At 69.2% G+C, this 56,326-nt stretch carries 50 protein-coding genes (2 of these 50 cut by a window edge); 31 read left to right on the top strand and 19 right to left on the bottom strand.

Going from position 1 to position 56,326, the window contains the following annotated elements; all coding sequences use genetic code 11:
- Positions 1-269, bottom strand: the 5' end (the start) of a protein-coding gene (locus ACYVJH_RS10860; RefSeq protein ID WP_460454664.1) for a uroporphyrinogen-III synthase. The gene continues 508 nt to the left of window position 1, outside the view; 269 of the gene's 777 nt are visible here — the first part of the coding sequence; its start codon is at positions 267-269; its stop codon lies beyond the left edge, outside the window.
- 39 nt (positions 270-308) lie between these two features.
- Here ACYVJH_RS10860 and ACYVJH_RS10865 point away from each other — a divergent pair, with 39 nt between their 5' ends.
- The 5 genes from ACYVJH_RS10865 to ACYVJH_RS10885 all read left to right on the top strand — a co-directional run bounded on the left by ACYVJH_RS10865 (position 309) and on the right by ACYVJH_RS10885 (position 3,354).
- Entirely contained in the window at positions 309-758 is a 450-nt protein-coding gene (locus ACYVJH_RS10865) for a YiiD C-terminal domain-containing protein (protein ID WP_460454665.1), read from the top strand.
- A 32-nt stretch (positions 759-790) separates the two neighbouring features.
- Complete coding sequence (locus ACYVJH_RS10870) at positions 791-1,228, top strand: hypothetical protein (protein ID WP_460454666.1); 438 nt, start codon at positions 791-793, stop codon at positions 1,226-1,228.
- Positions 1,229-1,294: 66 nt separating this feature from the next.
- Positions 1,295-1,726: a rhodanese-like domain-containing protein gene (locus ACYVJH_RS10875; RefSeq protein WP_460454667.1), complete on the top strand. Its 432-nt coding sequence runs from the start codon at positions 1,295-1,297 to the stop codon at positions 1,724-1,726.
- Between the two features lie 84 nt (positions 1,727-1,810).
- A complete protein-coding gene (secB, locus tag ACYVJH_RS10880) occupies positions 1,811-2,317 on the top strand; it encodes a protein-export chaperone SecB (protein WP_460454668.1) in 507 nt (168 codons plus the stop codon).
- Between the two features lie 14 nt (positions 2,318-2,331).
- Positions 2,332-3,354 carry an NAD(P)H-dependent glycerol-3-phosphate dehydrogenase gene (locus tag ACYVJH_RS10885; protein ID WP_460454669.1) on the top strand — a complete coding sequence of 341 codons (1,023 nt, stop codon included), beginning with the start codon at positions 2,332-2,334 and terminating at the stop codon, positions 3,352-3,354.
- A 37-nt stretch (positions 3,355-3,391) separates the two neighbouring features.
- Here ACYVJH_RS10885 and ACYVJH_RS10890 read toward each other — a convergent pair whose 3' ends face one another.
- The 6 genes from ACYVJH_RS10890 to ACYVJH_RS10915 all read right to left on the bottom strand — a co-directional run bounded on the left by ACYVJH_RS10890 (position 3,392) and on the right by ACYVJH_RS10915 (position 7,175).
- Positions 3,392-3,955 carry a hypothetical protein gene (locus ACYVJH_RS10890; RefSeq protein ID WP_460454670.1) on the bottom strand — a complete coding sequence of 188 codons (564 nt, stop codon included), beginning with the start codon at positions 3,953-3,955 and terminating at the stop codon, positions 3,392-3,394.
- Positions 3,956-4,184: 229 nt separating this feature from the next.
- Positions 4,185-4,733, bottom strand: a complete 549-nt coding sequence (locus tag ACYVJH_RS10895) for an Ax21 family protein (protein WP_460454671.1) — start codon at positions 4,731-4,733, stop codon at positions 4,185-4,187.
- A gap of 111 nt (positions 4,734-4,844) precedes the next feature.
- Entirely contained in the window at positions 4,845-5,318 is a 474-nt protein-coding gene (locus ACYVJH_RS10900; protein WP_460454672.1) for a tRNA (cytidine(34)-2'-O)-methyltransferase, read from the bottom strand.
- Between the two features lie 42 nt (positions 5,319-5,360).
- Positions 5,361-5,588, bottom strand: a complete 228-nt coding sequence (locus ACYVJH_RS10905) for a hypothetical protein (protein ID WP_460454673.1) — start codon at positions 5,586-5,588, stop codon at positions 5,361-5,363.
- A gap of 103 nt (positions 5,589-5,691) precedes the next feature.
- Positions 5,692-6,474 carry a hypothetical protein gene (locus ACYVJH_RS10910; protein WP_460454674.1) on the bottom strand — a complete coding sequence of 261 codons (783 nt, stop codon included), beginning with the start codon at positions 6,472-6,474 and terminating at the stop codon, positions 5,692-5,694.
- The gene (locus ACYVJH_RS10915) at positions 6,468-7,175 is read right to left on the bottom strand and encodes an SDR family oxidoreductase (protein WP_460454675.1); all 708 of its coding nucleotides are present in this window, start codon (positions 7,173-7,175) and stop codon (positions 6,468-6,470) included. The genes ACYVJH_RS10910 and ACYVJH_RS10915 overlap by 7 nt, the downstream gene beginning before the upstream one ends.
- A gap of 106 nt (positions 7,176-7,281) precedes the next feature.
- Between ACYVJH_RS10915 and ACYVJH_RS10920 the strand changes: the two genes are divergently transcribed.
- From ACYVJH_RS10920 to ACYVJH_RS10935, 4 genes are all read left to right on the top strand, one after another.
- Entirely contained in the window at positions 7,282-10,140 is a 2,859-nt protein-coding gene (locus ACYVJH_RS10920) for a M16 family metallopeptidase (protein ID WP_460454676.1), read from the top strand.
- 95 nt (positions 10,141-10,235) lie between these two features.
- Positions 10,236-10,628 (top strand): DUF4156 domain-containing protein, encoded by a 393-nt coding sequence (locus ACYVJH_RS10925; protein ID WP_460454677.1) that lies wholly within the window; start codon positions 10,236-10,238, stop codon positions 10,626-10,628.
- Positions 10,629-10,729: 101 nt separating this feature from the next.
- Complete coding sequence (locus ACYVJH_RS10930) at positions 10,730-11,746, top strand: 3-oxoacyl-ACP synthase III (RefSeq protein WP_374602854.1); 1,017 nt, start codon at positions 10,730-10,732, stop codon at positions 11,744-11,746.
- Between the two features lie 129 nt (positions 11,747-11,875).
- Complete coding sequence (locus ACYVJH_RS10935) at positions 11,876-14,404, top strand: TonB-dependent receptor domain-containing protein (RefSeq protein WP_460454678.1); 2,529 nt, start codon at positions 11,876-11,878, stop codon at positions 14,402-14,404.
- 69 nt (positions 14,405-14,473) lie between these two features.
- On the opposite strand, the gene ACYVJH_RS10940 is transcribed toward ACYVJH_RS10935, so the two are convergent.
- The gene (locus tag ACYVJH_RS10940) at positions 14,474-15,526 is read right to left on the bottom strand and encodes an ornithine cyclodeaminase (RefSeq protein WP_460454679.1); all 1,053 of its coding nucleotides are present in this window, start codon (positions 15,524-15,526) and stop codon (positions 14,474-14,476) included.
- Positions 15,527-15,657: 131 nt separating this feature from the next.
- Between ACYVJH_RS10940 and ACYVJH_RS10945 the strand changes: the two genes are divergently transcribed.
- The 3 genes from ACYVJH_RS10945 to ACYVJH_RS10955 all read left to right on the top strand — a co-directional run bounded on the left by ACYVJH_RS10945 (position 15,658) and on the right by ACYVJH_RS10955 (position 18,252).
- On the top strand, positions 15,658-16,077 hold the full coding sequence (locus tag ACYVJH_RS10945; RefSeq protein ID WP_460454680.1) for an Lrp/AsnC family transcriptional regulator: 420 nt from the start codon (positions 15,658-15,660) through the stop codon (positions 16,075-16,077).
- 67 nt (positions 16,078-16,144) lie between these two features.
- Entirely contained in the window at positions 16,145-17,137 is a 993-nt protein-coding gene (locus ACYVJH_RS10950; RefSeq protein WP_460454681.1) for an LLM class flavin-dependent oxidoreductase, read from the top strand.
- Complete coding sequence (locus ACYVJH_RS10955; protein WP_460454682.1) at positions 17,134-18,252, top strand: NADH:flavin oxidoreductase/NADH oxidase; 1,119 nt, start codon at positions 17,134-17,136, stop codon at positions 18,250-18,252. The genes ACYVJH_RS10950 and ACYVJH_RS10955 overlap by 4 nt, the downstream gene beginning before the upstream one ends.
- Positions 18,253-18,255: 3 nt before the next feature.
- On the opposite strand, the gene ACYVJH_RS10960 is transcribed toward ACYVJH_RS10955, so the two are convergent.
- Genes ACYVJH_RS10960 through ACYVJH_RS10970 form a run of 3 tightly spaced genes read right to left on the bottom strand, consistent with a single transcriptional unit; the run spans position 18,256 to position 21,402 of the window.
- Complete coding sequence (locus ACYVJH_RS10960) at positions 18,256-18,981, bottom strand: ABC transporter ATP-binding protein (RefSeq protein ID WP_460454683.1); 726 nt, start codon at positions 18,979-18,981, stop codon at positions 18,256-18,258.
- Positions 18,974-20,176, bottom strand: a complete 1,203-nt coding sequence (locus ACYVJH_RS10965; protein ID WP_460454684.1) for an ABC transporter permease — start codon at positions 20,174-20,176, stop codon at positions 18,974-18,976. Before ACYVJH_RS10965 ends, ACYVJH_RS10960 begins: the two co-directional genes overlap by 8 nt.
- A gap of 5 nt (positions 20,177-20,181) precedes the next feature.
- Positions 20,182-21,402: an efflux RND transporter periplasmic adaptor subunit gene (locus ACYVJH_RS10970; protein ID WP_460454685.1), complete on the bottom strand. Its 1,221-nt coding sequence runs from the start codon at positions 21,400-21,402 to the stop codon at positions 20,182-20,184.
- 115 nt (positions 21,403-21,517) lie between these two features.
- On the opposite strand from ACYVJH_RS10970, the gene ACYVJH_RS10975 reads away from it, so the two are divergent.
- The 9 genes from ACYVJH_RS10975 to ACYVJH_RS11015 all read left to right on the top strand — a co-directional run bounded on the left by ACYVJH_RS10975 (position 21,518) and on the right by ACYVJH_RS11015 (position 30,037).
- Positions 21,518-22,441, top strand: coding sequence for an alpha/beta fold hydrolase (locus tag ACYVJH_RS10975; RefSeq protein WP_460454686.1), 924 nt, complete (start codon positions 21,518-21,520; stop codon positions 22,439-22,441).
- 48 nt (positions 22,442-22,489) lie between these two features.
- On the top strand, positions 22,490-24,160 hold the full coding sequence (gene oleC, locus ACYVJH_RS10980) for an olefin beta-lactone synthetase (protein WP_460454687.1): 1,671 nt from the start codon (positions 22,490-22,492) through the stop codon (positions 24,158-24,160).
- Positions 24,157-25,155 (top strand): 2-alkyl-3-oxoalkanoate reductase, encoded by a 999-nt coding sequence (oleD, locus tag ACYVJH_RS10985; protein WP_460454688.1) that lies wholly within the window; start codon positions 24,157-24,159, stop codon positions 25,153-25,155. Before oleC ends, oleD begins: the two co-directional genes overlap by 4 nt.
- 96 nt (positions 25,156-25,251) lie before the next feature.
- Entirely contained in the window at positions 25,252-25,407 is a 156-nt protein-coding gene (locus ACYVJH_RS10990) for a DUF1328 domain-containing protein (protein ID WP_460454689.1), read from the top strand.
- A gap of 60 nt (positions 25,408-25,467) precedes the next feature.
- The gene (locus tag ACYVJH_RS10995; protein WP_460454690.1) at positions 25,468-26,106 is read left to right on the top strand and encodes a ubiquinone biosynthesis accessory factor UbiJ; all 639 of its coding nucleotides are present in this window, start codon (positions 25,468-25,470) and stop codon (positions 26,104-26,106) included.
- Positions 26,103-27,773, top strand: a complete 1,671-nt coding sequence (gene ubiB / locus ACYVJH_RS11000; RefSeq protein ID WP_460454691.1) for a ubiquinone biosynthesis regulatory protein kinase UbiB — start codon at positions 26,103-26,105, stop codon at positions 27,771-27,773. The genes ACYVJH_RS10995 and ubiB overlap by 4 nt, the downstream gene beginning before the upstream one ends.
- Positions 27,770-28,489, top strand: a complete 720-nt coding sequence (locus ACYVJH_RS11005; RefSeq protein WP_460454692.1) for a pseudouridine synthase — start codon at positions 27,770-27,772, stop codon at positions 28,487-28,489. Before ubiB ends, ACYVJH_RS11005 begins: the two co-directional genes overlap by 4 nt.
- Before the next feature lie 76 nt (positions 28,490-28,565).
- On the top strand, positions 28,566-29,288 hold the full coding sequence (locus tag ACYVJH_RS11010; protein ID WP_460454693.1) for an SEL1-like repeat protein: 723 nt from the start codon (positions 28,566-28,568) through the stop codon (positions 29,286-29,288).
- Positions 29,289-29,404: 116 nt separating this feature from the next.
- Positions 29,405-30,037, top strand: a complete 633-nt coding sequence (locus ACYVJH_RS11015) for a thymidine kinase (RefSeq protein ID WP_460454694.1) — start codon at positions 29,405-29,407, stop codon at positions 30,035-30,037.
- Here ACYVJH_RS11015 and ACYVJH_RS11020 read toward each other — a convergent pair whose 3' ends face one another.
- Genes ACYVJH_RS11020 through mutM form a run of 3 tightly spaced genes read right to left on the bottom strand, consistent with a single transcriptional unit; the run spans position 30,038 to position 34,280 of the window.
- Positions 30,038-32,833 (bottom strand): serine/threonine-protein kinase, encoded by a 2,796-nt coding sequence (locus ACYVJH_RS11020; protein ID WP_460454695.1) that lies wholly within the window; start codon positions 32,831-32,833, stop codon positions 30,038-30,040.
- A gap of 16 nt (positions 32,834-32,849) precedes the next feature.
- Positions 32,850-33,413 (bottom strand): ECF-type sigma factor, encoded by a 564-nt coding sequence (locus tag ACYVJH_RS11025; RefSeq protein WP_339824959.1) that lies wholly within the window; start codon positions 33,411-33,413, stop codon positions 32,850-32,852.
- A 54-nt stretch (positions 33,414-33,467) separates the two neighbouring features.
- A complete protein-coding gene (gene mutM / locus ACYVJH_RS11030; RefSeq protein WP_460454696.1) occupies positions 33,468-34,280 on the bottom strand; it encodes a bifunctional DNA-formamidopyrimidine glycosylase/DNA-(apurinic or apyrimidinic site) lyase in 813 nt (270 codons plus the stop codon).
- A 92-nt stretch (positions 34,281-34,372) separates the two neighbouring features.
- Here mutM and ACYVJH_RS11035 point away from each other — a divergent pair, with 92 nt between their 5' ends.
- The 5 genes from ACYVJH_RS11035 to ACYVJH_RS11055 all read left to right on the top strand — a co-directional run bounded on the left by ACYVJH_RS11035 (position 34,373) and on the right by ACYVJH_RS11055 (position 42,216).
- The gene (locus ACYVJH_RS11035; protein ID WP_460454697.1) at positions 34,373-37,753 is read left to right on the top strand and encodes a mechanosensitive ion channel domain-containing protein; all 3,381 of its coding nucleotides are present in this window, start codon (positions 34,373-34,375) and stop codon (positions 37,751-37,753) included.
- Positions 37,754-37,899: 146 nt separating this feature from the next.
- Positions 37,900-39,084, top strand: a complete 1,185-nt coding sequence (locus ACYVJH_RS11040) for a DesA family fatty acid desaturase (protein ID WP_460454698.1) — start codon at positions 37,900-37,902, stop codon at positions 39,082-39,084.
- Between the two features lie 110 nt (positions 39,085-39,194).
- Complete coding sequence (locus tag ACYVJH_RS11045) at positions 39,195-39,482, top strand: MoaD/ThiS family protein (RefSeq protein WP_460454699.1); 288 nt, start codon at positions 39,195-39,197, stop codon at positions 39,480-39,482.
- Between the two features lies 1 nt (position 39,483).
- On the top strand, positions 39,484-40,584 hold the full coding sequence (locus ACYVJH_RS11050; protein WP_460454700.1) for a WD40/YVTN/BNR-like repeat-containing protein: 1,101 nt from the start codon (positions 39,484-39,486) through the stop codon (positions 40,582-40,584).
- Between the two features lie 87 nt (positions 40,585-40,671).
- Positions 40,672-42,216 (top strand): SDR family NAD(P)-dependent oxidoreductase, encoded by a 1,545-nt coding sequence (locus ACYVJH_RS11055; RefSeq protein ID WP_460454701.1) that lies wholly within the window; start codon positions 40,672-40,674, stop codon positions 42,214-42,216.
- 31 nt (positions 42,217-42,247) lie between these two features.
- Here the strand turns inward: ACYVJH_RS11055 and ACYVJH_RS11060 are convergent, their stop codons facing one another.
- From ACYVJH_RS11060 to ACYVJH_RS11075, 4 genes are all read right to left on the bottom strand, one after another.
- On the bottom strand, positions 42,248-42,547 hold the full coding sequence (locus ACYVJH_RS11060; protein ID WP_460454702.1) for a hypothetical protein: 300 nt from the start codon (positions 42,545-42,547) through the stop codon (positions 42,248-42,250).
- 95 nt (positions 42,548-42,642) lie between these two features.
- Positions 42,643-44,412: a sodium:solute symporter family protein gene (locus ACYVJH_RS11065; protein ID WP_460454703.1), complete on the bottom strand. Its 1,770-nt coding sequence runs from the start codon at positions 44,410-44,412 to the stop codon at positions 42,643-42,645.
- Positions 44,413-44,415: 3 nt separating this feature from the next.
- The gene (locus ACYVJH_RS11070) at positions 44,416-44,685 is read right to left on the bottom strand and encodes a DUF4212 domain-containing protein (RefSeq protein ID WP_188663397.1); all 270 of its coding nucleotides are present in this window, start codon (positions 44,683-44,685) and stop codon (positions 44,416-44,418) included.
- A gap of 23 nt (positions 44,686-44,708) precedes the next feature.
- The gene (locus tag ACYVJH_RS11075; RefSeq protein WP_460454704.1) at positions 44,709-46,031 is read right to left on the bottom strand and encodes a DcaP family trimeric outer membrane transporter; all 1,323 of its coding nucleotides are present in this window, start codon (positions 46,029-46,031) and stop codon (positions 44,709-44,711) included.
- Between the two features lie 218 nt (positions 46,032-46,249).
- Here ACYVJH_RS11075 and acs point away from each other — a divergent pair, with 218 nt between their 5' ends.
- The 5 genes from acs (at position 46,250) to ACYVJH_RS11100 (ending at position 53,253) form a co-directional block, all read left to right on the top strand.
- Entirely contained in the window at positions 46,250-48,211 is a 1,962-nt protein-coding gene (gene acs, locus ACYVJH_RS11080) for an acetate--CoA ligase (RefSeq protein ID WP_460454705.1), read from the top strand.
- Between the two features lie 2 nt (positions 48,212-48,213).
- On the top strand, positions 48,214-48,879 hold the full coding sequence (locus ACYVJH_RS11085) for a response regulator transcription factor (protein WP_460454706.1): 666 nt from the start codon (positions 48,214-48,216) through the stop codon (positions 48,877-48,879).
- A gap of 88 nt (positions 48,880-48,967) precedes the next feature.
- The gene (locus ACYVJH_RS11090; protein ID WP_460454707.1) at positions 48,968-52,063 is read left to right on the top strand and encodes a ligand-binding sensor domain-containing diguanylate cyclase; all 3,096 of its coding nucleotides are present in this window, start codon (positions 48,968-48,970) and stop codon (positions 52,061-52,063) included.
- Between the two features lie 144 nt (positions 52,064-52,207).
- On the top strand, positions 52,208-53,089 hold the full coding sequence (locus tag ACYVJH_RS11095; protein WP_460454708.1) for a lysostaphin resistance A-like protein: 882 nt from the start codon (positions 52,208-52,210) through the stop codon (positions 53,087-53,089).
- Between the two features lie 35 nt (positions 53,090-53,124).
- The gene (locus ACYVJH_RS11100; RefSeq protein WP_460454709.1) at positions 53,125-53,253 is read left to right on the top strand and encodes a hypothetical protein; all 129 of its coding nucleotides are present in this window, start codon (positions 53,125-53,127) and stop codon (positions 53,251-53,253) included.
- A 16-nt stretch (positions 53,254-53,269) separates the two neighbouring features.
- Here ACYVJH_RS11100 and ACYVJH_RS11105 read toward each other — a convergent pair whose 3' ends face one another.
- Positions 53,270-56,326: the 3' portion of an FG-GAP-like repeat-containing protein gene (locus ACYVJH_RS11105; protein WP_460454710.1), read on the bottom strand. 1,272 nt of this gene lie beyond the right edge of the window; the window shows 3,057 of its 4,329 coding nt (coding positions 1,273-4,329); its start codon lies beyond the right edge, outside the window — the gene reads right to left on this strand; its stop codon occupies positions 53,270-53,272.

Below are 56,326 nucleotides of genomic sequence, written 5' to 3' on the forward strand. Positions count from 1 at the left end.
AGCCAGCGCTGCCCCGGCGCTGCGACCAGCGGCAGTTGCCGGCGCGCGAACTGCACGGCCGCGGGGCTGGTGACGATGACCAGCGGGCAGGCCAGCGCCGCCTGCAGCGCCGGGACGGCCGACAGCGGCCGCAAGGCCAGCGTGGAGATCGAAAGTGCGCGCGCGCCGAGGGCCGTGGCCGCGCGCCGCACCGGTGCGTGGCTGCCCGAGGGGCGCAGCGAGATGACGTACCATCCCGCCAGCGTTGGCGCGGACCGAACCTTGTCCATGTCGCCAGCTTCGCACAGCCTCCGGGAGAACGGCACCGCATGTCCGAGCTCGACGAACTCAACGCCCATTACGACGCCATGCCACCCGTGCGCGCCATGCAGGTCCGGGCCGTGTCCTACGACGGCCGGGTGCTGCGGCTGCAGGCGCCGCTGTCGCACAACGTCAACGACAAGGCCTGCGCCTTCGGCGGCAGCCTGGTCAGCCTCATGACCCTGGCCGGCTGGGGCCTGATGACCCTGAAGCTGCGCGAGGCCGGCATCCGCGCCGAGGTCTACGTGGCCGACAGCCAGGTGCGCTACCTGGCGCCGCTGTATGCCGATCTCGAGGCCAGCGCCCGCCTGGCCGACGACGCCGACTGGCAGACCGTGTTGCAGGCCTGGCAGGCGCGTGGCCGGGCCCGCGCCAGCATCACGGCATCGGTGGCCGGCCCCGACGGCGCCGTGGTGGCCGATCTGCAGGGCCGCTTCGCCGCGCTTAGGCCGGCCTGAGACGCCGGGCCCGGGGTGTGCATAATGGCCCCATGAAGACGACCCTGCGTTCCGCGACGACCGGCCTGGCCGTACTGATGGTGTTCCTGTTCTCGCTGCTGCTGGCGGCCTGCGCCACGCCCGGCCAGCGCAGCCCGCGCGACCAGTTGCTCTACGACTACGTCAGCGCCGTGCGCTGGAGCGATTTCGACGCCGCGGTCAAATTCCTCGATCCGGAGCTGCTGGCCCGCCAGCCGATGACCGACCTCGAGCTCGAGCGCTACCGCCAGTTCCAGGTCTCGGGATACGAAGTGAAGTCGGCCAGCGAGCCGAACGAGGGCGAATATGCCCAGGTGGTGGAGATCCGCCTGGTCAACCGCCACACCCAGGTCGAGAAGATCATCACCGACCGCCAGCAGTGGCGCTGGGACGCCGAAGCCAAGCGCTGGTGGCTGGCCAGCGGCCTGCCGGACCTCGACGCCGCCCGCTGACCGGTTTGGTCCGGAACCCCGCGGGCCGCATAATGCCGGCCCCCACGTTGCCCTGAAGCGTCGTCCATGGATCGCCTGATCGATTTTTTCCAAGCCAACCTGCTGCTGTCCCTGGCCCTGCTGGGGCTGACGCTGGCGTTGGTGTTCACCGAAGTCGCCCGTCTCTTCCGCGGCTTCAAGGGCATCAGCCCCGCGCAGCTGACCCACCTGATCAACCACGAAGACGCGCTGGTGCTCGATATCCGCGGCCAGGGTGACTTCGAGAAAGGCCACATCATCGGCTCCCGGCACCTGCTGCCCAGCCAGGTCGAGCCCGAAGGCAAGCTGCTGGCCAAGGCCAAGGAAAAACCCGTGGTCGTGGTCTGCGCCGCCGGCATGACCGCCACCGGCGTGGCCTCGCGCCTGGTGAAGGCCGGCTTCAAGCAGGTCAGCGTGCTCGATGGCGGCATTGGCGCCTGGCAGCAGGCCAGCCTGCCGCTGGCCAAGGGCAAGGCCTGACCCCACGTCCCGCGGTTTCGCCCGGCCCCGGCCGGCATGCGATAATCCCCGGTCTTTCATCGACTTAATTCCCGGAGTTCCACCATGGCCGAGCAGAACAACGGCGCCGCCGCCACCGCACCGAGCGACCAGCAGGCGCAGTTCACCATCCAGAAGATCTACGTCAAGGACGTCTCCTTCGAGGTCCCGAATTCGCCGCAGATCTTCAACGAGCCCGGCCAGCCGCAGCTCGAGCTCAACCTCAACCAGAAGGTCGGCCGCGTCGCCGACGGCCTGTTCGAAGTCGTGCTGCACGTCACCCTGACCTGCAAGCTGGCCGACAAGACCGTGTACCTGGCCGAAGTGCAGCAGGCCGGCCTGTTCTCCCTGGCCAACTTCGACGAGCGCACCCTGGACATGATGCTCGGCACCTACTGCCCGAACGTGCTGTTCCCGTACGTGCGCCAGACCCTGGGCGAGCTGGTCTCCAATGGCGGTTTCCCGCCGTTCTACCTGCAGCCGATCAACTTCGAGGCGCTCTACGCCGAAGGCCTGCGCCGCCGCGCCGAGCAGGCCCAGGGCGCGCAGGCCCCCGAGGCCGGCAACGCCTGAAGCCGGAAGCGCCGATGAGCTCGGCCAAGCCGTCGTTCGCCGTGCTCGGGAGTGGTTCCTGGGGCACGGCGCTCGCTTCGCTGATCGCCCGCAACGGGCATCCGACCACGATCTGGGGGCGTGACGCCGCCCAGGTCGAGGCCATCGCGCGAACGCACGAAAACCCGCGCTACCTGCCGGGCATCCGCCTGCCGGAATCACTGCAGGCCAGCACCGACATCGCCGCCACCGTCGCCGACGCCGATTTCGTGCTGGTGGTGACGCCCAGCCACGCCTTCACTGAAACCCTGCGCGCGCTGGCGCCGCACCGGCGCAAGGGCGCCGGCGTGGCGTGGGCGACCAAGGGCTTCGAGCCCGGTTCCGGGCGCTTCCTGCACGAGGTCGCGGGCGAGGCGCTGGGCGCCGACGTGCCGCTGGCCGTGGTCACCGGCCCGTCCTTCGCCAAGGAAGTGGCGCAGGGCCTGCCAACCGCGGTGACGGTGCATTCGGACGACGAGGGCTTCGCCCAGGACGTGGCCGAATCCCTGCATGGCGCTGCTTTCCGCGCCTACACCGGCAACGACATGCTGGGCGCCGAACTCGGCGGCGCGATGAAAAACGTGCTGGCGGTCGCCACCGGCGTCGCCGACGGCATGGCCCTGGGCCTCAATGCCCGGGCCGGCCTGATCACCCGCGGCCTGAACGAAATGCTGCGGCTCAACGTCGCCATCGGCGGCAAGGCCGAAACCCTGATGGGCCTGGCGGGCCTGGGCGACCTGGTGCTCACCTGTACCGGTGACCTCTCGCGCAACCGTCGCCTGGGCCTGGCCCTGGGCCGCGGCCAGTCGATCGCCGATGCCGTGGCCGCGATCGGCCAGGTGGTCGAGTCGGTGCAGACCGCCGACGAAGTGATGCGCCTGGCCGAACGCCACGGCATCGAACTGCCGATCTCCGCGCTGGTGCGCGAAGTACTGCATGGCCACATCACGCCGGTCGAAGGCCTGAAGATGCTGCTGGCCCGCGACCAGAAGCCGGAGTTCCCCGAAGGCCTGTTCTAGGCCCCCGGAAAACCCCGGCCAGGCTCCGGCTTCGCGCTTAGAAGCTGGCGCGTACGCCCAGCTGGTAGATCTCGGCGTCCTCGCCGAAGGTGACGTCGCCGGTGATGCCCCAGGTCGGGGTCAGTTTGACCAGGCCACCCACCGTGCCGCTGAACTCACCGTCGGCGTTGTCGCCGTCCATGTAGTTCGCCTTCACCAGACCTTCGACCCGATCGGTCAGGCCGCTGCGCAGGCCCACGGACGTGCGGTAGCCGTCGCTGTCGATCGCGCCGCCGGGCACTTCAACCTCCATGTCGCGGTAGGCGGCCTCCGCGAACAGGTCGGTGCGCTCGCTCAGCGGGTGGGCGTAACCCAGGCCGAGCTCGCGGCCATCGAGCACCAGCGGCGAATCTTCGACGTCCAGTCGGGTGACGCCAGCAAGGCCGTAGAAATTGGACTCGCCGAACTCGAACGAGCCGCGCACCGCGTGGCCTTCGGCATCGCCGTCGGCGTTGACGTAGCTGCCTTCGATCCAGGTGTTGCTGGGTGCTTCCTGCGCCTGCACGGCGAAGGGAAGGGCAGCGGCAAGGGAGAGGGCAATCGCGAGGTTCGAACGTTTCATGGGGGGATTCCTTTCGTTGGGGGGACGCCCGAAAAATCCGGGCAGGCACGAGTATTGGTGCCACGCCCGAACTTGCGATTAACGACGGCGCGAAACTGAAGGAACCCGGGGCTGAACGCATTCAGCTATCACGACGGGCAATGAATGCGGCCAGCAAAAAGGCCCGGCTTTCGCCGGGCCTTGCGCAAGAACGTTCGCGCGCGGAGGCGCTCTTGCAGGGAGCTGCGGGTCAGAAGCTGGCGCGCACGCCGACCAGGTAGGTCTCGCCGCCGTCGCCGGCTTCGATTTCGCCGACCATGCCCCAGGTCTGGGTGAACTTGTACTGGGCGCCGACGGTCGCGGTGAAGTCACCGTCGAAATTGTCGCCGTCGGTGTAGTTGGCCTTGATCACGCCCTCGAAGTTTTCCGAGAACGAACCACGCAGGCCGACCGAGGCGCGGTAGCCGTCGATGTCGCCGAAGCCGTCGACGTCGGAGTTGAGGTAGGAGAACTCGGCCAGCAGGTCGGCGTTTTCCGACAGGCCGTGGGCGTAGCCCAGGCCGATGTCGAAGGAGTCGACGTCGATGTTGGTGTTGTCGATCTCGACGACGTTGAAGCCGCCGAAGCCGTAGAAGTTCGATTCGCCGAATTCGAGCGAGCCACGCAGGCCGAAGCCATCGGCATCACCGTCGACGTTGAGGTAGTCGGCCTCGACCCAGGTGTAGCTGAGCTTGTCGTCGGCCTGGGCGGACAGGGGCAGAAGGGCCGCAACGGCCAGGGCGATCAGGGAGCGCTTCATCGTTGTTGTTTCCAGTGGTTTGTGGGGCCCCGCGATCCGGGGTGAGCGGAGTATCCGGTTGCCACCACAACGGAAGATTAACGAAGCGCGTTTTCAGGCCGACCCCTGTCGTCAGTCATGGTTACCGGCGCCGACATAAGCAAGCTGGCGCCAGGCTTCGAACACCGCCACCGCGACGGCGTTGGAGAGGTTCAGGCTGCGCTGGCCGGCGCGCATGGGCAGCGTCAGCCGCTGGCCTTCGGGAACGCCGGCAAGGACATGCGCGGGCAGTCCGCGTGTCTCCGGGCCGAACAGCAGCGCATCGCCGGCGCGGTATTCGACCCGGTCGAAGGCTTGCGTCGCGCGCGCGCTGAAGGCGAACAGCCGCGCCGGTCCAAGCGCCTGCAGGCAGTCATCGAGCGAGGCGTGTTTCTGCACGCGCGCCCACTCGTGGTAATCGAGCCCGGCGCGGCGCAGCCGGGCATCGTCGAGCGCGAAGCCCAGCGGTTCGACCAGGTGCAGGTGGGCGCCGGTATTGGCGCAGAGCCGGATCACATTGCCGGTGTTGGGCGGGATCTCGGGCTGGTAGAGGATGACGTGCAGCATCGCGGCATTATCGCCGCGGCGGGGCCGGGCCGCGCGGCGCGATCAGGACGCGCAGTTGAGCCGGCGGGTAAGCACGCCCAGGTCGCCGGGCATGCGCGCCAGGCCCAGCGGGCCGGCCTGCTGCCGGGACGGGTCGCAGCCCAGGCCGGCGGCGACGACGTCTTCGACCACCTCGCCGAGGCTGGGTGGCGGCAGGTGCATGGCCAGCAGGCCGACGGCCAGCAGGGGCAGGGCGAACAGGCTGCGGCGGAGGTGTCTGTCGTAGGTCATGGGATGTCCCCGGAGCGGTCTCGCCAAGAAAACAGCAGGAACCGTGCCAAGCCCGCGTTTACTTTCGGATCAATGACTTGCGGTGACGGCGTCGTGTCCGCGCTCAGCCGCGGACACGGCAGGCGGACAGGGGCTCGGACACCATGGCCTGCCAGCGGGCCTCGTCGGCCGGCTGCGCCGGGCGCGGGAAATCGATGCGCGTCTGCAGTTGCTCCTCGCCCCGGTCGTCGCGCAGGTTGCTCAGCCCCTTGAACCACAGCAGCCGCCGGCTATCGCGGCCATAGGCCACGTCGATGTGCGGTGCCAGCAGCCCGAACAGGCCACCCAGCCGCAGCCGGAAAATCTCGGCGCCCTCGCCCGCGACCTCGCTGCTGCCGCGGCGGCGCACGGTGAAGCCGTAGCTGTCGAGGCGCGAGGGCACGGCGAATTCCAGCGGCACCGTCTTTCCGGCCAGCAGCGGCTGCCACTGCCGGCGGATGAACTCGTCGAAACCCGCGTCGGCCACCAGGCCGGCACCGGCGTCCAGGGTCGCCGAACGCTCGTCGTCGCCGGTCGAGGCCTGGACCCACAGTTCGGGTTCGTCGCCGCCACGGCGCAGTCCTTCGCGATAACCCAGCCGCACGTCCTCGAAATGGAAGGCGGGCGCCAGCGCCGACGCGGCGTAATCGACGCGCTTGCGCGCGAAGGCGGTGCCGTCGGCGCAGCGGTAGACCACCAGCCGCTGCCGCAGCTGCTGGTCCTGGTGCCTGAGCAGGTGGTGTTCGGTGTAGAGCAGGTCGCCGCTGTCGGGGTCACGCGCCGACGCCTGCTGGAAATCCAGCGCAGCCAGCGCCGGCGATGAGGCCAGCGCCAGGCCGGCAAGCAGCAGGCAGCGGGCGCTCACCATGGCAGCGGCGCGCCGCTGCGATCGACGAATTCGCCGGCGCCCAGGTCCTGGCGGCGGTCGAGCATGTCCAGCAGGTCGTGCACCGACTCGCGGGCGGTCACCGGGGCCTTGTCGCCGCCCATGTCCGTGCGCACCCAGCCGGGGCTGGCTGCCAGCACGCCGATGCCCAGGGGCTTGAGCGCATGTGCCATTTGCACCGTGGCCATGTTCAGCGCGGCCTTGCTGATGGCGTAGCTGGGTGTTCCGAAGGAATTGGCCAGCGTGATGGCGCCGAGCCGCGACGAGACGTTCAACACACGCGGGCGGCTGCCCCGGGCAAGCAGCGGCGCCAGCGCCTGGGCGAGCATCAGCGGCGCGACCGTGTTCACGCGCAGGGTGTGTTCCAGCACGGCGGCCTCGAGATGGCCGAAGCGCTCGCCCGCGGGCAGTACGCCGGCATTGTTCACCAGCAGGTCCACGGCCTGATGGCCGGCCGCGACCTCGGCGACGAACGCCGTGCGCGAGCGCTCGTCGGCCACGTCCAGCGGCACCACGTGCACATGGCCGGGGTGGGCGGCGGCGAGTTCGGTCAGCGCGTCGGCGTGGCCGGGCTGGCGGCAGCCGGCAACCACGCGGTCGCCGCGCGCCAGCAGCTGGCGCGTGAACTCCAGGCCCAGCCCGCGGTTGGCCCCGGTGATGACGATGGTTCGCGTCTCTTTCACGTCCATGCCTCCGACTATGGCCTACGGCCTAGTGTATGGCCCGTCAAGGCAGGCTAGGATTCAGGGCCCCCGCGACGTCCCGATTCGAATCCACAGGAACCCACGCATGACCCAGAACCGCCAACCGCGCCTGCGTGCGCTCGTGCTCGCCCTCGGCTTCGCCGTGGCCGCCGTCTCGCCGCTGCACGCCAGCGAACAGGCTGCCGTCGCCGACTCCGCGCTGAAGGCCGACATCCCCTTCGAGCAGTTCACCCTGCCCAACGGCCTGCGCGTGGTGGTGCACACCGACCGCAAGGCGCCGGTGGTGGCGGTGAACATCTGGTACCACGTCGGTTCCAAGAACGAACTGCCGGGCCGCACCGGCTTCGCGCACCTGTTCGAGCACCTGATGTTCCAGTCCAGCGAAAACCACGAAGGTGAGTTCTTCACGCCCTTCGAGCTGGTCGGCGCGACCAACCAGAACGGCACCACCAATTCCGACCGCACCAACTATTTCCAGAACGTGCCGACCACGGCCCTGGACATGGCGCTGTGGATGGAATCGGACCGCATGGGTCACTTCCTCGGCGCCGTCAGCCAGGACGTGCTGGACGAACAGCGCGGCGTGGTCCAGAACGAAAAGCGCCAGGGCGAGAACCAGCCCTATGGCCAGGTCTTCGAGCGCCTGCTCAAGGCCAGCTACCCCGAGGGTCATCCCTACCGCTGGCCGGTCATCGGCTCGATGAGCGACCTCAATGCCGCCTCGCTCGAGGACGTGCAGCGTTTCTTCAAGTCCTGGTACGGCCCGAACAACGCCGTGCTGGTGCTGGCCGGCGACATTGACCTGGAAACCGCGAAGGAAAAGGCCACCAAGTACTTCGGTGGCATCCCGGCCGGCCCGACCCTGGCCCAGCCGGCGGTGGACCCGGCGCCGCGCACCACCTCGACCCGCGACGAGTTCACCGACCGCGTGCCGCAGGCTCGCGTCTACCGCACCTGGAACATCGCCGAATTCGGCAACGCCGACGTCGAACGCCTGCAGCTGCTTTCGCAGGTGTTGGGCGGTTCGCGCGCCTCGCGCCTGGACAAGCGCCTGGTGCACGGCGACAAGATCGCCGACCGGGTGTCGACCTCCGCCTGGGGTTCGCAGCTGGGCGGCATGTTCTACATCCAGGCCGACGTGAAGCAGGGCGTTGACCCGGCCGTGGTCGAGAAGGCCATCGAAGAGGAGCTGGCGCGCCTGCTCGCCGAAGGCCCGACCGCCGGCGAGCTTGAACAGGCCCGCACCATCTTCAAGGCCGGCTTCATCCGCGGCATCGAGCGCATCGGTGGTTTCGGCGGCAAGGCCGACGCCCTGGCCGAATGCACCGTCTACATGAAGGACCCGGGCTGCTTCCGCGAAGGCATGGCCACCATCGAAACCGCCACCGCCGCCGACGTGCAGGCCGCCGGCCAGCGCTGGCTGTCCCGGGGCGACCACACCATGGTGGTGACGCCGGGTGAACGCGTGGCCACGGTCGAGGAAGAAAGCGCCTCGCACCCGGACATGGCCGAAGTGCCGCCGGCCGACCCGAAGTACAGCACCGTCGACACCAAGGTCGACCGCAGCCAGGGCCCGCCGGTCACCACTGAGTTCCCGGACCTGGTGTTCCCCGAGCTGCAGCGCACGACGCTGTCCAACGGCGTCACCGTGGTGCTGGCCGAACGCCCGGGCCTGCCGATCGTGCAGATGAGCCTGCAGCTGCCCGGTGGTTACGTCGCCGACACCGGCCGCACGCTCGGCACCGCCAGTTTCACGATGGGCATGCTCGACGAAGGCGCCGGCAAGTACGACGCCCTGGGCTTCGGCAACGAAGCCGAACGCCTGGGCGCCAACCTCGGCGCCAGCGCTGCGCTCGACGGCGGCAGCGCCTACCTGTCGGCGCTGAAGGAAAACCTGGACGCGTCGGTGAAGCTGTTCGCCACCATGCTGCGCACGCCGCGCTTCGACCAGAACGAGATCGAGCGCGTACGCCAGGGCTGGATTTCCACCATCAAGCAGGAAAAGGCCCGGCCGAACTCGTCCGCCCTGCGCCTGCTGCCGCCGCTGCTTTACGGGGAAGGCCATCCCTACGCCATCCCGTTCTCGGGCACCGGCGAAGAGGCCTCCATCGCTGCGCTGACCCGCGACGACCTGCTGGCTTACCACCGCGACTTCGTGCGCCCCGAGGGCGCCACGCTGATCGTGGTCGGCGACACCACGCTGGCCGAAATCGTGCCGGTGCTGGAGAAGCACCTGGGCAGCTGGCGCGGCCAGGGCACCGCCCCGGAGCTGCCGGAAATCACCCGCGTCGACCTGCCGGCGAAGCCGCGCGTGTTCCTGGTCGACCAGCCGGGTGCCATCCAGGCCAACATCTTCGTGGGCCAGCTGGCACCGTCGACGATGGATCCGAAGGCGACCGAGTTCGAGATCGCCAACGCGGTGCTCGGCGGCGAGTTCAGCTCGCGCCTGAACATGAACCTGCGCGAGGACAAGCACTGGGCCTACGGCAGCTACAGCTTCGTGCAGGCCGCCAAGGGCCAGCGCCCGTGGCTGGCCTTCGCGGCGGTGCAGATCGACAAGACCGCCGAGTCGATGGCCGAACTGCAGCGCGAGATCAGTGAATACGCCACCGGCAAGGCGCCGGCGAGCCCGGAGGAAGTGGCCAAGATCCAGGCCAGCGAGATCCGCAGCCTGCCGGGTTCGTATGAAACCGGCAGCGCCGTGCTCGGCGCCATCAGCGGCATCGTTCGCTACGAACGCCCGGATGACTACGTCGTGCAGCGCCAGGGCAAGATCGAAGCGCTGACCCCCGAGGTCGTCAATGCCGCCGCCGGCACCATCGAGCCCGGCTCGCTGACCTGGGTGGTCGTGGGCGACCTGTCCAAGATCGAGGAAGGCATCCGCGGCCTCGACCTGGGCGAGCTGCAGGTGATCGACGCCGACGGCAAGCCCGTCGGCGAATAAGCGGCGCGATACATTGCCGGTTCAGCACGGGCGGGGCGACAATCCCGCCCGTGTCATTTGTGACATTCCGTGTTTCGCCAAGGGAGTACCGCCGCATGCGCCATCTAGTGATCTATGCCGTCCTCGTCGCCGCGCTGGGCGGCTGCACCTGGGTGAAGATGGCGCCGGGTGGTGCCGCGGTAAAGGTGGCTGCCGCCGGCCAGGATCTGTCGTCGTGCGAGAAGCGAGGCGAAGTCTCGGTGTCCGTGCGTGACCGGCTCGGCCCCTATGAGCGCAACAACATCAGGGTCCGCGATGAACTCGAGACCCTGGCCCGCAACGAGGCCCCGGGCCTGTCGGCCGACACCGTGCAGCCCAAGGGCGAGCCGGATGACGGCGAGCAGCGTTTCCTGGCCTACCGCTGCATCGGCGCGGCGCCGGCCAACAGCGCGGCAGCGGGCGCCGCGGCGACGGACGGGCCGGCCGAGACCTATCCCATCGAAGACTGAGACGGGCGTCGCGCCTTCACGCCCTGCCGGGGTTTAAGTTGAGCGCTCGCGGCGAAACGGGTAACTTTGACGGGTTTCCCTAACGCTGGGCATGCCCGCTTATGCTGTTCAAGAACGTCTCCATCGCCGGCCTGGCGCACATCGATGCCCCGCATCGCCTGAGCTCGGCCGACATCAATGCCCAGCTCCAGCCCACCATGGACCGGTTGGGCATCAAGACCGACGTCTTGCAGGACATCGCCGGCATCTTTGCCCGTCGTCTCTGGGACGACGAGGTCCAGGCCTCCGACGCTGCAACCCTGGCCGCCGAAAAGGCGCTGGCCGATGCCGGCATCGACCGCGCCCGGGTGGGCCTGCTGGTCAATACCTCGGTCAGCCGCGACTACCTGGAGCCGTCCACGGCCTCGATCGTCTCGGGCAACCTGGGCCTGGGCGAGAACTGCCAGAACTTCGACGTCGCCAACGCCTGCCTGGCCTTCATCAACGGCATGGACATCGCCAGCCGCATGATCGAGCGCGGCGAGATCGAATACGCGCTGGTCGTGGACGGCGAAACCGCCAACCTGGCCTACAAGAAGACGCTCGAACGCCTCAGCGGCCCGGACGTCACCGAGGAACAGTTCCGCAACGAGCTGGCCACCCTGACCCTGGGCTGCGGCGCGGCCGCGATGGTGCTCTCGCGCAGCGAGCTCACCCCGGACGCCCCGAAGTACAAGGGCGGCGTCACCAAGGCCGCCACGCAGTGGAACACCCTGTGCCGCGGCAACCTCGACCGCATGGTCACCGACACCCGCATGCTGCTCATCGAAGGCCTGAAGCTGGCGACCGCCACCTTCGGCGCCGCTCGCCAGGCGCTGGGCTGGGTGGTCGAGGAACTCGACGAGTTCGTCATCCACCAGGTCTCGCAGGTTCACACCCAGGCCTTCATCAAGGCCTTCGGCATCGACCCGAAGAAGGTGCTGACCATCTTCGCCGAGCACGGCAACATCGGCCCGGCCTCGGTGCCGATCGTGCTGAGCAAGCTCAAGGAAATGGGCCGCCTCAAGAAGGGCGACCGCGTCGCCCTGCTGGGCATCGGCTCGGGCCTGAACTGCTCGATGGCCGAGGTCGAGTGGTAAGCCGTCCTTAGCAAGTCAGCGAAAAGGGCCCACTTCATGTGGGCCTTTTTCTTATCTGGCCGGGAAACCTTCCACCCGGGCTGGCTGGCGGCTATGTTGGATTCCGCCCCCACCAGAATCCCGCCCCCCATGCGAAACCGTCCGCTGTCCGTGTCCATCCGGCTCGCGCTGGCCTGTGCCTTGACCGCCGGCGCCGCCCACGCGCAGCCATTGGCGGAGGAGCCGGCGGCCGCCACGGCGTCGCGCCTGGCGCAGGCGCCCGATGCGCTGCCCCTGGTGGTGATCGACCGCGCGCAGATCGATGCCTCCGGCCATGTCCTGCTTGCCGACATCCTGCGCGACCTGCCGCAGGCGTCCTTCGGCAACTTCCGGCCGCAGTCGGGCTCGAGTGCGCAGGCCCTGGCAAATATTGACCTGCGCGGGCTTGGCGCCGGGCGAACGTTGGTCCTGGTGGACGGCCGACGCATCGCAGCCAGCCCGGTGTCGGCGTCCTTCGGCGCGGACCTCAATGCCATTCCGCTGGCCCTGGTCGAGCGCATCGAGGTGTATGCCGGCGGGGCGTCCGCGATCCATGGCCAGGATGCCGTGGGCGGCGTCGTGAACCTGGTGACCCGGCGCCACTTCGACGGTGTCCAGCTCCGCGTGGGCCATGCCGCCAGCGAAGTCAGGGGCGGCGACCTGGACGACATGTCCATGGTGTTCGGCGTCGGCTCCGAACGCACGCGCCTGATCGGCGGCGCCTCGAAGGCGCGCCGGGGCATGCTCTTCACCCGCGACCAGATTGGCGGCGAAGCCCGCGGTGTCGGCCTGTTCGGCAACAACTACTACAACTGGAGCACCGGGGCGCTGGAGGTCGTGCCGGGCTTCTCCTGCGACCAGGGCGCCTTCTACCTGCTTCCCACGGGGGTGTGTTCGTTCGACTTCAACGACGTCGCCGCCAACGAAGCCAAGGTCGCCAACACCTCGGTGTTCCTTCGCGGCGAGCACCAGATCAACGATCGCTGGCAGGTCCACGCCAGCGCCAGCGTGGCGCGCGTCGAGTCGTTTGGTCGCTACGCGCCCACCCCGGGCCAGGTGGTGGTCGACGACGGCACGCCGAACGACATCAACGGTGGCGTCGCCTGCGGCGCGGCCGGCTGCGCACCCGGTACCACCGATGGCCTGCCGACCTACTACTACCATCGCTTCGCCGCGGCCGGGAATCGCGACAACTTCACCGACACCACCCGGGCTGACTACCTGGTGGGTTTCCAGGGCCAGCTGACCGACACCCTGGACATGGATTTCGGCCTGCGTCGCAGCGATTACAAATACGTCGAACTTGGGCGTGGCTATATCGTCTCCGACCTGGCCAACCAGCTGGCGAACGATGGCCGTTACGACCTGTCCGACCCCTTCGGCGCCTCGCCGGAGGTCCTGTCTTCGCTGCAGGCCACGATCAGTCGCGAGGCCAGCATGCGGGAGGACACGGTCTACGCCACGGTGAACGCATCGCTGTTCGGGATGGCCGGCGGCACCTCGCATGCCGTGTTCGGCGCGGAGCGGGTCACGACCCGCTATCGCGACCAATACGACAGCCTGTCCGAGGCCGGGCGTGTCCTGGGCACCGCCGGCAATTCCGCGGGCGGCGACCGCGACTACACCGCCGTATTCGCCGAATGGCGCCTGCCGTTCACGCCCCGGCTGGACCTGACGCTGGCCGCCCGCTACGACGACTTCGACCGCCTGGACGGGCAGTTCTCACCCCAGGCCAAGCTGCGCTGGCAGCCGCTGGACGTGTTGACGCTGCGAGCGCAGTGGGAGCAGGGCTTCCGCACGCCGGGCCTGGACATCACGACCCAGCTGCCCAGCCCCTCCAACGAGTTCATCAATGATCCCCGGACCTGCAGCGTGCTCGGGCAGCCTCCCTTCTGCCAGGTGCAGGTACCGGTGGTGGCGATCGGCAATCCCCTGCTGGCCTCGGAGCAGTCCGAACACCTGGGCGCCGGCGTGGTGTACCAGCCGCTGGATGCCCTGCGTCTTTCGCTCGACTACACGCGAACGCGGGTGGAGGACACGATCGTCCGTTACCGGGCGCAGGACCTGGTCAATTCCGAACTCGACCCGTCGATCTTCGGCCCGCTGCCCGATGGCCTGGGCGTTTTCCGCGCGGCCGACGGAAGCGTGCGCGAAGTCGTGGTCGGCTTCGGCAACGGCGGCGCGGTGGAGGTGGACGCGCTGGACCTGGTGGTCGCGGCGGACTTCAGCCTGGGCCGCTACGGCGAGCTGGGCAGCGAACTGGCGGTGTCACGCCTGCTGCGCTACGAGATCCTGAGCGCCGGCGGTGTCGGCTCTTCGTTCGAGGGCCGCTTCGGTTACCCCGAAACGCGCGCGCGGCTGGCCACGACCTGGTCGCTGGGCGACCTGAGCATCGGCTGGCGGGCCCATGGCATCCAGGGCCAGTCCAGCGGCAGCGCCAACAATAGGATTGGCAGCTACGTCACGCACGACCTGAGCCTGGCCTGGCAGACGCCGTGGCGGGCCACCCTGTCGGCGGGCGTGAACAACGTCGGCGACCGCTACCCGGCGCTGCGGGCCTTCGACGGGCGGCCATTCAACTTCAACCTCTACACGTCGTACGGACGCACGCCCTACCTGCGCTACACGCAGACGTTCTGAGGGCGCGGCAGCGGCTTCCAGGCGAGTGCAGGCAGGCCCGCCCAGCGGCGGGCCTGCCTGTATCCGGCGTCAGGCGGCCTGCTTGCGCGCGGCCCTTGGGGCGGCGGCCAGTTCGCCGAACAGGTCCTTCGGATCGCGCAGGGCGGGAATAAGGCCGGCCTCGTGGCCCAGGCCCAGCTCCTTCGCGCAGTCGCGCACCAGGCGCAGCGCCGAATAATCCTCGAGCGCGAAGCCCACCGAATCGAACAGCGTTACTTCGGCGGCATTGCGACGGCCTGAGGCCTGCATGGCCAGCACCCGCCACAGCTCGGTGACCGGGAAATCGGCGGGCATCTGCTGGACTTCGCCTTCGATGCGCGACTGCGGCTCGAACTCGACGAACACCGAGGCCTTGGCCACCACGCCGGTGGCCAGTTCGGTCTTGCCGGGGCAGTCGCCGCCGACGCCGTTGATATGCATGCCCGGTTCGATCATCTCCGGCGTCAGGATGTCGGCATTGGCCTTGTCGGCGGTGACGGTGGTGACGATGTCGGCGCCACGAACGGCCTGGGCCACGCCGGTGCAGGGTACGACGCGCAGGTCCGGCGCGGCCGCGGCCAGGTTGCGCACCAGCTTGTCGGTCGCCGCCGGGTCGACGTCGTAAACGCGCACTTCCTGGATACCCAGCAGGTGGTGGAAGGCCAGGGCCTGGAATTCGCTCTGGGCGCCGTTGCCGATAAGCGCCATCGTCTTCGAATCCTTGCGCGCCAGCAGCTTCGCAGCCATCACCGAGGTGGCGGCGGTGCGCAGCGCGGTGGTCAGGGTCAGTTCGCTGATCAGCGTCGGCATGCCCGTGTCCACGTCGGCCAGCACGCCGAAGGCGACCACGGTGGAAAGGCCCAGCTTGGTATTGCCGGGGTGGCCGTTGACGTACTTGAAGCTGTACTCCTTGTCGTCGGCCACCGGCATCAGCTCGATCACGCCGCCTTCCGAGTGGGCGGCCGAACGCGGGCTCTTGTCGAACTCGGGCCAGCGGCGGAAGTCGGCTTCCAGGTAGTCCACCAGGCGGCCGAGCAGGGTCGGCAGGCCGTGGGTGGCGACGATGTGGGTCAGGTCCTGGGTGGTGATCTGGGTCATGGCCATGGCTGCGCTCCGGCGTTGCTTGAAGGGATGAGTCCATTGTCCGGACCGCGACGGCAGCGCGAAACGGCAGTTTTGCCACGTTTTAGCCAGAAAGCTGCTAAAACGGCAGCACGAACTGCCGGAAAGACAACATGGACGATCTCGACCATCGCCTCATCGCCCTCCTGCGCCGCAATGCCCGCGCGCCCGTCGCCGACCTGGCCAAGGCGCTGGGCGTGGCCCGCGGCACGGTCACCAACCGCATGGCTCGGCTCGAGCGCGATGGCGTGATCACCGGCTATACCCTGCGGCTGCGCCCCGATGCCGCGCCCGATGAAATCTGCGCCTGGACCTCGCTGGCCGTCGAAGGCAACCAGCATCGCGTCATCCGCGCCCTGCTCGGCGAACCCGGCGTCGCCACCCTGCACGACACCAACGGCCGCTGGGACCTGCTGGCCGAACTTCGCGTGGGCAGCCTGGCGGAGCTTTCGACCGTGCTCGAACGCATCCGCGGCATCGAAGGCATCAGCGCCAGCGAGACCAGCGTGCATCTGCAGACCCTGCGGGGCTGAGCCGGCCCGGGCTTGCATGGGTGCGCCGGTGCCCCCATTCAATTGAGCCAGTCACGCAGGCGCCGCCATGATCCCGCTGTCGATCCTCGACCTCGCTCCCGTCACCGTGGGCAGCACGCCTGCGCAGACTTTCGCCCATGCGCTGAATCTCGCGCGGGCCGGCGAACGGACCGGCTACCGGCGTTACTGGCTGGCCGAACACCACAACATGCCGGGCATCGCCAGCGCGGCGACGGCGGTGCTGATCGGCCACGTGGCGGCCGGGACGGCAAGCATCCGCGTCGGTGCCGGCGGCATCATGCTGCCGAATCATTCGCCGCTGCAGGCGGCGGAGGCCTTCGGCACGCTGGGCACCCTGTTCCCGGGCCGCATCGACCTGGGGCTGGGGCGCGCGCCGGGCACCGACCAGGCGGCGGCCAAGGCGCTGCGACGCTACTACGACAATGCCGAGGAGTTTCCGCGCGACGTCGTCGAGCTGCTGCGCTACTTCGAGCCGGTCCAGCCGGGCCAGGCGGTGCAGTCGGTGCCCGGGCCCGGCGTCGATATCGAAGCCTGGATCCTGGGCTCCAGCCTTTTCGGAGCGCGCCTGGCGGCCGCGCTGGGTTTGCCCTATGCCTTCGCCTCGCACTTCGCGCCCGATGCGCTGGACCAGGCGCTGGCGGTTTACCACCGCGAGTTCAGGCCGTCGGCGCGGCTGCAAAAGCCGCACGTGATGCTGGCGCTGAACGTGGTCGCCGCCGACACCGACGAAGAAGCGGGGCGCCTCTTCACGACCCAGCAGCAGGCCTTCGTGAACCTGCGCCGCGGCCGCCCCGGCCTGGTGCCGCCGCCGCTGGAAAGTGCCGCGGCCATCGACGACTACTGCAGTCCGGCCGAGAAGCACATGATCGACGCCACCCTGGCCTGCCGGGCCGTCGGCTCGCCGGCCACCGTGCGCGCGACGATGCAGGACTTCGTCGAACGGCACCGTCCGGACGAACTCATACTCACCGCCAACATCTTTGACCACGCCGCGCGCGTACGCTCCTTCGAACTGACCATGGAGGCCTGGACCTCATGAGCTCCCCGAAGTTGTTCGAACCCCTGTCCCTGGGTTCGCTGAGCCTGGCCAACCGCATCGTCATCGCGCCGATGTGCCAGTACTCGGCGGTGGACGGATGCATGACCGACTGGCACCTGATCCACCTGGGCCAGCTGGCGCTCTCGGGCGCAGGCCTGCTGACCATCGAAGCCACGGCCGTGCTCCCGGAGGGCCGCATCTCCTACGCGGATGTCGGGCTCTGGGACGACGCCACCGAGGCGGCGATGGCGCAGGTGTTGCAGGGCGTGCGCCGCTGGTCGTCGATGCCCATCGCCATCCAGCTCGCGCATGCCGGGCGCAAGGCCTCCACCGACCTGCCCTGGCACGGCGGCGGTCAGATCCCGCCGGGCCATGCCAAGGGCTGGCAGACGGTCGCGCCGTCGGCGCTGGCGTTCCGGGACGGCGACAACGCGCCCAGCGCGATGAGCGACCAGGACATGCGCGACGTGCGCGAGGCCTTTGCCGCCGCCGCCCGGCGTTCGGCGCGGCTGGGCATCGACGCCATCCAGATCCACGCCGCCCACGGTTACCTGCTGCACCAGTTCCTGTCGCCGCTTTCGAACCAGCGCGACGACCAGTACGGCGGCACGCTGGAAAACCGCATGCGCTTTCCGCTGGAAGTGTTCGAAGCCGTGCGCGCGGCCTTCCCGTCCGAACGTCCGGTGAGCGTGCGTGTGTCCGGCACGGACTGGGTGCCGGGCGGCTGGGACAGCGACGACACCGTGGCGTTTGCCAGGGCGCTGGAAGAACGCGGCTGCAGCGTGATCCACGTGTCCGGCGGCGGCCTGCATCCATCGCAGCAGATTCCCGTGGGCCCCGGCTACCAGGTGCCGCTGGCGCGCGCGGTGAAACAGGCCGTTGGCATCCCGGTGGTGGCGGTGGGGCTGATCACCGATTTCGACCATGCCGAAGCCATCGTAGGCACCGGCGACGCCGACCTGGTCGCCATCGCCCGCGGCGTGCTCTACGACCCGCGCTGGCCCTGGCATGCCGCCGCCCACCTGGGCGCCACCGTCATCGCACCGCCGCAGTACCTGCGTTCGCAGCCCAGGCAGTACAAGGATTTGCTGGTGCAGGGCGGCGGCACCGCCTAGGTTTCAATCGCCGGAGCTGTCGTGCACGACGTCGCTTTCGATGCGGCCGTCGAGCAGCGACACCGTCCGGTCGCACTGCTCCGACAGGCGGGGATCGTGGGTCACCAGCAGAACCGCGCAGCCGAACTCGCGATTGAACTTGCGGAACAGCTCGAACACCTCGGTGGCCGACTTGCTGTCGAGGTTGCCCGTGGGTTCGTCGGCCAGCAGCAGGGCCGGTTGCGTGACCAGCGCGCGGGCCACGGCCACGCGCTGCTGCTGGCCACCGGAGAGCTGGTCGGGCCGACGATCCTCCAGGCCGGCCAGGCCCACCTGGGCGAGCAGGCCGCGGCCGCGTTCAAGCTGGTCGGCCGTGGGCTTGCCGGTGGCGACGATCAGCGGCATCAGCACGTTCTCCAGCGCCGTGAAGGCCTGGATGAGGTGATGGAACTGGAAGACGAATCCGATCGAATTGCGGCGCAGGGCGGTGCGACCGTCGTCGTCCATGTCCGTGGTCGGATTGCCCAGAAGGAACAGTTCGCCACCGGTCGGGCGATCCAGCAAGCCCACCAGGTTCAGCAGCGTGCTCTTGCCTGAACCCGAGGCGCCCACCAGCGCGGCGAAATCGCTGCGTTGCAGCCGCAGGTCCAGGCCGTGCAGCACTTCCACCTCGGTGGGCTTGCCGACGTTGTAGCTCTTGCGAAGGCGCTGCAAGCGCAGCACTTCCTGGCCGGCGTCATGTTCAGACATGGCGGATCGCCTCCACCGGATCCAGGCGGGAAGCACGCCGTGCCGGCACGGCCGCCGCGACGATGCCCGTCACCGTTGCGAGCAGCGCGGCAAAAACCGGCAACAAGGGATCCACGGGAATGAAAAAGAGTTTCGGGCCGAAGGTGTTGAAGGCGCCGACCAGGCCATAACCCGCCAGCGCGCCCACCACCGAGCCGGCCAGGCCGAACAGCCCACCCTGCAGAAGAAACACCCGCAGCATCTGCGCCCGGGTGGTGCCCATCGCGCGAAGGATGCCGATCTCGCGCGTGCGCTGCACCACGCTTACCGACAGCACGCTGGCAATGCCCAGGGCCACGCTGAGTGCCACGAACACGCTGATCATCTGCGTGGACAGGCTTTGCGAGCGAAGTGCGTTCATCAGCTGGGCATTGGTCTCCATCCAGCTTTCGGCCTTGACGCCCGTGAGGCGGGCGATGCGCGCGGCGACGTCGCGGGCAGCGAAAATATCGTCGACCGTCACGTCGATCACCGTCGCGGCCCCGGGCAGGTCCAGCAGCGACTGCGCCTGCTTCATGTCCAGGTAGACGTAGCGCGAGTCCAGTTCGCGCACGCCCAGCTCGAAGATGCCGGCCACGTTGACCACGGTGTCGCGGCCCTGGCCGGCGTCGAGCCTCAGCTTGTCGCCGACCTGCAGGCCCAGGTCGCTGGCCAGCTGCCTGCCGATCACGGTGTCGTCGGCGCCGACCCGGAACTGGCCGGCCACGATGTCGTCCTGCACCGGGATGATGCGCGTGTAGCGCGCCACGTCGATGCCGACCAGGGCCACCGATTCGATGGCTTCGCCGCGGCGTGCGAAGGCCGGGCCGGAGATCACCGGCGACGCGGCGGTCACCCGCGGCAGGGTGTCGAGCACCGCCAGGATCTGCTGCCAGTTGTTGATCGAACGCAGGCGCTGCGCGCGCCGGGTTTCCAGGACGAGCTGCACGCTGCCTTCAGGGGCCGGCAGCACCAGGTTGCGTTCTTCGTCGGCCTGGATGCGGATGTGCGCCTGGGTGCCGAGCGTCCGGTCGATGATGTTGGCCTGCAGGCCGGTGATCAGCGCCGTCAGGAACACGATGACCGCCACGCCCACGGCGATGCCAACCAGGATGAGCGTGCTTTGCGACTTGCCCTCGCGCAGGAAGCGGGTGGCGATGGTCCATTCGGCCCACATCGGCGTCAGTCGAGCCGGGCCGGGAGTTCTTTGCGGGTGGCGGGATCATTGCCGCCGCCGGGCAGTCCGGCGGCCCGCGGGCGCACCCGGCTGCCGTCGCCGATGCCCACGTCGGGGTCCGCCAGCACCCAGTCGCCTTCCTCCAGCCCGCCGGTGATTTCGGTCAGCGCCAGTCCGCGCAGGCCCAGGCTTACCTGCTGCCGCTGCGCCCGCCCGTCGCGCACGCGCCAGACGTCGGCGCGATCGCCTTCGATGCGGCGAAGGGCATCGTTGGGCACGACCAGGGCGCGTTCGCGCCGGCCGGTTTCAATGTTCACCGAAACGGTCATGTCCTGGCGCAGGTACTCCGGCGCCGGCGAAACGGCCAGGCGCACGTCCACCGATCCCCGCGAGGGATCGACGCTGGGGGCGATGAAATGCACGGTCGCCGGGAAGGGCTGCGAGGGAAAGGCGTCGGCCACGCACATCGCGGATTGGCCAACGGCCAGGACCTGCAGGTTCTTCTCGTCCACCGGGACCCGGATCTCGGTGTCGCCGTCGCGGGCGATCTCGAACAGCACGCGGCCGGGCTGCACCAGGTCGCCGGGTTCGGCGTTGCGGGTGAGCACGGTGCCGGCCACCTCGGCACGCAGGGTGGTCTTGGCCAGCAAGGCGCGCGCCGTGGCCAGCCTCGCCAGGGCGGCGGCCTCGGCGGCGCCGCCTTCGGCCAGGTCCCGTGCCTGCAGCCGCGCCTGCTCGGCGCCGCTCCGGGTCGCTATCTCGGCCTGCAGGGCCTGTTCCAGGGCCTCGCGGGCGATGAGCTGGCGCTCGAACAGGTCGCGCCGGCGCGCGGCTTCGCGGCTGGCCTGCTGCAGCCGGGCCTCGGCCTCGCGCAGCGCCGCCTGGGCCTGCGGGCGTCCGGCGTCGCGCAGCTGCGCCAGTGCGGCCTCGGCCTCGGCGGCTGCGGCCTCCAGGTCGTCGGCGCGCAGCACCGCAAGCACGTCGCCCGCCTGCACGCGGTCGCCTTCCTCGACCCGGCGCTCGACCACGACGGCGGTCACGGGGCTGCCCACCTGGGCCCGGGATGCGGCCACCACGCGTCCGGTGGCCACCACGGTCTGCACCAGCGGCCGCGCGGCCACCTCGTAGGCTTCGAGTTCGGGCCCGCGCAGTTTTCCCACCAGCACCCAGGCTGCGGCCACGAGCACGACAAGCAGCGCGGCGGCGGGGCGGAGGCGACGGCTCATGAGGGGGCTCCGTGGCGCGGGGATCAGCGGCCAAGATACGCAATCGGCCGTGAAGGCGTGAGCCAGGCCAAGGGGTTTGGTGGCGGTCCGGCGGGCTCGCGTAGAATCCCGCCCCATGGAAAACCAGAACCCCAGCGCCGAACAGGCGCGTTTGCTGGCCAAGGGCCCGTTCCCGGACTATCCCTTCGCGCCCAAGTCCTTCGTGCATCCCAATGGCCTGACCCAGAGCTACCTCGACGAGGGCCAGGGCGAGGTCGTGCTGATGCTGCACGGCAACCCCTCGTGGTCCTATTACTGGCGCAAGCTGGTGCTGGGCCTGCGCGATGGCTACCGCTGCATCGTGCCCGACCACATGGGCATGGGCCTGTCCGACAAGCCCGCCGACGCCGCCTACACCTACACGCTGCGCAGCCGGATCCAGGACCTGGACCGCCTGCTGGACCATGCCGGCGTCACCGGCGACGTCACCCTGGCCGTGCACGACTGGGGCGGCATGATCGGTTTTGGCTGGGCGCTCAAGCACAGCGAACGCATCAAGCGGCTGGTGATCCTCAACACCGCGGCCTTCCCCCTGCCGCCGGCCAAGCCCCTGCCCTGGCAACTCAACCTGGGCCGCAACTGGCGCCTGGGTGAATGGCTGATCCGCGGCGCCAACGCCTTCGCCGGCGGCGCCGCCAGCCAGGGCGTCGAGAAGCCGCTGGCGCCTGACGTCAAGCGCGCGCTGCTGGCGCCCTACGACAACTGGCAGACGCGCATCTCGACGGTGCGCTTCGTGCAGGACATCCCACTGCAGCCCGGCGACCGCGCCTGGGACCTGGTCGAAGACGCCGGCAAGCGCCTGCCGACCTACGCCGATCGCCCGGCCTTCATCGGCTGGGGCCTGCGCGACTTCGTGTTCGACCAGCATTTCCTCAAGGGTTTCACCAAGGCCCTGCCCAAGGCCGAGGTGCATGCGTTCGAGGATGCCGGCCACTACGTGCTCGAGGACAAGGCCGACCAACTCGTGCCCGCCATCCGCCAGTTCCTCGACCGCACCTGAGATGGGGCCGGAGAACATCAACGTTTGATACCGGGAATCGAAGCGCCAATGTTCTCTGACCCCAGTGTCTGCAACATCGCCGGGGCGTTGCCGCGCTTGGCGGCCGAAGCGCCCGAGCGGGTGGCGATGCGCTGCCCGGGACGACGCGGGTCGGATGGGATGGCGCGCTACGACGTGGTGCTGAGCTACGGCGATCTCGATCGCCGCTCGGATGCCATCGCCGCCGGACTGGCCCGGCAGGGCATCGTTCGGGGCAGCCGGGTGGTGGTGATGGTGCGTCCCTCGCCGGAGTTTTTCCTGCTGATGTTCGCGCTGTTCAAGGCCGGGGCCGTGCCGGTGCTGGTGGATCCGGGCATCGACAAGCGCGCACTGCGCCAGTGCCTGGGCGAAGCCGAGCCGCAGGCGTTCATCGGCATTCCACTGGCGGTGTTCGCGCGCAAGCTGCTGGGCTGGGCGCCAGGCGCGCGCACCGTGGTGACGGTAGGGCGGCGCTGGTTCTGGGGCGGACCGACGCTCGCGGCGATCGAAGCCGCCGGCAGCGGGGCCGGTCCGCAGTTGGCCGACACCGCGCCCGACGACGTCGCCGCCATCCTGTTCACTTCCGGCTCGACCGGCGTGCCCAAGGGCGTGGTCTACCGCCACCGCCACTTCGTCGCCCAGGTCGAGTTGCTGCGAGACGCCTTCGGCATCCTGCCCGGCGGCGTCGACCTGCCGACCTTCCCGCCTTTCGCACTGTTCGACCCGGCCCTCGGCCTGGCCTCGATCATCCCGGACATGGATCCGACCCAGCCGGCCAAGGCCGATCCGCGCAAGCTGCATGCGGCGATCGAAAGGTTCGGCGTCGACCAGCTGTTCGGCTCGCCGGCGCTGATGCGCGTGCTGGCCGATCACGGCCAGCCGCTGCCGACCCTGCGCCGCGTCACCTCCGCCGGCGCGCCGGTGCCGGCCGACGTGGTGGCGAAGATGCGCGAACTGCTTCCCGCCGACGCAGGTTTCTGGACGCCCTATGGCGCCACCGAATGCCTGCCCGTCGCGGTGATCGAAGGCCGCGAGCTGGAGGCCACGCGCGAAGCCACCGAGCACGGCGCCGGCACCTGCGTCGGCCTGCCGGTGCCGCCGAACGAGGTGCGCATCATCGCCATCACCGACGACGCCATCCCCGACTGGTCGCAGGCTCAGGAACTCGGCGCCGAGGCGATCGGCGAGATCACCGTCGCCGGCCCCACCGCCACGGACGAGTATTTCCGCCGCCCGGAAGCCACCGCCCTGGCCAAGATCCGCGAATCCCTGCCCGACGGCGGCGAACGCATCGTGCACCGCATGGGCGACCTGGGGCGCATTGATGCGCAGGGCCGGCTCTGGTTCTGCGGCCGCAAGTCGCACCGCGTTCGCACCGCCGAGGGCAACCTCTACACCGAACAGGTCGAGCCGGTCTTCAACACCCACCCGGAAGTCGCGCGCACCGCCCTGGTCGGCGTCGGCGAGCCGGGGCAACAGCAGCCGGTGCTGTGCGTGGAAATGGCGCCGCACCTGCCGCAGTACGAACACGAACGCGTGCTCGACGAGCTGCGACACCTGGCCAACGGCTTCGTGCACACCGCGCGGATCCGGCATTTCCTTATCCACGACGGCTTCCCGGTCGATATCCGCCACAACGCCAAGATCGGCCGCGAAACATTGGCCGCCTGGGCGGCGAAGGAAATGAAATGGCGGCGATGAAAATAATGGTCACCGGCGGCGCCGGCTTCCTGGGCCAGGCCTTGTGCCGTGCGCTGAAGGCCGAGGGGCACGATGTCTCCAGCTTCCAGCGCAGCCACTCGCAGGCGCTCGAGGCGATGGGCGTGCGCCAGGTCCGCGGCGACCTGGCCGACGCAAAGGCGGTGCATGCGGCACTGGCCGGCCACGATGCGGTGTTCCACAACGCCGCCAAGGCCGGCGCCTGGGGAAGCCACGAGAGTTATTTCGCCGCCAACGTCACCGGTACCCGCAACGTGCTGGCGGCCATGCGCGCGCACGGCATTGCCCGGCTGGTCTATACCTCCACGCCCAGCGTCACCCACAGCGGCCGCAGCCCGGTCGAAGGCGGCAACGAGCAGGACACGCCCTATGGCCAAGGCTTCAAGGCGCCTTACCCGGCCACCAAACTGATCGCCGAAAAGGACGTGCTGGCCGCCAACGACGGCACGCTGGCGACGGTCGCCCTGCGCCCTCGCCTGATCTGGGGGCCCGGCGACACCCAGCTGCTGCCGCGCCTGGTGGAGCGGGCCAGGGCCGGTCGCCTGCGCTTCATCGGCGGTGGCCACAACCGCATGGACACCACCTACATCGACAACGCCGCCCAGGCCCATCTCGATGCCTTCAAGGCCCTGGCGCCGGGCGCCGCCTGTGCAGGCAAGGCCTACTTCATCTCCAACGGCGAACCGCGCGAAGTCCGCCGCATCGTCAACGACCTGCTGGCCGCGGCCGGCCAGCCGGCGGTGGACAAGGCGATTCCCTACCGCGTGGCCTACACGGCCGGCGCCGTGCTCGAACTGGTTTGGCGCGTGCTGAAACTCCAGGGCGAACCGCCGATGACCCGGTTCCTGGCCGAACAGTTGTCCACGCCACACTGGTACGACATCTCCGCGGCCGCCCGGGACTTTGGCTACGTGCCCCGGGTGTCCATGGACGAGGGCCTGGCGCGACTGGCCGCCTGGTGGACCACCCGGGGTTAACGTGGCGCTCAGATTGTTGGCGCGCAGTCAGGATGCAGGGGCTAGGTTCGACACTGCCCGAACCATCCGGGTCCACAAGAACAAAGGAGAGCAAACATGCTCCATTACGCGCTGGTATTTCTCGTCATCGCCATCATCGCCGCCGTGCTCGGCTTCGGTGGTATTGCAGGCACGTCGGCCTGGATCGCCCAGATCCTGTTCGTCGTGTTCCTCATCCTGGCCATCGTGTCCTTCCTCAAGAAGAAGACGTGACCAAGTGCTGAGTGGGGGGGCTGGCGCCTCGTCCGGGCGCCAGCCCGCTAGAATGGCGGCATGACGGATCCCGCCGCTTCCCCCCTCGACGCCCTCAAGCCACTGGCCGGCCGTGCGCTGGAACAGGCCTTGAACCGGCTCGTCGAACTGGACCCCGACACCGCCGAAGCCCTGCGTGGCCTCGGCGGTCGTCGCATCGGACTGGCGCTCGAAGCGCCGCCCATCGCCCTGGAACTGGCCGTCGCCGATGGCCGGCTGGTGGTGGGGCCGCCCAGGGACGAACCCGACCTGGGCGTTCGCGCCACGATCTCCGGCGTGCTGTCGCAACTTCCCTTCCTGCGTGCGCCCGGTGCCCCGCCGGTGGGCAAGGTGCGCATCAACGGCGACGCCGAACTGGCCCGCCAGCTGCAGCGGCTGGCCCAGCGGTTTGATCCCGACTGGGACAAGCCCTTTGCCCAGGCCCTGGGTCCGGTGTTCGGCCCGCAGGCCGCGCGGATGTTGCGCGACGCCCTGGCCGGTGGGGCGAAGTTCGCCAAGGGCTTTTCCCGCGACGCCGTGGATTACCTCACCGAGGAGCGCCGCGACCTGGTCGGCAAGGCCGAGCTGGCTGCGTTCCACGACGACGTCGACGAACTGCGTGACCAGGTCGAACGCCTGGCCGCGCGGCTGGCGCGGCTTGCGCCGGAGACTGGCGCATGAGCCCGCTGCGCAGCGCGCGCGGCAGCCTGCGCGCCCTGGGCATCGTGCGCGTGCTGCTGCGCCATCGCCTCGACTCCCTGCTTGAGAACACCGCGGTCGGCGGCTGGCTCTGGCTGCTCAAGCCGATAACCCGCCGTGCCAGCGCCACCGACTTGCCGCGCGGCCAGCGCCTGCGCCTGGCCCTGCAGGAGCTCGGCCCGATCTTCGTGAAGTTCGGCCAGGTGCTGTCCACGCGCCGCGACCTGCTGCCGCCGGACATGGCCGAAGAACTTTCGCTGCTGCAGGACCGCGTCGCGCCGTTCCCGGGCGAACTGGCGCGCGAGCGCATCGAAGCCGGCCTGGGCAAGGCCATCGACGTCCTGTACGCCGAGTTCGAGAACACCCCGCTCGCTTCCGCCTCCATCGCCCAGGTGCACGCCGCGCGCCTGCACGATGGCCGCGAGGTCGTGGTCAAGGTGCTGCGCCCCGGCATCCGCCAGCGCATCCGCGACGACATCGCCCTGTTGCGCACCCTGGCGGCGCTGGCCGACCGCCACCACCCGTCGGCCGACAAGATCCGGCCGCAGGAAGTGGTGAGCGAGATCGAATCCACGCTTTATGCCGAGCTCGACCTCCAGCGCGAAGGCGCCAATGGCAGCCTGATGCGCCGCACCTGGGCAGGCAGCGACGAGCTGTACGTGCCGGAAGTCTTCTGGAGCCACAGCAGCGAAAGCGTGCTGACCATGGAACGCGTGCGCGGCATCCCTTCCGACGACGTCGAGGCGCTCGACGCCGCCGGCATCGATCGCAAGGCGCTGGCGGCGCGCGGCGTGCGCGTGTTCTACACGCAGGTGTTCCGGGACAACTTCTTCCACGCCGATGCCCACGCCGGAAACATCTGGGTGGACATGGACCCGGCACGCAAGGACAACCCGCGCTACATCGCGATCGATTTCGGCATCGTCGGCCAGCTGACCCGGCGCGACCAGTACTACCTGGCCGAGAACTTCATGGCGATCTTCCAGCGCGACTACCGGCGCATCGCCGAACTGCACGTCGAGGCCGGCTGGATGCCGGCGACGGTGCGGATCGACGAACTCGAGGCGGCCACGCGCGCGGTCTGCGAGCCGTATTTCACCCGCCCGCTCAGCGAGATCTCGCTCGGCGAGGTGCTGGTGAAACTGTTCAAGACCGCCCAGCGCTACGAACTGACCCTGCAGCCGCAGCTGATCCTCCTGCAGAAAACCCTGCTCAACATCGAAGGCGTGGGCCGGCTGCTCGACCCCAAGCTCGACATCTGGGCCGAGGCGCGGCCGGTGCTGGAGAAAATCCTGCGCGAACGCTACAGCCCGGCGACCCTGGGCAACGAGTTCCGCAAGCGCCTGCCCGAGTTGATCACCCACGCGCCGGACATGCCGCGCCTGGTGCACGAGTTCCTGTCCCAGCAAGTGCGCGGCGAACATTCCCTGCGCATGCGCAGCGAAGACCTGGCCGAACTGGCGCGCATCTCGCGCGCCGGCCAGCGCCAGACCGTCTACGCGATCCTGGGCACCGGCCTGCTGATCGTCGCGGCGGTGCTTTACGCCCTGGAAGCGGGCGGCCCGCAGTTCATGGGCATTCCCGCCGCCGCCGCCATCGCCGGCCTGGGTGCCCTGGGCGCCTTCATGGCCGCCTGGCCGCGTCGGTGACCCGCGAGGAAGTGGGGCCCGGCGGCCTTTCCGTGGTTTATGCGGACGAACGGTTGGCGGTGGTGAACAAACCCGCCGGCCTGATGGTGCACGACAGCAAGCTGGCGCGGGGGGAAACCGACTTCGCCGCCGACCGGCTGCGTGAACAGTTCGGCAGGCCGATCTTCCTGGTGCATCGGCTCGACCGCGCCACCAGCGGCTGCCTGCTGCTGGCTTTTGATCGCGACACCGCATCGGCCCTGGGCCGCAGCCTGATGGCCGAACATTTCCGCAAGGATTACCTGGCCGTCTGCCGCGGCTGGCCGGAGCCGCCCGAGGGCGTCATTGACCATGCGCTCGACGGTGGCCCGGGCAAACCGGTGAAGAAGCCCGCCATCACCGACTACCGCACCCTGGCCACCACCGAAGTGGACTGGCCAAGCCAGCAGCACCCGAGTTCACGCTACGCGCTGCTGATGTGCAGTCCGCGCACCGGTCGCTTCCGGCAGATCCGGCGCCACCTCAAGCACATCCACCATCATCTGGTCGGCGACACCAGCCATGGCGACGGCCGCCACAACCTCGCCTTCCGCATGCGCGGCGTGCATCGCATGCTGCTCCATGCCTGGCGCCTGGAGTTCCCGCACCCGGCCGACGGCACGCGGCGGGAAGTGACGGCGCCGCCCGATGCGGAGTTCGGCAAGGCACTCGCCCTGCTTGGTTTGCCCACGCCATGACCGCTGGCCCATGCTCGCTTCACAATGCGCTGGCATGGTGTGCCTCAACGTCGCCCTCTTACTGACGAGAGCCCCCATGCGTCCGATCCTTCTTTGCTCCGCCCTCCTGCTTTCCCTCGCCGCCGCCTCCCCGGCGCTGGCGCAGTCGGCCGAAGATGCCGGCGAGCGGCGCATCATGTCGTCCGCGGCCTTCCTGTCCGGCCACCCCGACCTGCGTTACCGGCTCTCGGGACTTGAGCACTTCCGCAAGGGGGATTTCGACGAAGCGATGCTGCGATTCCGCCGCGCCGCGCGTTATTCCGACAAACCCTCGCAGGGCATGATCGGCGAGATGTACTGGAAAGGCACCGGCGTTGCCCAGGACAAGGCCCTGGGCTACGTGTGGATGGACCTGGCCGCCGAACGCGCCTACCCGCTGATGCTGGCCAAGCGCGAGCGCTACTGGAACGAACTCGACGCCGAAGGCCGTGCGCGTGCGCTGGAAATAGGGCCCCGCCTCTACGCCGAGTTCGGCGACGACGTGGCCAAGAAGCGGCTTGAGCGCGAGCTTCGTTTCGCCAAGCGCAATACCACCGGCAGCCGCGTGGGCTCGGTCGGCGCGCTCACCATCGTCATCCCCACGCCCGGCGGCACCGAGGTGGTGGACGGCACCGCCTTCTACGACGAAAAGTTCTGGAACATCGACCAGTACGTGCAGTGGCAGGACACCGACTGGAAGCTTCACGGCGAAGGCACGGTGGACGTGGGTGAGATCATGGACGCCGACACCCCCCTGCCCGAGGACACCCAGGGCGACTGATCCCTGCCGCCGGGAGCCCCGTGGCCCGGTCCATCCCGCTCCCGCAGGCCCACCCGGGCCTGCACATGCCCCTGCGCGGGCGATAATGGCGCCTTGCCCCACCGCCGGACCCGACCTTGGCCAAGCTCTACTTCTACTACTCGGCGATGAACGCCGGAAAGACCACCACGCTGCTGCAGAGCGCGCACAACTACCATGAGCGCGGGATGCGCACGTTGTTGCTCACCCCGAAGCTCGACAACCGGGCCGGCGAAGGCCTGGTGGCATCGCGCATCGGGCTCAAGGCGCGCGGCACCGTCTTCGAGCGCGAAGACGACCTGCTGGCCATCGCCCGCGAGGACATCGCCGCGCGCGGTGAACTGCACTGCGTGCTGGTGGACGAAGCCCAGTTCCTGTCCAAGCGCCAGGTCTGGCAGCTCACCGAAATCGTCGACCGGCTTGACGTGCCGGTGCTCGCCTACGGCCTGCGCACGGACTTCCGCGGTGAATTGTTCGAGGGCAGCCAGTACCTGCTGGCCTGGGCCGACAACCTGGTCGAGATCAAGACCATCTGCCACACCGGGCGCAAGGCCATCATGGTGGTGCGCGTCGACGAACATGGCCGCGCGATCACCGACGGTCCGCAGGTCGAGATCGGTGGCAACGAACGCTACGTGTCGGTCAGTCGCGGCGAATTCAAGAAAGTGATGGCCGGCGAAGGCCACATCGACCTGCAACAGCCGCGACTGCCCCTGGGCACGCCCGACTGATCAGGAACCGCAGTTGGGCGCCAGGGCGGCCAGGTCGCGCCTGAGCCGCTGCCGTTCGGGCATCTGCTCCGCCTGGGACTGCAGTGTTTGTCCCGCCAGGGTGCGGCCCTGGGCCAGGCGCCCGGCGCGGCAGTGCAGCTCTGCCTGCAGCACTTCCAGCGGCCAGGCCGCCAGCCGGGCCACCGCGGGGTGCGCGCGGGCCAGGGTGCGCAGGCTGGCCAGCTGTAGTTCGGCGTCGGCGGGGCGATCCTGCTGCAGCGCCAGGCGCGCCTGGGCCAGGCCCACCCGGGCCCGGGCCTCGAGATGGGCCTCGTCCAGGCGCTCGCCGGCTTCGTCCAGAAGCTGGCGCGCCTCCTGCGCATTGCCCCCCGTCTGCGCCAGTTCGGCCAGCAGCACGCGGGCGCGGCTGGCCAGCGTGCGGTCGCGGCTGCGGGAGAGCTGCAGGCATTCTTCGGCGAGGCTGCGGGCGTTTTCACGCAGGCCGCGGGCCTGGCGCACGCGGGCCAGGTCGCACAGGACCGCGACGTTGTGCACCAGCAGGTTGCCGCGCCGGCGTAGCTGCAGGCTGCGCTGCAGGGCTTCGTCGGCTTCGTCCTGGCGATCCTGCTCCCAGGCCACCCGCCCCAGCAGGTGCCAGGACTGGGCGACTTCGGGGTGGTCGGGACCAAAGCGCGACAACAAGCGCTCGTGGGCCGAGCGCAGCAGCTGGTGGGCTTTGGCCAGCTTGCCCACGTCCAGCAGCAGCCCACCCAGCCGCCGCTGTACGCCGGTGGTGAGCGGGTGGTTCAGGCCGAACCGGTCGAGCGTGATTTGCAGGGCCTGGCGGTAGGACGACTCGCCTTCGGTCGGATCGCCCAGCGCGTACTGGTAGCGACCTAGGTCACGCCAGACCTCCACGCCGAGCGCGTTGCGGTCGCCGCCGGCCTCGCGCAGCAGGGCCAGGGACTCGCGCAGCCCGCGCACGGCCTCGTCGTAGCGGCCCTCGTCGGCCAGCAGGCCGGCGAGGTCGGCGCGGCTTTCCGCCTGCAGCATCTTGCTTTCGTCCCCCTGGTTGCGAAGCGCCAGTGCGCGTCCGAACAGGTCGCGCGCGACTTCGCGGCCGCCCAGGTCGCGGTGGCAGCGTCCCAGCTGCGACAGGAATTCGGCCGCGGCGCGTGGCCCGGCGGCGGCCTGCTGCTGGGCTACCGGCAGCCAGGGCACCAGCGCCCGCACGCAGGTTTCCGGCTGGCCCAGGGTGCGCAGGCTGCGGCCACGCAGCGCCGCCGACTCCACGCCCAGCCGGGCCGGCGCCGACCCCGCCAGCGTGCCCAGGATGTCGGCCTGGCGATCGAGCAGTTCCAGCGCCTGGCGGTCGTCGCCCAGGCCCTGGCGCAGTCGCGCCACCAGGCCCAGCAACTCGGCGCGGGCCTGGGGCTGGTTGCGCAGCTCGGTGTCGGCGCGGCGCACGCCGGCATCGAGCAGGGTGCGGGCATCGAGCCCGCCGTCGCCGGCCTGCTCGGTGTCCTCGAACAGCGCGATCACGAAGTCCTGCATGGCCTGGGCGCGCTCGGCTTCCTGCAGCGCGATGCGGGTCTGCCAGGCCATGAACGCCACGGCGCCCAGCATCAGCGCCGTGAACAGGCTGCCGACAATCAGGGCCAGCGAATTGCGCCGGGCGAACTTGATGCTGCGGTAACCCAGGCTTTGCGGCCGGGCCTGCACCGGTTCGCCGTCCAGGTGCCGGCGCAGGTCCTGGGCCAGGGCTTCGACCGAGACGTAGCGGTCTTCCGGGGCCTTGGCCAGGGCCTTGCACAGGATGTTGTCCAGGTCGCCAGCCAGCTCGCGCGACAGCCTGCGCGGGTTGGGTTCATCGTGCTCGCGCGCCTGGCGGTAGGCGGCCAGCGAAGGCCGCACCGGTTCGGCGCCCAGGATGGCCTCTTCCCAGGCGGCATCGGTACTGCGGGCCGGGTCATAGGGTTTGCGGCCAACCAGCAGCTCATACAGCACGACGCCCAGCGCGTAGACGTCGGTCATCGTCGTGATGACGCCATTGCGCAGTTGTTCCGGCGCGGCGTAGTACAGGGTGAAGGCGCGGGTGCCGGTGCCGGTGATCTCGCCGTTGCCGTCCTGCGGTTCATCGAGCAGCTTGGCGATGCCGAAGTCGAGCAGGCAGACCTCGCCGGCCGGCGTCACCATGATGTTGGACGGCTTCAGGTCGCGGTGCACCACCAGGTTCGCGTGGGCGTGGCTGACCGCGGCGCAGACCTGCAGGAACAGCCGCAGCCGCTGCTGCATCGGCAGCGACAGCTGCTGGGCGTACTGGGTGATCGGCTGGCCCTGCACGTAGTCCAGGGCCAGGTAGGGCTGGCCATCGCTGCTGACGCCGGCGTCGAGCAGGCGGGCGATGTGGGCGTGGCCGAGCCGCGCCAGGATCTGGCGCTCGCGGGTGAAACGCTGGCGCAGGCCGGCATCGCCCAGGCCCGGGCGCAGCAGTTTCACCGCCACCCGGCGCTGGTACAGGCCATCGGCACGCGTGGCCAGCCAGACCTGGCCCATGCCCCCTTCGCCCAGCTGTCGTTCAAGCTGGTAGGGGCCGATCTGCTGGCCCGGCTGGGGCGAGAACAGCGACGCGTCCACCACCGATTCGGCCAGGAAGTCGGGCCGCTCTTCTTCCAGGGCGATCAGTTTGCGCAGCTCTTCGGCCAGCGGCGGATCGACGGCGTCGATCTCGGCGAGGCGGCGCACGCGCGCCGGCGGTTCGAGCTCGATCAGTTCATCGAGCAGTACCGACAGCGTGGACCAGCGTTCGGTGTCCACCGCGGCGGGTTCCCTGTCAGCCTTGCAGCGCCGCCAGCAGGAACATGCGGGCCTTCTGCCAGTCTCGGCGTACGCTGCGTTCGGAGCGTTTGAGCAGGCCGGCGATTTCGGTTTCCGACAGGCCGGCGAAATAACGCATTTCGACTACCTGGGCCAGGCGCGGATCGAGGTCGTTGAGCTTGTTCAGCGCCACGTCCAGGCCCAGCATTTCCTCGTCCAGGCGCATGCCGCCGCCGGCGTCCTCGGGCAGGTCGGTGACCCGGTGCAGGTCGCCGCCGCGCTTTACCGCCATGCGCTGGCGGGCGTAGTCGACCACGACCGAGCGCATGGCGCTGGCGGCATAGGCGAAGAAGTGCGCGCGGTCCTCGAACTCGGCTTCGGCGCGGCCGGCCAGCTTGAGGTAGGCCTCGTGCACCAGCGCGGTGGTATCGAGCGTATGGCCGTGCTGCTGGCCTCCGAGCTGGCGCCGGGCCATGCCATGCAGTTCACGGTAAAGCGTCGCCAGCACCCGATCGAGCGCCGACTTGTCGCCGGCACGGGCAGCGCTCAACCACTGAGTGATTTCGGCAATCTCGTTCATGTCTCCCCGGGGCCCGTCTGCGCGGGCTGGGAACACTATAAATGAACATCGTGTCTATCGCTGGCAGCCCGGGCACCAGGCCGTGGCGCGGTTGGCCATGCGGCCGTCGCGCAGGGTCCGGCCGCAGCGCTTGCAGGCCTCGCCCTCCCGCCCGTAGACGAACAGTTCCTGCTCGAAATAGCCGGGTGCGCCATCGGCGTTGAGGAAATCGCGCAGGGTGGTGCCGCCCCGGGTGATGGCGTGGGCCAGGATGGTCCTCACGGCATCGGCCAGGCGCCGGTAGCGTTCCCGGCTGATGGCCCCGGCGGCCCGGCCAGGCGCGATGCCGGCGCGGAACAGGCTTTCGGCGGCATAGATGTTGCCCACGCCCACCACCACCGCCTGGTCCATCAGGAAGGATTTCACCGGGGCCTTGCGGCCACGGCTGAGCTTGAACAGGTAGTCGCCGTCGAAGCCATCCGAGAGCGGCTCGGGGCCCAGGCTGGCCAGGAGCGCATGGGTCTGGCCGGCGGGCTGCCAGAGCAGGCAGCCGAAGCGCCGCGGGTCGGTGAAGCGCAGCACCCGGCCCGAATCCAGGGCCAGGTCGACGTGGTCGTGCGCCGCGACCGGGGTCCGGGCGGGGAGCACCCGCAGCATGCCCGACATGCCCAGGTGCAGCAGGGCGCTGCCGGGTGCGGTGTCGAGCAGCAGGTACTTGGCGCGCCGGCGCACGCCCAGCACGCGCTGGCCGGGCAGGTCGCGTGTTACCTCCGGCGGGATCGGCCAGCGCAGGTCGGGCCGGCGCAGCACCACGCCGGTGATGCGCCGGCCCTCCAGGTGCGGGGCCAGGCCACGCCGGGTGGTTTCGACTTCGGGCAATTCGGGCATGGCCGAAGTTTGGCAGAGCCCGCCGGCGCACGCGTCAATTGCGGCCCGGGGCCACGGGGGCATAGCCTTGGCCGATGCGCCCAGCCTTTCCCTTGTCGTTCGCCGTCCTGGTCCTGGGCCTGGCGCTGTTTTCGCCGCCGGCCGGGGCAACCCCGTCCCCGGGTCCGGCCGGCACCGTGCGCTCGGCGCTCGAGAGCCTGGCCGACCCCCAGCGCCAGGCCGCCAGCGACAATCTCGACGCCGCCGCGCAGGCGGCGGAGGACACCGCCCGCCTGCGCAGGGAGCTGGCGGCCCTGGAAGCGGAAATCGCCGCCGCGCCCGGGCGCGCGCGCCGGTTCGAACGCCAGCTCCAGGCCTCCCCGCGCCAGGCCCTGGCGGCCTGGCGCAACAGCCTGCCCGCGCGCGCCGACATCGAGGTGCTCGAAGGACTGCTCGAGAACGAGCGTCGTGAGGCCGAGGTCCTGGGCCAACGCATCGCAAGCCTCACCGCCGACCTGGGCGCCGCCCTCGCATCCGACGCCGGTACCCGCGCCAGCCTCGAGGAGCTGCGAAGCCGCCGGGAGGCGCTCTCGTCGCCGGTCGCCGCGACCGAAGGCGAACCGGCCGCGCTGACCGAATCGCGCCGCATCAGGCAAACGGCCGAACGCGAGCGGCTCGACGCCGAACTGGCGCTGCGCCAGGCCCGCGACACGTCGGCGACCGTGCGCCAGCGCGCCCAGGAGCTTGAGCTGCGCGTGCTGCGCCAGCGCCTGGCCCAGCACGAGCCGCGCCTGCTGTTCCTGCAGCAGCGCATCCGCGACCAGTCCCGCGCCAGCCTGCAGGCCCTGGTCGCGGACGTGCACGCCCGTGCCGCCGCCCTGCCACCCGGCGACCCGGTGCTGGCCGAAGCCGCGGCCAGCAACCTGGCCCTGGCCGGTGACCTGCTGGCCGCCAACGAACAATTGGCCGAGTACCGCCAGCGCCTGGCCAGCGGTGAGCAGGAGCTCGCCGCAGACCGCGCCGCGCTCCGCGACAGCCGCACCCGCCTGGAACTGGGCGGCAACAGCGAACAGGTCGGCACCTGGCTTTGGGCGGTCATGCGCAAGCTCGAGTTCGCCGATGTGCTCGAGGAACGTCTCGCGGACACCCGCCAGGCCCTGGCGGACACCCGCCTGCGCCTGATCGCCCTGGACGAACGCCAGCGTGACCAGGCCAATGTCTCGACCCAGGCCGAGGAACTGCGCGCGGCGGCCGCCGGCCGCGATGACGACACCGGGCCGGTCGCCACCGAAAGCGACACCGATCCCCTCGAATCCTGGCTCGAAGCCCGCCAGGACCTGGCCGCCCGTCTCGAACCCATGCTGTGGCGGCAGGCCGCCACGCTCGAACAGACCGAGCGCGTGCTGCAGGCGCGCCTTAAGGCCACCAAGGAGCTGCGCCAGCTCCTTGATCGCCACCTGCTGTGGATCCGCAGCCATGCGCCGGCGGACCTGGCCTGGTTCGGCCGCTGGCCGGCGGCGGCGATGGACCTGGTCAAGGCGGGTCGTTTTGCCACGACCGGTCGCCTGCTCGTGCGTTCGATCGCCGATCGCCCGTCGGTTTTTGTGTTGGCAGTGGTGATCGTGCTGTTGCTGGCCCTGCTGGGCCGCCGCGCGCGCGGACGCATCGAAGCCCTGGGGCAGGGCCTGCGCGACGTCCGCAAGGACCGCTACCGGCGCACCCTGGCAAGCCTGGCCTGGACCGTCGTCGCGGCGCTGCCGGGGGCGGCGGCGCTGTGGCTGGGCGGCGAGCTGCTGCAGGACGTGGGCGAGCGCGGCAAGTACAGCGACTCGCTGGGGCAGGCGCTGCAGGCACTGGCACTGCCGGCGCTGACGCTCTCCTTCCTGGGCTGTCTGGTGCGGGAACGTGGCCTGGCCCATGCCCATTTCCGCTGGACGCGCCAGCGCCGCGAGGCGCTGCAGGCCTGGGTGCCCGCGCTCAAGGCCGTGCTGCTGCCGCTGTACTTCGTGGTCGCGCTGGCCTTCATCCGCGACCAGGACCTGGCCATCGACGTGCCGGCCCGCGTGGCCCTGATCATCGCCGGCGTGTTTTCTGCCGTCTGCCTGGCCTGGCTGCTGGGCCCCGACCGCATCCGTCACGCCCGCGGCGAAAACTCCGAACCGTCCACCTTGCGCCGGGTCCTGCGTGTCGTGCTGCCGGCCGGGCTGGCAGCGGGGGCCGTGCTGGCGCTTCAGGGGTATGTGTACTCCACCGCCATCGTGCTCGACGCCCAATTCGCCAGCGTGGGCGTCTTCATTGCGGTGGCGGTGCTGCATGGCCTGCTGGCGCGCTGGTTCGCGCTTGGCGAGCGGCGCCTGGCACTGCGCAGGCAGGAACAAAAGCGCGAAGCCGAGGCGCAGGCGCAGGCCGAAGGCGCGACGCCGGACGAAGGCGGCGGCGAAGCGATCCCGGTGGACCTGGACGAAGACCTGGCGCTGGACAAGGTCAATGCCCAGACCCGGCGCCTGCTGCGCGCGATGAAGCTGTTGTTGCTGACCGCTGGCCTGGCCTGGGTCTGGGCGGACGTGTTGCCGGCCTTCGCCCGCCTGGACGAAGTGGTGCTGTGGTCGGTGGCGCAGGCGACCGCGGACGGCGGCGACACCGTCATTCCCATCACCCTGATGGCGGCGCTGCTGGGCGTGCTGGCGCTGGCGCTGACCGTCGTCGCCGCACGCAACCTGCCGGGCCTGCTGGAAATCGGCCTGCTGTCCAAGGTGAACATGGACGCGGCCTCGCGTTACGCCATCACCAGCGTGTCGCGCTACACGATCGTGCTGGTGGGCATCATCGCCGGCCTGGGCCTGCTGGGCCTGCGCTGGGGCCAGCTGCAGTGGCTGGCGGCGGCGCTGACGGTGGGCCTGGGTTTTGGCCTGCAGGAGATCTTCGCCAACTTCGTGTCGGGCCTGATCCTGCTGTTCGAACGGCCGTTCCGGGTCGGCGACGTGATAACGGTCAACAACCTCGATGGCACGGTCACCCGAATCCGTACCCGCGCCACCACCATCCTTGATTTCGACAACAAGGAAATCGTGGTGCCCAACAAGACCTTCATCACCGGCCAGCTGGTGAACTGGACCCTGAGCGACGAAACCACCCGGATCGTCGTGAAGGTGGGCGTGGACTACGGCACCGATCCGGCCCTGGTGCACCGCCTGCTGTTGCAGGCCGCCAGCGAGAGCCCGCGGGTGCTCGAGACGCCGCCGCCGCGCAGCTGGCTGCTCGAGTTCGGCGCCAACTCCCTGGATTTCGAGCTGCGCGTATTTGTCGGCGGCATCATGGACCGGCTGGCGGTGCGAAACGAGCTGAACGTGCGCCTGGTCGAACTGTTCGCGCAGAACGACGTCGCCTTCGCCTTCCCGCAGCTGGACCTGCACGTACGCGACCTGCCGGCGGCGCCGGCGCCCGATGCCGGGGCCGGAACCCGCCCCGATCCGCGGCCCGATGCCGCTGGCTGAACGCGGGGCTGAACCGGCGGTTCAGTCCCGCGCCCTTGCGGGCCTTTCGTGCCGACCCCATTTATTGGGGAGGAGGTGACGGCGCCGCTTCCGGCGGGCATCATCGTCCTGCTACAAGCCCCACGCCCGATCCCTGGAGTTACCGAATGTCCCCCGAGTTCCTCGACTGGCTGGCCCGCGGTTTCACGCAGGCAAGCTATTGGCAGATGGCCGGTTATTTCCTGGTGGTGACCCAGCTCACCATCATGACGACCACGCTCTACCTGCACCGCAGCGCCGCCCACCGTGGCGTCGATTTCCATCCGGTGCTGACCCATTTCTTCCGCTTCTGGGCCTGGCTCACCACCGCCATGGTCACCAAGGAGTGGACGGCGGTGCACCGCAAGCACCACGCCAAGTGCGAAACCGCCGAGGACCCGCACAGCCCGCGTTTCCAGGGCATCAACCAGGTGCTCTGGCGCGGCGTCGAGCTCTACCAGGAAGCGCGCCTGGACAAGGACATGCTCGAGAAATACGGCAAGGGCTCGCCGGACGACTGGATCGAACGCAAGCTCTACACCCGCATGCCGTCGCTGGGCCCGAGCCTGATGCTGTTCATCAACCTGGCGCTGTTCGGCATCCCCGGCATCGCCATCTGGGCGCTGCAGATGGCCTGGATCCCGTTCTGGGCCGCCGGTGTCATCAACGGCCTGGGCCATTGGTGGGGCTACCGCAACTTCGACACCGCCGACACCGCCACCAACCTCACCCCGTGGGCGTTCTGGGTGGGCGGCGAAGAACTGCACAACAACCACCACGCCTTCCCCAGCTCCGCCAAGTTCGCGCTGCGCAAGTATGAGTTCGACATCGGCTGGACCGTCATCCGCGGCCTGCAGGCCGTCGGCCTGGCCAAGGTGCTGCGTGTCGCGCCGGAGCTCGACGTGCGCCCGAACATCCAGGTGCCCGACGCCGACACGATGCGCGCAATGATGGCGCACCGCTGGCAGGTGGCCACCGACTACTACAAGCTGGTGCTCAAGCCGCACCTGCAGGCCGAAGCCGCCGACCTGCCGGGTCGCCTGCGCCGGGCCTTCCGCAGCGAGGGCAAGTGGCTCAGCGACGACAAGCGCGAGCGCTTCAACGCCTGGATCGCCGAACGCCCGAACACCGCGCGCCTGATGGAGTTCCGTGCCCGCCTGCTGGCCATCTACGAGATCAAGAGCGCCGAGGCCGGCGCCAAGATGGAGGCCCTGCGCGCCTGGTGCGCCGAGGCCGAAGCTTCGGGCATCCGCCAGCTCGAGGAGTTCTCGCAGCGCCTGAAGGGTTATTCGATGGTGCCCGCGCGCGCCTGAGTCGATTTTTTACCCGCGTGACCGGCAGGGCCCGCTTCGGCGGGCCCTGCTTTTTTGCGGCCGGGGATTGGCTTATCGTGCCTGCACGCAGCCGCGTGAGGATCCAAGCCATGCCCCGGGTGGTGGTTGCCCCTGCACTGTCGCGCCGCCTGCCCGGGCAAGGGGACGACCGGGAGCTGGTGCTGGACCTGCCCGGTGGCACCGTGGCCGACGTGCTGGCCGCACTGTTCGCGCAGCACCCACCGCTTCGCGGTTATGTCGTTGACGAACAGGGCGCGCCGCGCCGGCACATCGCTCTGTTCATCGATGGCGACGCGCTGCAGCCCAAGAACGAGTTATCGCGCCCGGTTTCCCCGGGTGCGGAAATCTACGTGATGCAGGCCCTGTCGGGAGGCTGACATGTCGGACACGCTGCTGGTATCGACCCGCAAGGGTTTATTCGTGCTCGAACGTGGCGACGGCGGCTGGGCCATCGCGCACGTCGCCTTCCTCGGCGACAAGGTTGCGTTGGCGCTGGCCGATGCCCGCGACGGTACCTGGTACGCCGCGCTCGACCTGGGCCACTTCGGCGCCAAGCTGCAGCGTTCGACCGACCGAGGCCGTCGCTGGACGGAAGTGGCGGTGCCGGCCTACGGCCCCGGCGACACGGTGGCCACCGGCGATGGCAAACCGCCGAAGCCGGCGACGCTGGAGCTGATCTGGTCGCTGGAAGCCGGCGGCGCCGACCAGCCTGGCCGGCTCTGGGCCGGCACGCTGCCGGGCGGCCTTTTCCGCTCGGACGACCGCGGCGAAAGCTGGCACTTGCAGCGCGCGCTGTGGGATCGTCCCGAGCGCGATGGCTGGTTCGGCGGCGGCTACGACGTGCCCGGCATCCACTCGATCTGCGTTGATCCGCGCGACTCGCGCTGCCTGCGCGTGGCGGTGTCCTGCGGCGGCGTCTGGCGCAGCGACGACGACGGCGGCAGCTGGCGCGTCACCTGCGAAGGCATGTTCGCCGAGTACATGCCGCCGGACCGGCGCTTCGACCCGGACATCCAGGACCCGCACCGCATGGTGCAGTGCGCCGGTGCGCCGGACACGCTGTGGGTTCAGCACCACAACGGTGTCTTCCGCAGCGACGATGGCGGCGAGTCCTGGCGCGACGTACCGGCGGTACGACCCTCGGTGTTTGGCTTCGCCGTTGGCGTGCACCCGCGCGAGCCCGGCACGGCCTGGTTCGTGCCCGCCATCAAGGACGAGCGGCGGGTGCCGGTGGACGGACGCCTGGTGGTGGCCCGGACCCGGGATGGCGGTGACCGCTTCGAGGTCCTGGACCAGGGGCTTCCGGCCGACCCGGCCTACGACCTGGTCTATCGCCACGGGCTGGCGGTGGACGGCAGCGGCGAACGGCTGGCCATCGGCTCGACCACCGGCGGCCTGTGGACCAGCGACGACCAGGGCAACCGGTGGACCGCACTGCAGGCGCGCTTGCCGCCGGTGCACGCCCTCACCTTCGCCTGAGCGCGGGCGGCCGGGGAGCAGGCGGCGGCGAGTCCTGCGACAATGCCGCCCCTCCGGCGCCTTGCCGTGCTTTTCCTGCCTGCAGACATGACTGATTCGCCCACCCCACCGCCCTCCGGCAGCGATGCCCTGATCGAGCGCCTGCGCGCCGCGGCCGAACTGCTCGACAGCGTGACCGCCGACCGCACCGTCTTCGAGTCCCTGCCGGTCGAGGAACAGAAGCGCCTGAAGGCGGCGGTGAACCGCTTCCACAATCCCGACCCGATTGACCACCGCAAGCGCCGCCGCGAGGCCAGGCGTGCGGTCGTCAAGGAGCGCAACGCGCACGACGACGCGGTGCTCAATGCCACCGGCATCCGCGAGCTGCGCAGCAAGCCGGTGTTCCAGACGCCCAATTATTTCCCGCCGTCCAAGGCGCCGGTGGACCACATCACCGACGATCCCGCGCGCGAAACGATCGAGCCGCAGCACTGCTACGTGTGCAAGGAAAAGTACACGCGCATCCACCACTTCTACGACCAGATGTGCCCGGCCTGCGCTGACTTCAACTTCCTCAAGCGCACCGAAACCGCGGACCTGACGGGCCGCGTCGCGCTGCTCACCGGTGGCCGCGTCAAGATCGGTTACCAGGCCGGCCTGAAGCTGCTGCGCGCCGGCGCTTCGCTGATCGTCACGACGCGCTTCCCACGTGATTCGGCCGCGCGATACGCGCAGGAGCCGGACTTTGGCGAGTGGGGGCATCGCCTGGAAGTGTTCGGCCTGGACCTGCGTCACACACCCAGCGTCGAGGCCTTCTGCCAGACCCTGCTGGCCACGCGCGAGCGCCTGGACTTCATCATCAACAACGCTTGCCAGACCGTGCGTCGCCCGCCGGCGTTTTATGCCCACATGATCGCGGGCGAAACCGCCGCCCACGGCGACATGCCACAACACGTACGCAAGCTGTTGGGCAGCTACGAGGGCCTGCGTGGTTACGACCTGGTGCCCGACGCCAATACCCTGGCCCACGACGCCGCGACGCCCGGCCTGACCCGTGCCGCCGAACTCTCGCAGGTGCCGCTGTTGGCCGAGGAGCTGCTGGGCCAGCAGCACCTGTTCCCGGAAGGCCGGCTCGATCAGGACCTGCAGCAGGTGGACCTGCGCGGCCGAAACTCTTGGCGCCTGCAGATGCACGAGGTGCCTTCGGTGGAACTGCTGGAAGTGCAGTTGGTGAACGCCATCGCGCCGTTCCTGATCAATGCGCGCCTGAAGCCGCTGATGCTGCGCACGCCCGAACGCGACAAGCACATCGTCAACGTGTCGGCGATGGAGGGGCAGTTCTACCGAAACTTCAAGACCACCCGGCATCCGCACACGAACATGGCCAAGGCCGCGCTGAACATGATGACGCGCACCTCGGCCGCCGATTACCACGGCGACGGCATCCACATGAACGCGGTGGACACGGGCTGGATCACCGACGAAGACCCGATCGAGATCGCGGCGCGCAAGACCAAGGAAGAACGTTTCCACCCGCCGCTGGACATCGTCGACGGCGCCGCCCGCATCGTCGACCCGATCATCGACGGCTTCAACACGGGCACCCACGTCTGGGGCCAGTTCCTGAAGGACTACCGCCCGACCGACTGGTAGCGGACTGCTGCAGGAGCGCCTGACGGTGCTCCTACTGGGGCGTGTTGGCCGGGAGCACCAGCCAGCCCTGGCTGTAGAAAAGCATGTACAGCCCGATGCGCAGTGCCAGCAGGATGATGAAGGCGTACCAGCCCAGGTGCGAATGCGGGACCACGCGTCCCAGCGTCGCCCGCAGTGGTGCCAGCACCGGCCACAGCGCCCAGGTGAAGAGCCGGTAGACCGGGTTCTTCATTGGGTCGCCGGGGATCAGCAGTCGCAGCACGCCGCGGCCGATCAGGGTCCACATCAGGACCGCGATCACGAAACTCAGCAAGGTGTAGGTCGTCAGCATCGTTGGATTCTAGTCAAGAAAAAGGCGCCGGTGCGGGCTGCACCGGCGCCCCGGGATGCCGCGGCCTTCGGGGAGGAAGGCCGCGGCGGTCGCCATCACCTGGCGAGCTTCGGGTAACGCAGGTCTTCGACCATGTCCTTGGTCTCCTGCGACGGCTCCGCCGTCATCAGGCTGACCGCCCAGATGGTCAGGAAGCCCAGTGGGATGCCGAAGATGCCGGCCGACACGTCCTTGATGCCCAGCCACGGGGTCATGCCCAGGAACTTCACGTTGACCAGATAGAACAACGTCAGTCCGAAACCGACCAGCATGCCCGCCACCGCGCCGGCCTTGTTCGCCCGTTTCCAGAAGATGCCGAGCACCAGTGCCGGGAAGAACGAGGCCGCGGCTATCGAGAATGCCCAGGCCACGATAGACAGGATCGTCGCCGGTGCGTGCGAGGCCGCGTAGGCCGCGATCGCCGCCACACCCAGCAGCAGGATGCGGGCCACGGTCAGGCGCTTCTTCGCCGTCGCGTTCGGGTTGACCATCTTGTAATAGACATCGTGGGACAGCGCGTTGGAGATCGTCAGCAGCAGGCCATCGGCCGTCGACAGCGCCGCCGCCAGGCCGCCAGCGGCCACCAGGCCGGCAACGACGTAGGGCAGGCCGGCGATTTCCGGGGTGGCCAGCACGATCGCATCGGCATTGAGCATCAACTCCGCCAGCTGCAGGATGCCGTCGCCGTTGCCGTTGGCCACGCAGCCCTTCACCGTGGCCGCGGCATTGGTGGCGTCACACACCGACACCAGGCCGACCTGCGTCCACGAGGCCACCCAGGCCGGGAGCGTGGCGATGGACTGCCCGATCACGTTGGAATAGACCTCGAGCTTGGCGAACGCCGCATAGGCCGGCGCCGTGAAGTAGAGCAGGAAGATGAAGAACAGCGACCAGCCCACCGACTTGCGGGCCTCCTTGACGCTGGGCGTGGTGAAGAAGCGCATCAGGATGTGCGGCAGCGCGGCCGTACCCACCATCAGGCAGAAGGTGAGCGCCATGAAGTTGACGATGTCGTTCTTCACGAAGGGCGTGGCATGCCCGGCGGTGACGCCGAGCTGCTGCTCGAGCACGGTGATCTGCTGCAGCACTTCGCCGTAGGCCAGCTGCGGCACCGGGTTGCCGGTGACCTTGATCGACAGCCAGACCACGGGCACCAGGTAGGCGATGATCAGGACGATGTACTGGGCCACCTGGGTCCAGGTAACCGCACGCATGCCGCCCAGCAGCGAACACACCAGCACGCCGATCAGGCCCACCCAGACGCCGGTGGCCAGGTCGATGCCCAGGAACCGGCTGGTGATGATGCCGGCGCCGTAGATCTGGGCAATGACGTAGGTGAAGCTCGCCGTGATCGCGCAGATGATGCCGATGGTGCGCGGCAGGTTGCCGCCATAGCGCGTACCCAGGAAGTCCGGGATGGTGTACTGGCCGAACTTGCGCAGGTAGGGCGCCAGGAACAGCGCCACCAGCACGTAACCACCGGTCCAGCCCATCACGAAGGCGAGGCCGTCATACCCTTGCGCATACAGGGTGCCGGCCATGCCGATGAAGCTGGCCGCCGACATCCAGTCGGCGCCGGTGGCCATGCCGTTGTACAGGGCGGGCACGCGGCGGCCGGCGACGTAGTACTCGTCGGTCTCCGCCGTGCGGCTCATGATGCCGATCATCGCGTACAGGCCGATGGTCGCCGCCATGAACACGTAACCGATCCAGGCATTGGGCATGCCCATCTGTTCGCCGATGGCAAGCGCGATCACGAACGCGAGGAAGCCGCCCGTGTACATGCCATAGATCTTGGGAAGCCGGCTTACGAAGTCTCCGGACATGGGTCAGCCCTCCTCGGCCACGCCGAACTCGCGATCCAGCCGGTTCATGTACCAGGCATAGAAGACGATCAGCGCCACGTAAACGATCAATGCTCCCTGCGCGCCCATGTAGAAGGCGAACGGGAAACCCAGGAAGGTGAACTGATTCAGCGGGACCGCGAAAAAGATCACCACGTAGGTAACGACGAACCAGATCGACAGCAGGATTGCCGTGACCCGGAGGGTCCGGCGCCAGTATTCCTGGCGCCGTTCTTCGGTAACGGGATTGCTCATGGTCTTTGCCTCCCGGCGCAGGGTCAGAAGCTGTACTTCACGTGCATGTGCAGGCGGCGGATGTCGCCGTCGGCACCGCTCTCGAGTTCACGATTGCCCCAGATCAGCTCGGCGCCGATGTCGATCTTGGGCAGCGGCGAGTAGATGAGGTTGGCGTGGAAGGACCGCGCCGATTCGGTCAACGCCAGGCCGGTCAGCAGCGGGTCGTTGTCGAACTGCGCCATCGAATAGAAAAGGTTGCCGCGCAGCTTCGGGCTGAAGGCGTGGCGCCAGGCAACGAAGCCACCGTAGCCGTCCAGCGCCTCGAGTGACCCGTCGGCCGCCGTCATGGCATCCGGGCCCAGGCCGAACGCCAGGTAGCGGCCCAGGCCGCTGCCGCCGCTGAGCATGTACCGGATATCGTCCTTGGCACCGATGTTCCACTTGCCGGAAAGGCTGAGCGCGAAGGCCGATTCGCTTTCGCTGCTGGTGGCGGTTTCGTACTTGAGCTGCCGCAGCAGGCCGGCGACGGTGAAGTGGCCCCAACTGGCCCGGTGCATGTAGCGCACGGTCGCGTCGGGCACCGAGTTGTCGTCGCTGTTGCCGCGGGCGCCGGTCAGGTAGCCCGCATAGGTGGTCTCCGGATTTTCCAGCGAGAACGACCACGGGCCGTTGGTGTAGCGCAGCTGGGCCTGGCGCACGAAGATCGTGCCTTCGGTCGGGCCGACGAAGTCCACCGCGTCGGGCAGCGCGCCCGCGTCCTGGAAATTCGACCAGGTCTGGCCGGCCAGCCACTTGTCCCAGCTGACGTAGGCGTGGCGGATGGTGACGCCGTAGGTGTTGGTGGCGATCTCGTTGCCGAGCGCGCCGCCGAACAGGTCCATTTCCAGGTAGGCCTTGAGCTTGTGGCCGTCCAGGTCGGTGTCGGCGCCGAACCACAGGCGCGAGAACTGGACGTGCGAATCGAGGTCGGCCCCGTCTTCGTCAACACCACCCACGGGAATCGTGCTGGGCACGTAGAACAGCCGGCCGGTGGAACCGTCCGGGATCTCGCCATCGCTGGTGTCGGTGTACATCGAGTCGAACTTGATGAAACCACCGAAGCTGAAGCGAGTGCCCGGATTGGCGGCGGGCATGATCGTGGCGGCCTGGATCGGCTGGGCCGGCGGTGCCGGCTTGGCGGCTTCGGCGGCCTTTTGTGCGTCGAGCTCGGCCTTGAGTCCCTGCACCATCTGTTCGAGCTGGGCGATGCGGGCTTCCAGGTCCTGCGCGCCGGCGTCCTGCGCCAGCGCCTGTCCGGGCACGGCGATCGCCAGCAAAACGGCGAGCGCCAGCGCGGAGCGCGCGTAACGTGTGTGTCGGTTCATCTTTCCCCTCCCGGAAATCCGAACGGTTGGCCCCAATGGCCCGCGGAGTCTGTGACGCCGGGCGGACGCGGGCCATTCGCCATTGGTCTAATCCGGCGGCTTTGCGGGGCCGCCTTAGACCAAGGTCTAATTGGGCCAGCCCCCCGCCGGTCCAGAATGTCCGGCAGGCGAGTAATCTTGTTGAAGAACCACCGCGGCCGCGCGCCGCAGGAGCCTCCATGTCCGAGCGAATCGTTCCCGTCCCCCCGGCCTTCGAGGCCGCCGCCGCGCTGCGCCGCGATGACTACGAACGGAGTTACGCAAATTCGGTGCGCGACCCCGAGGCGTACTGGCGCCGGCACGGCCAGCGTCTGCAGTGGACCAAACCTTTCACCCAGGCCAAGGACACCAGCTTCGACGCCGAGGATTTCCACATCCGCTGGTTCGCCGATGGCGAGCTCAACGTGGCCGCCAACTGCCTCGACCGCCACCTGGCCGAGCGCGGCGACAAGGTCGCCATCATCTGGGAGCCCGATGACCCCAAGGCGGCGCCGCGGCGCATCACCTATCGCGAGCTGCACGCCAGGGTCTGCCAGCTGGCCAACGCGCTCGAGGCGCTGGGCGTGGCCAAGGGCGACCGCATCACCATCTATCTGCCGATGATCCCGGAAGCGGCAGTGGCCATGCTGGCCTGCGCGCGCATCGGCGCGATCCATTCGGTGGTGTTCGGCGGCTTTTCCCCGGATTCGATCGCCAACCGCATCGCCGACTGTTCCAGCAAGCTGGTGATCACCGCCGACGAAGGCCTTCGCGGCGGCAAGGCGATCCCGCTCAAGGCCAACGTGGACGAAGCCCTGGGCAAGCCGGGCACCAACAGCGTCGAAACCGTGCTGGTGGTCCGCCACACCGGGGGCGGCGTGCCGATGCAGATGCCGCGCGACCGCTGGTACGACGCGGTGGTGGACGCCCAGCCGGCCACGCATGAGGCCAGGCCGATGAACGCCGAGGATCCGCTGTTCATCCTTTACACCTCCGGCAGCACCGGCAAGCCCAAAGGCGTGCTGCACACCAGCGGCGGTTACCTGGTGTGGGCCAGCTACACCCACGAATGCGTGTTCGACCTCAAGGAAGACGACGTCTTCTGGTGCACCGCCGACGTCGGCTGGGTCACCGGCCATAGCTACGTGGTGTACGGGCCGCTGGCCAATGGCGCCACGACGGTGATGTTCGAGGGCGTGCCGACCTATCCCGACCCGGGCCGCTTCTGGGAAGTCTGCGACCGCCACCAGGTGACGATCTTCTACACCGCGCCCACTGCCATCCGCGCGCTGATGCGCGAAGGCGACGCACCGGTCAGGAAGCACTCGCGCCGGTCCATCCGTCTGCTGGGAACGGTCGGCGAGCCGATCAATCCCGAGGCCTGGGAGTGGTACAACCGCGTCGTCGGCGAGGAGCGCTGCCCCATCGTCGATACCTGGTGGCAGACCGAAACCGGCGGCATCCTCATTACGCCGCTGCCCGGAGCGATTCCCGCCAAGCCCGGCTCGGCCACGCTGCCGTTCTTCGGCGTGCAGCCGGCGCTGGTGGATGCCGAGGGCCGCGAGCTGCAGGGCGCCGCCGAAGGCAACCTGGTGCTCAAGGATTCCTGGCCCGGCCAGATGCGCACGGTCTACGGCGACCACCAGCGTTTCATCGACACCTATTTCAAGACCTATCCGGGCCTGTATTTCACCGGCGACGGCTGCCGGCGCGACGCCGACGGCTACTACTGGATCACCGGCCGCGTCGACGACGTGATCAATGTTTCCGGCCACCGCATGGGCACGGCCGAAGTGGAAAGCGCGCTGGTGGGACACCCGGCCGTTGCGGAAGCCGCGGTCGTCGGCGCGCCGCACGACATCAAGGGGCAGGGCATATATGCATACGTCACCCTGAAGGCAGGCGTCGAGGCCGATGATTCGCTGCGCAAGGAGCTTATCGCCCACGTCAGGCACGAGATCGGGCCGATCGCGGCGCCGGACTGGCTGCAGTGGGCGCCGGGCCTGCCCAAGACCCGCAGCGGCAAGATCATGCGCCGCATCCTGCGCAAGATCGCCGAGGCCGGCCCCGAGGGCGTCGACCGCGGCACGCTCGGCGATACGTCCACGCTGGCCGATCCGGCGGTGGTGGAGTCGCTGGTGAACGAGCGCCAGGTGCGCTGAGGATGAATGGTGCCGCGCCCACCATCCTGGTCGCGGACGACCACCCGCTGTTCCGCGAGGCGCTCAAGGGTGCGGTGTCGCGGCTGCTGCCGGGTGCGCACCTGGTTGAGTCGGACAGCGCCGACGCGCTGTTCGCCAGCGCCGAGGCACATCCCGACGCCGACCTGGTGCTGCTGGACCTGAACATGCCCGGTGCCCACGGCTTCAGCGCCCTGGTGCACCTGCGCGCGGTGCAGCCGCAACTGCCGGTGATCGTGGTGTCCGCGCGCGAAGAGGCCCGCGTGGTGCGCCGCGCCCTGGATCACGGCGCAGCCGGTTTCATTCCCAAGTCGTCGGATCCGGCGACGATCCGCGATGCCATCGCCGCGGTGCTCGACGGCGGCCACTGGGCGCCGCCGCAGGCCGAACATGCCGAAGGCCTGGCTCCCGGCGAAGCACAGATCGCCGCCCGCCTGCAGGAACTCACGCCCCAGCAGTTCCGCGTGCTGGGAATGCTCGGCAGCGGCCTGCTCAACAAGCAGATCGCCCATGCACTTGGCGTTTCGGAGGCCACGGTGAAGGCCCACATGACCGCCATCCTGCGCAAGCTCGGCGCCAGCAATCGCACCCAGGCCGTGCTGATGGCCGGACGGCTGGCCGTGGATCCGGGACCCGAACCTGGTCCATGAAACCGGCTGCACGACCCGTCGCAAGGGGCTAAGGTAGTCGCCGGGGATTGCGATGCGGCCGTAGTAGTCGCGGGGCCGGGGCAGGATGATGTTTGACCGGATCGATGGTCGGGGGACGCCGGGGGCCACCGCGCGCCTGTGCTGCGCGTGCCTGCTGGCGGCACTGGTCTGCCTGTCGCCCGCGTCGGCGGTGGCGTCGATCGGCGTGCCGCTGGTCGAAACCGTAGACGACGACGATGCCATCCAGAACGACATCGTTACCGCCCTGGCCCAGGACCACAACGGCTTCCTGTGGATCGGCACCCAGAACGGCCTGCTGCGATACGACGGCTATCGCTTCCGGCGGTTCGTGGTGCTGCCCAAGGAGGACCCCTCCACCTCCGGCGTGTTCGTCAGGCGGCTTTGGGTGTCCGAGGAGGGCTGGCTGTGGATCGGCACGAATGCCGACGGTGCGGCCGTGATGAATCCGGACGACGGCAAGGTGCACAACTTCAAGGCCGACCCGCAGGACCCGGGCAGCCTGTCCAGCGGACGGGTGGACGCGTTCGCGTCCGATGGTGAAGGCGGCGTCTGGGTCGGGACCGACGATGGGCTCTATCACCTCGGCGCGGACGAGCTCGATGGCTCCGGCAACCAGCGCTTGCACCGGCATGGCGACGACGGCGGGCGGTCGGGACGACTGAGCAATCCGCATGTCCGGTCGCTGCTGCTCGACCACCAGAAGCGGCTTTGGGTCGGGACCTGGGACGGCGTCAGCCTGCTGCCACCCGGCGGGGGCGAGTTGCGGAACGTGGGGGCGGATGACGAGGACGGCGGGTTGCTGGCCGGCCAGGAGATCTGGGCGCTGGCGCAGGCCCCCGACGGTCGCATCTGGTGGGGAGGGCGAACCCGGGGCGCGGGGTGGATCGACCCGGAGTCGGGAACCATTACGGCCCTGCCGCTGGGCACCGCCGATGGCATTGGCCACCCATGGATTGCCAACTTCGCGTTCGACCAGGATGGCCGACTCTGGGCCGGTTCCTACGGTGCCGGCGTGGACGTGCTGGACCCCGCTTCGGGTCGGATCCTGCAGCGATTCCGCCACCAGCCCGCCATGAACACCACGCTGGCCGGCAACACCACGGGCGCGCTGCTGGCCGATCGCGCCGGCCTGATGTGGATCGGCAACTGGGGCGGCGGCCTGCAGCACGTCAACACCCGGAACAAGGCCTTCCGCATGGTGCGGCACGTGCCCGGCGACGAGACGTCGCTCAGCTCCGAGGACGTGTTCGCCCTGCTCGAGCTCGACGATGGCACGGTGTGGGCCGGGACCAACGGCAATGGCATCGACCTGCTTGATCTTGAGCGCGGGCGCATCGGCGGCATCCGCCCCGAACCCGGCACGCCCGGCGCCTTGCCCGATGGCGCGGTCATCTCGCTGGCCAAGTCGTCCGACGGCACGGTGTGGGTGGGGACCCGACAGGCCGGGCTGCTCCGCTACGACCCGGCGCAACGCCGGTTCCAGCCCTGGGCCGCCGGCTTCACGGGCGGCGAGATGCAGGTGCAGCGACTGCTGGTAGATGCACAGGGCATCGTCTGGGTCGGCACCAACAGCGGCCTTCTGCGGGTCGATCCCGTCTCGCAGGACACCCGCCGGTACGTGACGGACCGGGCGCCCGACGAGCGCTTCGCCGGCTCCGTGGGCCCGATGGCCATCACGCCCGACGGCACCCTCTGGGTCGGGACCGACACCGGCCTGTATGCGCTTGCACCCGGCGCGGAGCAGCTCCGGACGATCCTGATCGACCCGCGTCGCGATGACAGTCTGTCTAGCAACGACGTCAACGGCCTGGTCGTCGATGCCCGCGGCGATTTGTGGGCCGCCACGGCCCGCGGCATTGATCGCTTCATTGGCTGGGACGGACCGGCGGCCCGCTTCGAATCCATCAACACCCGTGTCGGACTGCCCCCGGGGCAGGTGGCCAGCAACCTGGTACTCGCGGACGATGGCAGGGTGTGGGACGTCGGCGTGGTGGTTGACCTCGAGGCCGGCACGCTCGACAAGTTCAGCCGACCTGAAGGCTTCGACATCGGCGGCGGCTGGATTGGCGCCTACACGCGCACTCGGGATGGCCGCCTGCTGTTCGGCGGCCCGCGCGGCATCGCCGTCGTGCGCCCGCAGGCCTACGCGCGCTGGGACTATGCGCCGCCGGTGATGGTGTCCTCACTGTGGGTGGATGGCGAACCGGTGGCGCCACCGGTGGGCGTCGATCCGCTGCTGATGCCGCCGCAGTCGCGGGGATTCTCGGTCGAGTTCGCCGCGCTCGACTACTCGTCGCCCGACAACCTGGCCTATGCCTACCTGCTCGAAGGCTACGAGCCGAACTGGACCGAGGTGAACGCCGAACGACGCGTCGCCACCTTCACCAATCTCGACCCTGGCAGGTACACGCTGCGGGTAAAGGCAAGCAACCGGGTTGGCGCCTGGAGCCCGGAGACCCTGGCCCTGCGGGTTCATGTGGAGCCGGAGTTCCACGAGACGGTGTGGTTCCGGAGCCTGGCGCTGCTGGCCGGGCTGCTGGCGCTGTACCTGGTGTTCATCGCGCGGACACGTCGACTGGCCGCGCGTGCACTGGCGCTGGAGGCCCTGGTGCGGGAACGGACCGAAAGTCTGGCCAATGCTAACGACGAACTCGCCGCGCTGGCGCGCACGGACCCTTTGACCGGGCTGGCGAATCGACGCGCGTTCATCGAAGTCGCCCGCGCCGAGATAGCGCGTTCGCGCCGAAGCGGGCAGTCGCTCTCGATCGTCCTGGCGGATATCGACCACTTCAAGAACATCAACGACCGCCATGGTCACGATGTCGGAGACGCCGTGCTCAAGGCGGTCGCCGCGACGCTGGCGGGCAACAAGCGCGCCCAGGACACGGTGGCGCGTTGGGGCGGGGAAGAGCTGATCTTCCTGTTGCCGGAAACCGACCTGGCGGCGGCCGCCGAGGTCGCGGAGAAATGGCGCAAGTCGGTCAGCGCGACAGAAGTGGGCCTGGGCCAGGCGACGGTTTCGGTGACCCTGACCCTGGGCGTGGCCGAAGTCCGGCCGGACAGCACGCTGGAGCACTGCATCGCCCGGGCCGACGCGGCACTTTACGACGGCAAGCGGGCCGGCCGTGATCGCGTGGTGAGTGCGGGCGACGACGCGGCCTGACCGGCGGGTGGCCCCAAGGCGGCGGCCACCAGAGACTGAAGGGGCCGGCCTGCCCGCGCCAGTGGCATTAGTTGGTCTGGCCCGGCGGCTGCGGACCGCCTTAGACTGGTTTTACCGGCATGGGCCGGGCCACCGGCGCATGGCATGTCCCAGCTTCGTGTTGTCCTGCGCGTCGTCGGCCAGCTGCTGCTGGCGATGGCGGCGATCATCGGCACGGCGCTCGTGTTCCGGGCGCTGCTGTTGCCCGCCCTGCTCTGGGCCTTCGATCCGGACCCGGTGCTGGCGACGCAGCTCAAACGGTTCGGCACGCTGATCAGCGCGATGCTGGGCTATTGGCTTTACGTCCGCTTCTTCCGCAAACGCCCGGTCAACGAACTGCGCCCGGCGCTGGCCGGAGTCGCCTTGGGCGCCCTTGCCGGGGCGGCGCTGATCGCGCTCGCGCTGTTGCCGCTGTTCGCTTTCGGCATCTATGCCGTCACGGCGCACCAGGGATTGCAGTGGGGCCTGCTGGAAGTCGCCGGCTTCCTGCTGGTGGCCGCGATGCTCGAAGAGCTGGTCTACCGCGGCGTTCTGTTCCAGACCCTCGAGACGGCCTGGGGCACGCTGCCGGCACTGTGCCTGCAAGCCGTGGTGTTCGGTATGGTCCACCTGGAAAACGTGTTCGCGATGGACGGCAACGCCTGGGACATGGTCGCGACGGTGGTTTCCGTCACGTTGCTCGGTGCGATGTGGGCCCTGCTCTTCGTACTGTTCCGGAACCTCTGGATTTGCGGGCTGAACCACTTCGCCTGGAATTTCACCATCCTGTGCAGCGGCGTGCCGCTCTCGGGAATCGACGACTGGCGCGATTCCGCGCCGGTCCGAACCGAATACCGCGGCCCCGATTGGCTGACTGGCGGCTTGTTCGGCCCGGAGAACTCGCTGTTGACCCTGGTGGTGGTGGCCCTGGTGGTCGGCGTGCTTCTGCACTTCGCCAGGAAGCGGGGACGGCTATTCGGTGCTGCCGCCATGGACCACGGGCGTTGACCGGCCGGCGGTTTATCCGCAGGCCGGCAGCAGCGATGACGTGGCTGGGCGTGCCGGCCATCGCGGCCTCGCCATGGACGTCCTTCGCCGCCTTCGTGGTGTTCGGCGGCATCGCCGCCCGGGTGCTGGCCGGGCTGGGAGCGAAGGTGACTCGCACCCTGTGAACCCCTGCGGGCTGCGTCAGGGCAAACAGCCTTGCGTGGTCCCGGGGCCACCGAGAGGGCGCGCCGCATCCACGGCGCTCCACCAGCCCGGCAGGGCCGGGACATAAAGGCCGTCGATGTCCACCCGCATCATTTCGTTGCCGAACAGGCGCGAGAAGGTGCCCACCGTGCGACGTGCCGGTGCCCCCGCCCGGTCGCAGAGCGGGCAGAAACCCTGCAACTGCTCGAGGTCCAGCACCCGGTCGGCGCCGCCGAACCCGGGGCCCTCGGCGATCAGGAAACGGGGCTTGCCCTGTGCGTCATAGACGAAGGCAAGATGCATTTCGTAGTCGGGCCAGAGCTGAACGCTGTAGCCCGTGCCGGCGCGTGCCGGGTCGAACCAGTGCGAACTGGCATCCAGCGGCGCGCCGGCGAGGCTCGGGCAGCCGCGCCCCAGCGAAACCAGCGGCTCAGAACCGGTCTCGCCGTCCAGTGTCCAGGTGAAGCGGAAGGCGTCCGGTCCGGTGGGTGTCACGGTGGCTTCGCCGACCTGCACGACGTGCTGCGCGCTGCCGTTCCAGGCCGTCCGGTAGAGCGGCGCGGTCCACAGGCCGTCGGCGCCCGGCGCCGGCGCCTGCAGGTACAGCCAGGTCGGCGTGCCGTCCTGGAAGTAGGTGTACCAGAGGCCTGCCCACTGGTCGGCAGCCGGGTACAGCACCAGGCCGTGGCCGCCACGCGCGGGGTTGAAGTAGCTGCCCGACCGCACGATGGGAGCTGCCGCCGTGATGGTGGCGGTGATCTCTACCGATGCCGGCGCATTGCCCGTGTTGTCCACCACCGCGTACCAGCGTCCCGGCGCGGGTGCGTACACCACCGCGTCTTCGTCGCCGCCCGCGCGAACCGAGGCAGCGACCGCCGCCGTGACCGGGGGAGCGTCCACGATGCGCGGCGACGAACCAGGTCCGGCCGGCACCAGGTACAGGTCCACCGGGTCCGTGCTTCGGGTTTGCACTGCCAGCGTTGATGCGCCTTCGGGCACGTCCACCAGGACACGCCGGTGCGCGCTGGCCGCCGGAAGCGCCAGCGTGCGGGGCCGCGCATTGGCCAGTGCAATGGGTGCGTCGGGCCCGGGCGTGGACGCTCGGGTCACGCGCACCGGCACCAGGCCACCGGGATCGTCGCCGGTCGACCGCACGCGCAGGTAGCCGACACGGCGTTCGCCCGGCAGGAGGCTGGCGTCGTTCCAGGCCAACCGCAGGGCAAAGTGTTCGCCCTCGCGCAGCTGCCCCGGACCGGTGGCGACCAGGCTGCCGTCGTTGGTGGCGTCCAGGCGGACCGCTGCGATTTCGGCGCGCGCCGGCAGCGACCCCGTGCCGCGGTTGTGCAGCATCACCCAGTACGAGACCGCCGCGTTGCCCGGCTGCTCGATCTCCAGTTCACAGCTTTCGCCAGAGGGCACCATCGCGGCCGTGCAGGCGAGCTCGGCGAAGTCGGCCCTACCGTCGCTGTCGGTGTCCACGCCCAGGTACAGGTCGACGTCCCCTGCGCCCTGCGTGCTGGCATCCACCAGCACCCGCCAGGAACGTGGCCGACCGTCGTCGGGAACGGGAAGCACATGGGCCGACACATCGGTCCCCGCGGTGTCGTCCCAGGGCGAGTTGGGGTCCGTATCACCATCGAGGACGATGTCGTGCCGGAACGGACGCACGAGCGCGCTAGCCTCGAATTGCACGCCGGGCATCGCCTGGAGGCCATCGATTTCGATATCCCTGTGGCCTGCCGCGCCGGGCACTTCCAGGGTGACCGCCGGTTCCGGAATCGGCCGCACGACCAGCTCGATTTCAGATTCCGCGCAGCGCCGGCTGTAGAAGGGCCTCTCGCAAAGCCAGTAGGGCTGGCGATGCACGCCCAGGAACCCGGGCACGGGGCGGAAGATGAGCTCTTCGTCCGCGACGACGTTGAAGTCGTTCTGGATGAAATGCAGTTCGCCGACGTCCGGCCCGGTGAACGCGGTCTGAGGCAGACCGGTGCGGTATTCGGTGAAGACGTCGTTGGTCAGCACGCTGAATTGAACGGCGCGGTTCTGCGACAGGATGATGCGCTCGGCGCGTGCGGCGAGCGGTGGATGCGTCCGGTCGTCATCCCAGACGATGTTGATCGCGTAGTTCCCTCCATTGGGCGCGATCGTGGCCGGACCCGAGACAACGAAGAAGAGGATGGCGATGAATTCGTCGGGCTCCTCGATCGTGTCGCCATTGACCGGGATGTGGATCGTCGCCCCGGTCGCCCCCGCCGGTACCGTGAAATTCGGAATGGGGCTGGCGTCGTAATCGGCGGGCGGGAGCGCCAGGAAGTTCATCTCGGGGCGTTCGTCGGTACTCACGCCGACGACGACGGGACCCTCCAGCGGCCTGTCGAAGGCGAACCGGAAGGGCACAAGCTTCTGGCCTGCATTGCCCTCAACGACCTCGCCGAAAAGACCGTAGAGCATCGGCGGCCCTGGCGCGAATTCTTCGGTCCGTATCCGCACCCAGGAAATCAGGCCACTTCCACCGGCCCCGGTGACGTTGTCCACCCGCAGGGTGAACTGCCGGTTCGTGTCCGGTATGCGGTTGCCTATGATCGTCACCGGGATGAGCGCTTCGCTCTGGCCTTCGGGAATGAAGACGCCCTGCAGCGATACTTCCTCGAAATGCACGCCAGGTTCCGCGCCGCCAGCCGACGTGGTCATCGACTGCACATCGAACCGGACACCGCCCGGTCCGGCCGGCCAGGTCAGCCGCGCGGGAACGTTGTGCACGACCGGGCCGTCGTCCCCTTCAGGCAGCTCGACGTATTCCTCGATGCGCAGCGTGCGCAACGGAATCGCGGTGACCGGCACCGCCGGCGAGGGTGCGCCGTCGCCGGCGGCGTTGAAGGCCTGGACCTGCACCTGGTAGGTGGTGCCTTCGGGCAGGTCATTCATTTGAACCGTGAACGTCCCGGTGCCCGGAGGCGCCGTGACGGGGGGCAGGTACGGCCCCGCGGGCGTGGTAATCACCCGATAGCCGAGGATCGGCGAGCCACCGTCGCCACCCGGCCGCGCCACGGTCAG

Source organism: Arenimonas aestuarii, from assembly GCF_054781715.1.

What these genes read in the sequence shown, in the direction of transcription:
- ACYVJH_RS10865 (WP_460454665.1), top strand. Translation starts at nt 309, where the DNA reads ATGTCCGAGCTCGACGAACTCAACGCCCATTACGACGCCATGCCACCC.
- ACYVJH_RS10870 (WP_460454666.1), top strand. Translation starts at nt 791, where the DNA reads ATGAAGACGACCCTGCGTTCCGCGACGACCGGCCTGGCCGTACTGATG.
- ACYVJH_RS10875 (WP_460454667.1), top strand. Translation starts at nt 1,295, where the DNA reads ATGGATCGCCTGATCGATTTTTTCCAAGCCAACCTGCTGCTGTCCCTG.
- secB (WP_460454668.1), top strand. Translation starts at nt 1,811, where the DNA reads ATGGCCGAGCAGAACAACGGCGCCGCCGCCACCGCACCGAGCGACCAG.
- ACYVJH_RS10885 (WP_460454669.1), top strand. Translation starts at nt 2,332, where the DNA reads ATGAGCTCGGCCAAGCCGTCGTTCGCCGTGCTCGGGAGTGGTTCCTGG.
- ACYVJH_RS10890 (WP_460454670.1), bottom strand. Translation starts at nt 3,955, where the DNA reads ATGAAACGTTCGAACCTCGCGATTGCCCTCTCCCTTGCCGCTGCCCTT.
- ACYVJH_RS10895 (WP_460454671.1), bottom strand. Translation starts at nt 4,733, where the DNA reads ATGAAGCGCTCCCTGATCGCCCTGGCCGTTGCGGCCCTTCTGCCCCTG.
- ACYVJH_RS10900 (WP_460454672.1), bottom strand. Translation starts at nt 5,318, where the DNA reads ATGCTGCACGTCATCCTCTACCAGCCCGAGATCCCGCCCAACACCGGC.
- ACYVJH_RS10905 (WP_460454673.1), bottom strand. Translation starts at nt 5,588, where the DNA reads ATGACCTACGACAGACACCTCCGCCGCAGCCTGTTCGCCCTGCCCCTG.
- ACYVJH_RS10910 (WP_460454674.1), bottom strand. Translation starts at nt 6,474, where the DNA reads ATGGTGAGCGCCCGCTGCCTGCTGCTTGCCGGCCTGGCGCTGGCCTCA.
- ACYVJH_RS10920 (WP_460454676.1), top strand. Translation starts at nt 7,282, where the DNA reads ATGACCCAGAACCGCCAACCGCGCCTGCGTGCGCTCGTGCTCGCCCTC.
- ACYVJH_RS10925 (WP_460454677.1), top strand. Translation starts at nt 10,236, where the DNA reads ATGCGCCATCTAGTGATCTATGCCGTCCTCGTCGCCGCGCTGGGCGGC.
- ACYVJH_RS10930 (WP_374602854.1), top strand. Translation starts at nt 10,730, where the DNA reads ATGCTGTTCAAGAACGTCTCCATCGCCGGCCTGGCGCACATCGATGCC.
- ACYVJH_RS10935 (WP_460454678.1), top strand. Translation starts at nt 11,876, where the DNA reads ATGCGAAACCGTCCGCTGTCCGTGTCCATCCGGCTCGCGCTGGCCTGT.
- ACYVJH_RS10940 (WP_460454679.1), bottom strand. Translation starts at nt 15,526, where the DNA reads ATGGCCATGACCCAGATCACCACCCAGGACCTGACCCACATCGTCGCC.
- ACYVJH_RS10945 (WP_460454680.1), top strand. Translation starts at nt 15,658, where the DNA reads ATGGACGATCTCGACCATCGCCTCATCGCCCTCCTGCGCCGCAATGCC.
- ACYVJH_RS10950 (WP_460454681.1), top strand. Translation starts at nt 16,145, where the DNA reads ATGATCCCGCTGTCGATCCTCGACCTCGCTCCCGTCACCGTGGGCAGC.
- ACYVJH_RS10955 (WP_460454682.1), top strand. Translation starts at nt 17,134, where the DNA reads ATGAGCTCCCCGAAGTTGTTCGAACCCCTGTCCCTGGGTTCGCTGAGC.
- ACYVJH_RS10960 (WP_460454683.1), bottom strand. Translation starts at nt 18,981, where the DNA reads ATGTCTGAACATGACGCCGGCCAGGAAGTGCTGCGCTTGCAGCGCCTT.
- ACYVJH_RS10965 (WP_460454684.1), bottom strand. Translation starts at nt 20,176, where the DNA reads ATGTGGGCCGAATGGACCATCGCCACCCGCTTCCTGCGCGAGGGCAAG.
- ACYVJH_RS10970 (WP_460454685.1), bottom strand. Translation starts at nt 21,402, where the DNA reads ATGAGCCGTCGCCTCCGCCCCGCCGCCGCGCTGCTTGTCGTGCTCGTG.
- ACYVJH_RS10975 (WP_460454686.1), top strand. Translation starts at nt 21,518, where the DNA reads ATGGAAAACCAGAACCCCAGCGCCGAACAGGCGCGTTTGCTGGCCAAG.
- oleC (WP_460454687.1), top strand. Translation starts at nt 22,490, where the DNA reads ATGTTCTCTGACCCCAGTGTCTGCAACATCGCCGGGGCGTTGCCGCGC.
- oleD (WP_460454688.1), top strand. Translation starts at nt 24,157, where the DNA reads ATGAAAATAATGGTCACCGGCGGCGCCGGCTTCCTGGGCCAGGCCTTG.
- ACYVJH_RS10990 (WP_460454689.1), top strand. Translation starts at nt 25,252, where the DNA reads ATGCTCCATTACGCGCTGGTATTTCTCGTCATCGCCATCATCGCCGCC.
- ACYVJH_RS10995 (WP_460454690.1), top strand. Translation starts at nt 25,468, where the DNA reads ATGACGGATCCCGCCGCTTCCCCCCTCGACGCCCTCAAGCCACTGGCC.
- ubiB (WP_460454691.1), top strand. Translation starts at nt 26,103, where the DNA reads ATGAGCCCGCTGCGCAGCGCGCGCGGCAGCCTGCGCGCCCTGGGCATC.
- ACYVJH_RS11010 (WP_460454693.1), top strand. Translation starts at nt 28,566, where the DNA reads ATGCGTCCGATCCTTCTTTGCTCCGCCCTCCTGCTTTCCCTCGCCGCC.
- ACYVJH_RS11025 (WP_339824959.1), bottom strand. Translation starts at nt 33,413, where the DNA reads ATGAACGAGATTGCCGAAATCACTCAGTGGTTGAGCGCTGCCCGTGCC.
- mutM (WP_460454696.1), bottom strand. Translation starts at nt 34,280, where the DNA reads ATGCCCGAATTGCCCGAAGTCGAAACCACCCGGCGTGGCCTGGCCCCG.
- ACYVJH_RS11040 (WP_460454698.1), top strand. Translation starts at nt 37,900, where the DNA reads ATGTCCCCCGAGTTCCTCGACTGGCTGGCCCGCGGTTTCACGCAGGCA.
- ACYVJH_RS11045 (WP_460454699.1), top strand. Translation starts at nt 39,195, where the DNA reads ATGCCCCGGGTGGTGGTTGCCCCTGCACTGTCGCGCCGCCTGCCCGGG.
- ACYVJH_RS11050 (WP_460454700.1), top strand. Translation starts at nt 39,484, where the DNA reads ATGTCGGACACGCTGCTGGTATCGACCCGCAAGGGTTTATTCGTGCTC.
- ACYVJH_RS11055 (WP_460454701.1), top strand. Translation starts at nt 40,672, where the DNA reads ATGACTGATTCGCCCACCCCACCGCCCTCCGGCAGCGATGCCCTGATC.
- ACYVJH_RS11060 (WP_460454702.1), bottom strand. Translation starts at nt 42,547, where the DNA reads ATGCTGACGACCTACACCTTGCTGAGTTTCGTGATCGCGGTCCTGATG.
- ACYVJH_RS11065 (WP_460454703.1), bottom strand. Translation starts at nt 44,412, where the DNA reads ATGTCCGGAGACTTCGTAAGCCGGCTTCCCAAGATCTATGGCATGTAC.
- ACYVJH_RS11070 (WP_188663397.1), bottom strand. Translation starts at nt 44,685, where the DNA reads ATGAGCAATCCCGTTACCGAAGAACGGCGCCAGGAATACTGGCGCCGG.
- ACYVJH_RS11075 (WP_460454704.1), bottom strand. Translation starts at nt 46,031, where the DNA reads ATGAACCGACACACACGTTACGCGCGCTCCGCGCTGGCGCTCGCCGTT.
- acs (WP_460454705.1), top strand. Translation starts at nt 46,250, where the DNA reads ATGTCCGAGCGAATCGTTCCCGTCCCCCCGGCCTTCGAGGCCGCCGCC.
- ACYVJH_RS11085 (WP_460454706.1), top strand. Translation starts at nt 48,214, where the DNA reads ATGAATGGTGCCGCGCCCACCATCCTGGTCGCGGACGACCACCCGCTG.
- ACYVJH_RS11090 (WP_460454707.1), top strand. Translation starts at nt 48,968, where the DNA reads ATGTTTGACCGGATCGATGGTCGGGGGACGCCGGGGGCCACCGCGCGC.
- ACYVJH_RS11095 (WP_460454708.1), top strand. Translation starts at nt 52,208, where the DNA reads ATGTCCCAGCTTCGTGTTGTCCTGCGCGTCGTCGGCCAGCTGCTGCTG.
- ACYVJH_RS11100 (WP_460454709.1), top strand. Translation starts at nt 53,125, where the DNA reads ATGACGTGGCTGGGCGTGCCGGCCATCGCGGCCTCGCCATGGACGTCC.